Genomic DNA, 57,671 nt, shown 5'->3' with positions numbered 1-57,671 from the left:
CGAAGGCTGACAGACGGGCGAGGTATCCCGAATCAAGTACGCGCTGTCGCGTCCTGCACGCGCCCGTGAGGCGCTTCTGACGTCTTGGGCTGGCGACCCTGCGTGTTCGCCCGGGCTGCTTGTCTGTGCGAGTTCTGTGGCGTCTGGCGAGTTATAGCGATAACTCTCTCCAGCCGGCGTTAGTTCGCAGCTCTACTCTCGGACTAGGCGTGGAACTCGTGTAAACATCTGGTCGATCAGAACGGCCGCATCCAATCCAAAGTGCAGTCTGCGGTGGCAGTTGGGACACAGAGCGGCGGCGTTGGAGGTCGTATGAGCCGTTGTCCGCAAGGAGCCGCACGTGGTGTACCTCGAGGAACGGACCGTCTACGGTCTCGAAGGGCGCGGGTAGTTGGCAACACTCGCAGGTGCCGGCCGCCTGATTCAGGACCCATGCCCGGACAGCTGGATCCCGGACATGTTGGGTCACCACGACATCGACGGTCTTCGGCTGCTTGGCACCCTTGGGCGGCGGTGACTTCCCCTTCAGGCGGGATCTTTTCTCTCTGACCTGCACCTTGAACAAGGCGGTAGCCGGCTGCTTCTGTCCTTCCAGCTCGGCGATGATGGCCTCGATCTTGCCGGCAATGGTTGAGCCAACGTTCCTGGCTGGCTTCAGGCCAGGCACCCATTGGCGGCCGAGCAGAGAGAACACGTACGAGATGTTCTGCATCCGATATTCGAACGCCTTCGTCGTCCTCCGAGTCTGGCTGCGAGCGCCTCGTAGTAGCTCTTCTTTACGAAGGGCGTGCCACTCCGGACGTGCTCCTGCATCTCCAAATAAGCGCGCACCGATTCGCGGAGCTCCTCGTCCGTCCAGCCGCTTGAGTCTTCGTTCACCAGATCATCCACTTGGGCGCCCCTGTTATCCCATCATGTGGGAAGTGTTCCCGGGCCATGCCGGATTGGCAACATGCGGGCCTGTGCGGCGCTTCCGACGCCTCAGGGTAGCGACCCTACGTCGTCGTCGATGGTGCCCGCCAGTGCGCGTTGTGGAGCGCCCTTCGAGTTATACCGATGAGTCTCTGCAAAGGAAGCGCCGGTATCCCTGGCATCTGAGTCTAAGGCCCGCCAGAACGACGCCGGGTCCTGTCCCGTTCTGAACGATCGAAGCCACGTTCCGGAGGTGTCGGGATGTAACGCGCCCCAAGAGCTTCTTCTTTTGCTCTTGCTCTTAAAGCTTTAAAGAAGCTCTTAGGACAGCGTTACCGGAGTTCGTTACAAGGCAGCCGCCACAACACATCCCGGAGTTCCGGTATCACCGGCAACCTGGAGATCTTGACTCCGGCGCTTCTCCCGGAGTCGGCGGACCCGGATCGCAGTGTCTGCTCGGATCTTTGCGCGCCGGGGGTCGTCCGAGCCCCGCCGGGCCACCAGGTCGCGCTTGGCCAACCCTGACGCCTTCTCGCAGGCGGCAGCGAAGGGACATTCACTGCATGCCGGACTGTCTCGGGCTTCGACCAGACCGATGCAAGGCGCCCGATATGGGGCGTTTGCCGTCGGGGCGGCCACGACGGGGAGATCGTCACGTGCCGCCAGCGCTTCTTCGGTCAGATCATCCCCGAACCGGCGTCGCGACTCGTCCTCCGTGATCATCCGCTTGTCGTGCAGGTACGCACTGAGTCGCGCGGCTTGGTTGCCGAATCCGGCCCGGTAGACGTCGCGCTCGATGATGTCCAGGCAAGCGAGCTGTGCCGGATCTCCCCGGTATTTTTGCGCGAGGAAGCGCAGATCCCACTCCGGACTGGGCATGAACGTCCGGCGTCCATATTCCTCATTCCATGCACGGCGGATGGCCGCCAACTGGCTCTCCCTCCAGAGCTGATTGGGCCGGGGTACACGTTTTTTTGTCCAGCGCTGAATCGCAAGCTCTATGGCTGCGCGGATGAAGAAGGGGTAGGGAACGCCGATCTGGTCGGCATGCTGTCGCGCATGCCATAGCGCCGTCATCTCCGCCGCCGAATTCTTCACGTACTTCGCGTCGATGGGCTGCATGCGCTCCGCTTCGACTGAGTCGAAGTATTGGGCATGCTTGCGGCGGAACTCCTCCTCATATGCTTTAGTGAACAGTTCGGTCCGCTGGAATGCAGAGAGGTAGCCATACTCCACCCACATCGTAGGGGCGAGCCCTGGCTCCATTGCGAGCGTGTCTTGGCCAACTGCCTCTCGCGCAAGCGAAGCTTCCGCGACTAGCCAGGAAGAACCGGGCACGCGGCGGGACGATTGAAGAAACGTGCTACGGCGAGAAGCTGCAAGCAGGTTCGGGGCAGATCGCTTCTTACGCGCCATGCTGTTCCCCCTGGAAGCAGGCGAGAGCAGCGAATTGCAGCTGGCACGACAAGGTGTGCGCTCCGAGACGATCCGTTTGCACCATCGCCGAGTCGGACTGGATGATCACCCGTCCGTTCCGGAAGCCAGAAACATGAAAGTGTCGATTGCAGGCTTCTCGCACGGTCGGGGTTCGACAAGCGCCTTCATCGGCTGGGTTGCATACCTCTACGAGGGCAGTTGCAAGTTCTACTGCGTCTTCGCGACCGATCAGCGTGCGGTCCAGATCCGATCCCGTGTTGTGGAGCCAAAGTTCGACGCGGTGGCCCTTAACGGTCAGCTTTGGTCGTGCGTCGAAACCATAGCTGAGCAGCCCTGATGGAATCAGTCGACGCTTCGTTGATTCATGCGTCATCGGGTTCTTTTCCAGCCAGAGGTCGAGTTCGTCAAGATCCTTGTTGAGTTCGTGATTGGCGGTGTCTAGTGTGTTTTCGTTGTGCATTGGTTCCTCGTGATTGGTTAGGGCCTTTTCATTTGGTCATCCTGTTGAAGTGGCCAGCAAACGTTAGAGCGGCGCTCGACAAGATCGCAAGAAATTTCTTCAGGAAATTTAGGCGATGCGAGTGACTCGCATCACGACAGGAGCTGAAGAGCGGCGCGGATCCTAGAGACAGGAATGGGAGAAGTGCAAGCACAAGATGTTCGAGTAAGTCAGCGGTGACGTAGAAAGCAGTCGTCACGCGAGTCACTGTATGGGTGTCGTTTCATCACTCACCGCTGACTATGAAATCTCACACGTGTAGGCGATTTCGACCGGCAGGGCCTGAGTTCGATGTCGCTTCGAGCGGTGATCAGATGCTTTCCGTCGGCGCCCGAAGTTCGCGGCCCGTTCTTGACGAATCTTCGTCAAGGCATCTCGAAGCGCCGGGAAGACGCAGAAGTGCGTCTCAACTTGTAGGGAGAATTCCACTTGAGGTGTCCGGGCACGCACTTCAAGATCAATGTGCCTCGGATGACTCGTGCCGGCGCTGTCACCGCTTAGACGGGGGCCATCTGTAAGGTTAGCCAGGCGACTCGCGAGGTTCGGGGGCAGGGAAGTCAGACTTTCGGCTCCGTCTTAGGACTTCCTGTGTTGCTGGAGGCGGGCCTGTATGCGCGACGATTCTGGCGTGCTCTCTGCGGCCCTGGGCGCTTCCGAGCTTGCTGTGCTGCCAGGGGTGCTGAGGAACTCGGAGCCGCTCTGGATGCGGCAGGGATACAACCAGAGCACGCACTCGCTCAGATGAGAGCAGCCCTCATCGGGGGGTAGATCCCGGGCGTGGTGGCTGAGGCACTTACGGGACGAGCGTCGCCCGAACGACTTGGCTAAGTCCTTGATCCGATAGGTGATGGAATCGACCCGGGGCAGCGAAGCAGTGCATCAGACATGCGGCGCTCGTCACATCTATTTCGCACTCGTGGATAGCACGACCCTATGGGGGCGTGAGCGCCAGAAGTCAGGTGGAGCAATTCACGCACCAAGTCGCTCACGGCAAAGGCTGGGAGAGGCGCGAAGGCGTTCGTGACACGCCCCACGACTAGGCTACTTTCAAGCCGGTTGAATGAAGAAAAATTCCCACTTGACGCACCCGCCGATCTAGCTGCATATCGCCGCCATACGCCGCGCGGTTCTGGTGTGCGGTTGCGGAACCAAGGAGTTCGGCCTGCAATGGGCTGAAACGGAAGGGGACAACTTGAAGAATTCGATGAACTGGCCCTTGGGCCTTTTGTTGGCGTTTGCCTGCACTCCTGCGTTCTCTCAAGAGGCAAACAGGCCTTGGGAGGAGTACGACAAGCTCTTCAAGGCGAGCGAGGCCGTCGGCGCCCTCGGGCCGGACCTTTTCGGCGATGCAGTTGACTTGGCCAGCGGCGCACTGTCGTTCTCCGCAACCGACGTCAGCGTGCCCGGGAACAGCAAGCTGCCTGTAGCTATTACGCGGAGCTACGTCGTAAGCAGTCGAAAGGGCAAGTCAGTGGGGGCCTCGGGTACTACTGTCGACCTTCCATTCGCAGATTGGGACCTAGATATTCCCAACTTGAGCGGAGTTTTCGCTTCCAACTGGCCGAAGAAGCGCTGCTCGGCATCGCCGAGTCCGCCATCGGTAAGCAGCGGCGGGGAAACCTTTCAGGCCGAGGACTATTGGCAGGGAAACGAGGCGCATATGCCAGGTGGCGGAGAGATGCTGCAAGTTGTGGCAGGAACTCCAAAGCCAGCAACGGGCGGCCCATACCTTTGGGTTACCAGCGGATTCACGTACTTCTCCTGCATCACCGGCACCCAGAACGGTCCTGCTGACGAAGAGGGCTTTCTGGCCGTCACTTCGGATGGAACAACCTATCGGTTCGATCGAATGGCGCAGTTCTACGAAACTCCGCTGAAAAGTGCGAAATCGTCGATCACGATTCCCCGTCGCAAGAACGCACTATACGTATCACGGATCGAGGATCGCTTCGGGAACTCGGTGACCTACACGTACTCCAATGCCCCGAATGCACCCGTAAAGCTGGACCGAATTGATGCGAGCGATGGCCGCTCCATCACTATCGGCTACACAACAGAGGGGTATATCTCCACGGTAAGCAACGGAACGCAGACTTGGAGTTATCAATACAGCAATCCGACCGCGTCAACATTCTCGCTGGCCTCTGTAATCTTGCCGGACAACGTTGCTGGCCATTCGAGCAAGTGGACAATCAACTTCTCAGCTCTCTCAAGTGCCGTAATTCGATACGACCAGGGACAGCCCGGCGCAGATGATCCGGTGAGATCTTGTGGCGACCCCGGGGACGTCATCACGGGCGGAGCTGTTGGGACGATTACGCATCCGTCCGGCGCAGTGGGCGAGTTCAGTATCGAGCCATGGCGTCATGGCCGCAGCAACGTCCCGATGGTCTGCGGGAACTACACGTCTCCCTACAACGATTCGAATGACGACGTCGCGGTGTACCCACTTCAATACGACGCATTCTCCTTGACCAAGAAACGCGTGACGGGTCCGGGGTTGGTCGCGGCGCTATGGACATACAATTACTACGACGAAACCATGTGGGCTCAGAATACTGGGCCAATCTGCACGAGTGGCAGCTGCATGCAGCCGACCTGCGTGTCCGACGACTGCGCGCGAACCGCCACCACAGAGGTGGCCGGGCCAGGTGGTGAATGGACGCGCTATACCTTCGGCAACAGCTACCGATACAACGAAGGCAAGCTTCTCAAGGTCCAACGAGGCACCGGGCCCGGGGACATCCGGCGCACGGACAGCAGCACATACGAGTTGGCCCAGTCTGGGCAGTCATTCGCCACACCAATCGGGACAAGTCCACAGCTAAGAGGTAGTGGTTTTACATCTGAGTATCTGCGTCCGCAGCGCAGCAGTGTCATCGATCTGGATGGCGTGCTCTATACCAGCACGGTGGCCAGCGGAGTCGGCGGATTCGATGCCTTCGCCCGCCCGTTGAGCGTTACGAAGGCTAGCAACCTTGGCTGCACACCGTGCAGCAGGACGGATTCGACCGTCTACTCCGACAACCTGTCCAAGTGGGTCTTGGGGCAGGTTGCTACCGTGACCAATACGAACACAGGCAAGGTGGTTTCCCGGACCGATTACGACGCTACCACCGCTCTGCCGCTGCGGACCTATTCTTTTGGCAATCCGCAGCCATCGCAGACGCTGACTTATTACGGTGACGGCACCGTCGCGACAGTCAAAGACGGCAACAACAACGTCACGACGCTTTCCAGCTGGAAGCGCGGAATACCACAGACGATCCAGCATCCGGCGACGCCGGATTCGCCATCGGGTGCTACCGAATCGGCGGTGGTGGGCGATGTCGGCTGGATCATGAGTTCAACGGACGAGAACGGCTACTCGCAGAGCTACCAATATGACGCGATGGGGCGGCCTACGATCATCACGTACCCGGCCGGCGAGGGTTGGAATCCAACCACGCGCACGTTCGATCCAGTTGCGGTAAGTGAGTTCGGGATACCCGCAGACCATTGGCGACTTACAACACAGACCGGCACTGGGGTGACGACTACGTTCTACGACGGCCTCTGGCGGCCCGTGTTGACCTGGACGCGTGACTCGGCAGTCGCCGGGACGGACAGCTTTGTCGTCAATCGCTACGATGTTCGCGGGCAACTCATCTTCACCAGCTACCCCGTTGGCAGTTTGACTTCGGTCAATGACGCGTTGACCGGGACTTCCACTGCTTACGACATTCTCGGCCGTGTGAGCACAGTTACGCAGAGCGCCGAAGCCGCATTGGGAGACCTCACGTCGACGACCACATACGCCATGGGCGGGCAGGTCGTGACAACCAATCCGCGGGGATTCCCGACGACCACCTCGTTCCAGGCATTTGATGCGCCAAGCACAGACGCGCCAATCTCCATCGCTTCTCCGGGAGGCGTGACGACGACCATCGTTCGCGATGTGTTCGGCAAACCGCTGTCAACGACGCGCACCGGACCGGGGGGCTGATCATGAAGACCAATTTCAGGACTGGTCCGGGTTGCCGTCGTCTGCTCGGCCGCGTCGTGCCCGGGATTCTGGTGATCCTCGCGGGAGTGTGGCCTCAGCAATCCAGGGCCAGTTGCGAGGAGATTGCCGAGGTCGCGCTGACGTCGCCCGCAAACGGCGCATCTGCCGTCGGGCCGGCGAGCTTCACATTCAATGCGCAGGTGACCGGCGTCAACTGCCCGGGTCGCAAGGTCTACTTCATTGTGGACGGGCAGCCGTCCTTCACCGACACCGCTTCGCCTTGGAGTTACACCAAGTCGAACATGCTGCCTGGGACGTATACGGTGTGGGCGACGGTCCAGGATGCCGCAGGCGAGTCCAACTCGGCTCCCGTGGTTGTCACGGTTACGAACCCAATCAGCATTTCGTTGACTTCGCCCTCCGGTGGCACCATCGGACAGGCGCCGGCCACCTTCTCCATCGCCGCGTCCGGCAGCGACAGCACGGGCACGATCATGCAGGTCGACTTCTACGCCAACGGTAGCCTGATCAACTCTGACTCCAGCGCTCCGTTTGGATACTCCTGGTCTGGAGTGGGGGCTGGAAACTATGCGCTTACGGCCAAGGCGACGGACAACCACGGCGTCACCGCGACCTCCGCCGCAGTCACTGTTAGCAGCAACAGCCCACCTTCGGCAACGTTGACGGCGCCAGCCAATGGCGCGTCGAGTCCGGCACCGGCCAGTTTCACGCTTTCGGCCAATGCCAGCGATAGCGATGGTTCCATCAGCAAAGTCGAGTTCTACTCCAACGGCGCGTTGGTCAATACCGATACTGCAGCGCCATACACCTATGCCTACTCCGGGCTAGGTCCCGGCAGCTACACAATCACCGCCAAGGCCTACGACAACCTCAACGCCAACACAACGTCAGGTGGGGCGACCGTTTCGGTTATCAATACCCCGCCAACCGTTTCGCTGACGACCCCGGGCAATAACGCCAGCGCGATCGCGCCGGCGACGTTCATTCTCAATGCGAGTGCCAGTGATAGTGACGGCTCGATCAGCAAAGTGGAGTTCTATTCCGGCGCCACGCTGATCAATACCGACACGGTGGTGCCGTTCTCGTTCAGCTATGCAAACGTTGGGGTCGGCAACTACGCGTTGACGGCCAAGGCGTATGACAACTACAACGCTGTGACAACATCGTCCGTAGTCAACGTGTCCGCGATAGCCAACGGAGCGCCTACGGTGTCGCTGACCTCTCCGGCGAATGGATCGGCAGCGACAGCACCGGCGAACCTCACTGTCAGCGCCAACGCGAGCGATGCGGACGGCAGTGTCGCGAAGGTCGAGTTCTTCTCGAATGGAGCCCTGTTCGCGACCGCCACCAGTCCACCCTACAGCGTCTCCCTGGCGAACCTTGGCCCGGGCAGCTACTCATTGACCGCCAAGGCGACCGACAATCTCGGTCTTTCTACGACTTCGATTGCTGCGGCGGTGACGGTCACCGCTCCCGCTGGAAACCTGTCGGTCACCCGATCCTATGTCTACGACAGCTATGAGCGCCCGTGTAAGACGATCGAGCCGGAAACGGGTGCGACAATCGTTGACTATGACGGGGCCAGCAATGTTGCCTGGAGCGTCCAGGGCAGCAGCTTGACGTCCGCCACATGCGACCGGGGCAGCGTTCCGGGCAGCGCCAAGATCACCCGGAGCTACGACGCAAGAAATCGCGTTCTCAGCATGCTGACCCCTGGCGCCGCTGCCGACATAGTCACGACGTACTTCCCGGATGGTGCAGTCGCGACCATCTCGGCAAACAATCCTGGCGTCGGGCCGGTGATAAACCGATACAGCTACAACAAACGGCGGATGTTGGTGACGGAGTCGGTGGAAGAGGCCTCGCCGAGCCTGCTGTTCACGACAAATTACGCTTACAACCCCAATGGCCACCTTAGCAGCCTGCAGTATCCGGATCTTGAGGTGGTCGGGTACTCGCCTAACGCGTTGGGTCAACCCCGGCAGGTTGGGGCCTACGCGACTGGTATCAGCTATTACCCGAACGGGGCCATCTACCAGTTCACTTACGGCAACGGAGTCCTGCACACGATGACGCAGAATGCGCGTCAGTTGCCTGCACGCAGTCGCGATGCCTACGGAAGCACGGTCGTCTTGGACGACAGTTACATCTTTGACAAGAACGGCAATGTCTCCGATATCACTGACCAGGCGCAGGGTGGGCTGACCACGCGTGGCATGTCCTATGACAGCCGTGATCGGCTGCAGGTGGCCGTCGCGCCCGGCCTTTGGGGTGACGCGGCCTTCGTGTACGACGGCGTGGACAATCTAGTCAAGGTTGACCAGGGATCTAGGCATTACCGGTATAGCTACTCCAGCAACCAGCGCTTGGCCCAGATCAATGATCCAAACGGCGTGCCTCAGGTCGTTCTTGGTTACGACGCCAATGGCAATGTAAACAGCAAGAACGGACAGACGTTGGTGTTCGACGTCGCGAACCGACTGACCCAGCTTACTGGGGTCCAGTATTACCGCTATGACGGTCTAGGCCGTCGCGTGCAGACCACCGACCAGGATGGTAAGTACACGTTCTGGCAATACAGTCAAGCCGGGCAGGTGCTGTTCGCTTCGGAGGCGCGCCAGAGTCGCAACACGGCTTACATCTACCTGGGCAACACGCAGTTGGCAGCACGGCACGTAGCATGGGGCAGTGGCACGGTGACGATCGACTACCAGCATACGGATGCACTGGGCAGCCCGGTGGCTGAGACGAATTCAACGGGGGCTGTTACCAAGCGCAATACCTACACGCCGTATGGCGAGGCCAGCAGTGGGGCCATTGACGGCCCTGGGTTTACCGGTCACGTGATGGATGCGGCGACCGGGCTGACGTACATGCAGCAGCGCTATTACGACCCTCAGATTGGGAGGTTCCTGTCGGTCGATCCAGTGGCGACCGATAGTAATACCGGTGGAAACTTCAATCGCTATTGGTACGCGAATAACAGTCCATACCGTTTTTCGGATCCAGACGGTCGGAGCGCCCTTGCTGTAGTTGGTGGCGCCTTCGAAGTTGACGTGGCAGTCCCGGAACCTACTGACGCTGCCTGGCCGAAATGGGTCGGTTGGGGCATTGCGTTCGCTGGAGCTGCGGCAATTGACTACCTGATCGTCAACAATGAGTCTTCGGATGGGGGAAGCCCTTCTGGAGACTCAAAGGCAGGGGATGCGTTCCCTGACCGGCCGTTGCCGAGAAAGCCGAATGGTGAGCCCGCGCCCGAGGAGGGCGCGAGTGGGCCCCATACCCAGCTTGGATCAAAAGAGGGTCGCAACGGCAAATACCCTCAAGCGCGAGAGTTCGATTCTGATGGAAAGCCTGTGAGAGATATTGACTTCACTGATCACGGTGGTCGTGAAGGGCACGGTAACCCGCACCAGCATCCCTACAAGGAGAACAAGTCAGGGGGAACGAAGCAACGTGGCAAGGCCGAACCGCTATCGCCGCCGCCAACGATGGTCGATCAAGCGTCAAAAGCTGCTGGTCCTGGCGGGACCACAAGTAGCTTACGCATAGAGCAGTAAGAGGGCTTGCGATTGAAAACTTCAGAGATTTCGATGTGGGATGGCGATGCCAAGATTCTGCTTAAAGATCTGCTGTGCCGGCTTCGAATCCCGAATGATCTGGTCTGGACACTCTATGAGTTTGATGGTGTGACTAGAGTTGACAGTGAAATGTCCGCGCTTGAACTCGAGCACGCGGTGAAATTGTCGGATAAGGGATTCCAGTTCAGCCCGAATCAATTTGGGGCCTTTCTTGAAAGTCTCCTAGATATTAACGAGATTCGCATTGTCGGAAGGCGGGACGGGTATGAGCTAGATATCAGGGCGTTGGATAGTGATGTTTGGCTGGTTGAGGAGAAGTAATGCGGTGTCTCCCCATCAGTAATAGCCGACCCGTCGCGGCCGCTAGCCTTTGCTCGGAGGGCCCTGTCTCCTCTGCAGGTGGTGATCGAAAGCCGGTTCCGGGCTGGCACTTACGAAAACACCCGCACTAGGCGGGTGTTCGGGCAAATCCTTGTTTGGCGAGGCGATTTCCTATCGAGAAATCCGCCGCTGAGGTGGGTTGCGAAGGCGATGGTCGGCTGCCCAGTGAGGAATGAGGCCTGATCGGGCCATTCCTGTGCCCCGGAAGGCCTGCCACTTACGAAAACACCCGCTCGCTGGCGGGTGCTCGGGCAAATCCTTGTTTGGTGAGGCGATTTCCTATCGGAAAATCAGCCGCTGAGGTGGATTGCGAACGCGACGCTCTCCCAGCTGAGCTACCGCCCCATGCGGCCGATTCTAGCGGCACGCCGGGGCGGCTGCCAAGACGGGGTAGGGAACGTCGGAAACGTGGCCAGGCTTGGGTTCAAGCCGTCCCATCGCCCCAATGCGGATGATCCGCCCCCAAACACCGTTTTTCGGGGGGAGGTGTCCCAACCTGGCACTTACAGCCACTTACGGGAACACCCGCGCACCTTCGAGCATTGCGAAGGTCCCGTGCTCCCAGCACGAGAGGTCGTCTACCAGGCAGCTCAGCGCCGCTGTATCACTTAGCCATGACCCGCACCAATCGGAAACCGATTGAGTCATCCCTGGCCCCGGCCGAATACCGCATTCGGTTTGCTGACCGGGTGTCTTTCGCTGTCGTGCCCCAGGAACCCCCTCGGGTGATGCGCTTGTCGCATCCCCTCGCGAGCTGTGCACTGCCATCCGTCGGTGCGTGAAAGTAATCTGGCGCGCCGCAATCCAGTGTCCACTCGTTGACGTTCCCCATCACGTCATACAGCCCGAACGCATTGGGCCGATAGCCTCCGACAGGAGCCGTGTGCTGCGATCCATCGTCGCAATGCGCCAACTGGGCATCCGGATACTTCTTTGCGAAGTTCACGTCACCATTGTTGGCGTCCTTGCAGCCGTCGTCTGCGCTGTCGCCCCAGGGATACGCGTGCTGGCTGCCGGTGCGGGCCACGTACTCCCATTCCGCCTCGGTGGGCAATCGATAGGCTCCGCCTGTCTGCATATTGATCCAGTCAACGTAGGCTTGAGCATCCTCCCAACTCACGCACACGACCGGATGGTTCGGCGCCTGTGAGAACCCGGGATCGAGATAGGTCGTGGCGGCATCAGGTTGCCAGTCGTTGATCTTCACCCTGTCGGTTATGCAGTCGCCGCCGACTGCCCGCTTGGACGCGGCAGTGAAGTCGAGGTACTGCGCCAGTGTCACTTCGTAGACGCTGACTGCAAGCACGTAGTCGATTGACACGCGGTGGAGCGGTGCTTCGTCTTTTCCACGGCCCGGTTCTGAATCCGGCGAACCCATTTCAAAGTGTCCGCGCGGCACGATGACCATCACCGGGCACTGCGCGCACTCCTGGAATGTCACCCCCGCTTCACCGCGGCGCATTGCGTCATTTACAGCCTCCTTTGTCGTCAACGGAGCGGCCGCGACCGCGACGGAAATGAGAAGCTGCACCGCGATGAAATACCATGCGTTCAGACGCATATGCCGACGCTGCAAGCCAGGGAAGCGCTGGATTGTAGGTAACCGCGAGTGAGGAGTTTGCATCCGCCCCATGGGCCGATTCCCGCGGCAAGAAGAATTCCCACTTGACTGCCCCCCACCGGCCTGCCTGCCTATCGGCACTGGGGTTCGGTTGGGCAGCCTGCGTCGGGCCGAATGGGAGGGGGCATATGACAAACACGACAATCTGGCTACTGCTTTCGTCGCCATGGTTTCGGGCATGGCGGCGCCCGCCGCCGTTTACTTGAAGACCGGCTTGCCGAGCCAGGTCCTGGCCGCTAGTGCGGTAGCCCCGGGGCCTGGGCCTAGTCCTGCGCCGCCAGCAACGGCGCAATGCCCGGCTCGAGCGCTTCACGCCGCCAACCCGACAGCGCCTCCGGCCATTCGCCGCGATCGAGCAGCGCTTCAAGCCAGCGACGCGAAGCCAGCACGCCATCGGGCAGCCCGAGTTCGGCACTGCGCGCGGCAACGGCGTCCTGCAGCTTGCGCAACCGCTGCTTGTCGCGGTTGTCGCCCTGGTTGGCGTCGGGCGCATCGGCCTCATCGGCCAACGGTGTGTTCAACGCAGCCCACACCGCATCGCCGAGCTTGCGCGGCGCCTTCGGATGCGCGTCGAGATCGCGCTGCAACCCGGTGCGATCCATCGGCGGATTGCGCGCAAGGTTGACGGCCAGTTCGTTGTCGAGGATCCAGTTGCGCGGGCGGTCGTTGTCGCGCGCGTACGTGTCGCGCCAGCGCAGCAGGCGCAACAGGCGCAGCTGGGCGTCGCGCTCGAGGAACTGGGCGCTGCGCATGGTCGCGTGCGGCCAGCGTTCCGGGCCTTCGTTCTCGGCGTTGACGACGGTGCGCATGGCGTCTTCGGCCAGCCATTGGCTGCGCTCCAGTTCCTGCAGGCGGTGCTGCAGCTGGTCGTGCATTTCGAACAGGTGGCGCACGTCGTCGGCGGCGTATTCGAGCTGGGCCGCCGACAGCGGGCGACGCAGCCAGTCCGAGCGGGTCTCGCCCTTGGCCAGGGTGATGCCGGTGAGTTGCTCGACCAGCTTCTGGTAGCCCACGCCGGCGCCGATGCCGGCCAGTGCGGCCGCCAGCTGGGTGTCGAACAGCGGCTTGGGCACGACGCCGCAGGAATGCTTGAAAGCCACCAGGTCTTCGCTGGGGCTGTGCATGACCTTGACGATGGACTCGTCGGCCAGGATCGGCGTCAGCGCGGCCAGGATGCCCGGCGCCAGCGGATCGACCAGCAGGATGTCCGGCTCGTCGCTTCCCGCGCGCTCGATGGCGAGCTGCACCAGCGCCAGCTGCGGCCAGTAGGTGCGCTCGCGGATGAACTCGGTGTCCAGCCCGATCCGCGCCGGCGGCATGGCGCCCGGCAGCGTGGAGAAGTGGGCGCGCAGGGCGGCGGGGTCGGTGATCCAGGCGACAGGCATGTGGCGATGGTAAGCGGGTAAGGGGTCGGCAAGGTTGCCGCGGCGGGCGACAATAGCCTACTTTCGACGCACCCGAGTGACCTGGCATGTGGCGAGGAGGACGATTGCGCGCACCGCTGTTGGCTTTCGCCGCCATGCTGGCGTTGGGCTCGGGCTGTTCGCGCGAGCCCGCGGGGCCGTCCCGCGAAGCCGCCGGCGCGCGCGCGCCGATCGTGACCATCAGTGCCGACCAGGCGGTGTCGCCAGTGCCGCCGTGGCGCGCGCCGGTGGTCGAGGTCAACGACGGCAACTTCAAGGAACTCAAGACCAGGGCCGCCGCGGCGCTGAAGGAAGGTCGCCTGTCCGGCGACGCCGACGACGCGATCCCGCTGTACCTGGCGCTGCGCCGGTTTGCTCCGGACGACGCGGCGGTGGAAGCGGGGTTCCGCCGCGCCACTGCCAGCCTGCTGCGCAAGGGTGGCGAGGCGCTGGCCGCGATCGACCGAGATCCCCTGTCGCTGCGCCGTGCGCACGAGGTGGGCGCGGTCGCCCGTGCGATCGCTCCCGATGACGCCAAGGTCGCGGCCTACCTTGCACGGCTGGACCGCGCCGACCAGGCGCAGGAGGCGAACCGGCTTGGCGAAGAGGCGATCAATGAAGGCCGCCTCGGCGTGGATGGCGGCAAGGACACCGCGCTGGCCTACTTCAACCAGGCACTGGAACTGCGCCCGGGCGACCAGCGCGCCAACCAGGGCATCGCCGCGGTGGAAAGCGCGCTGATCCGCCGCGCCGAAGTCGCCGCCGACCACGACGACTACCCCGGCGCACAGCGCGAGCTCGACACCGCAGCGAAAGTGCGGCCGGGTTTCTCCAGCGTGGACGACGCGCGCGCCCGCGTGGCGATGCAGCGCATCGCCCGCGTCAACGCCCTGCGCGACGCCGGCGTGGCCGTGCTGACCCGCAACGCCGGCGTCGACGAAGCCCGGCGCCTGCTGGCGGTGCTGTTGCGGATCGCCCCGGCGGGCGACCCGGCCGCGCGCGAGCTGCGCGAACGCATCGACCTGGCCACGCATTACGGCCTGTTCCGGCCCGGCCAGGCCTTCACCGACGCAATGCAGGGCGGTGGTCGCGGGCCGCAACTGGTGGTGATCCCGCACGGCGCGTTCCGCATGGGCGCGCCGGAGGGCGAGATCGATTCCAGCGACGCCGACCGGCCGCTGCGCAACATCCGCTTCGAGCGCGGGCTGGCGATGTCGCGCACCGAGATAACCGTTGGCGAGTTCCGTCGCTTCATGGCCGCGACCAAGCATCGCGCGCGCGCCAGCCGGCGCGGTTACTCCAATGCCTACGACGAGCGCAGTGGCAATTTCGTCCGTCGCGGCAACGTCGACTGGCAGTCCGATTACGCCGGCAATCCGGCCCGCGACGACATGCCGGTGATCCACGTCAGCGCCAAGGACGCCCAGGCCTATGCCGAGTGGCTGTCGGCGCAGACCGGGCAGCGCTACCGCCTGCCCAGCGAGGCCGAGTTCGAATACGCACTGCGCGCTGGTAATGCCCGCCGCTATCCCTGGGGCGATGGCACGCCGCCGGTGCGCGCGGGCAACTTCACCGGCGGCCTGGATGTCTCGCCGAGCGGGCGCCGCTGGCAGAACGCGTTCGCCGGCTACGGCGACGGCGCCTGGGGACCGGCGCCGGTCGGCAGCTACCGGGCCAATGCATTCGGCGTTCACGACCTGTCGGGCAACGTCAGCGAGTGGGTTGCCGACTGCTGGCACGACACCTACCGGCGCGCGCCCCGCGACGGCGCGGCCTGGCTCAACCCCGGTTGCCGTTCGAGGGTGATACGCGGCGGTTCCTGGGCCAGCTCGCCGGCGCAGACGCGTTCGGCGTGGCGGCAGGGCAGTGACGGCAATGTCACCAGTGCGCGCATCGGTTTCCGGGTGGTGCGCGAGATCTGAGCGGACGGCATGAACTTCACGCACGAGCTGCACACAAGCTGCACGACACAATCCAGGACGGATGAGGAGAGGGCGCGATGAGGACCGATCCCTTTGGTGGTGCGCAACAGCAGGGCCGGCCGCGGCGTGGCTTCGGTGGCATGCGCTGGTGGATCCTGATCCTCTTTGCCGGCTATGCCGCGTGGCAGTGGTTCGGCAGCGCCAAGGTCGACCCCTACACCGGCGAGACCGCGCACTACGGCACCACCGCCGAGGAAGAAGTGCAGCTGGGGTCCCAGGCCTTCCAGCAGGTGCTCGGCGACGCCAACGCGCAGGGCGCGCTGTTGCCCGCCAACTCCCAGGTCAGCCAGCAGATCCGCGAGATCGCCCAGCGCCTGATCGCGCGTGTTCCGCAGGTCACCGCGGCGCTGGCCGCGCAGAACAAGCAGGACGTGCCGGTCGACCACCAGGCGTTCCAGTGGGACGTGGCGGTGATCCAGTCCGACCAGGTCAACGCGTTCTGCCTGCCGGGCGGCAAGATGGCGGTCTACACCGGCCTGTTGCCCGTGGCCAAGACCCAGGACGCGATGGCGGTGGTGATGGGCCACGAGATCGCCCACGCCCTGCTGCGCCATGGCTCGCAGCGCATGGCCCAGCAGAAGCTGGTGCAGATGGGGCAGATGGCCGCCGGCATGGCGGTCGGCGGGATGGACCCGGGCCAGCAGCAGGCGATCATGGCCGCGCTAGGAGCCGGCGCGCAGTACGGTTTGATCCTGCCGTACGGCCGCAATCACGAGACCCAGGCCGACAAGGTCGGTCTGATGCTGGCCGCGGCGGCCTGCTACGACCCGCACGAAGCGATCCCGCTGTGGCAGCGCATGTCCGCGCTGGAAGGCGGCGGGCGCCCGCCGGAGTTCGCCTCGACCCACCCGGATCCGGCCAATCGCATCCAGGTGCTGCAGTCGCTGATGCCGCAGGCGGAGCAGTTCCGCGCGCAGTTCTGCGGCAATCAGGGGAAGTGAAGGTGCCCCGTCCCCCCTGACGCTTAGCGCTTGGTATCAGCCTTGGGCTTGCTGCTGTTAGCTGCGCCCGGCGGCGTCGGGCTCTGGCCGACGTTGCTCGACAGGTTGCGCTGGAACTCGTTCCACATCGCCAGGTTGCGTTCGGTGAGCTGGTTCATCAGCGCCCACGGGGTCTGGCCGAGGATGCCGCCCATCTGGTTGCGGAACTGCTGCTGCTGGTCGAGGAAGACCTGCATCGAGCGCTCCAGGTAGCTGCCCATGAAGCCCTGCAACGAATCCCCGTAGAAACGGATGATCTGGCTCAGCAGCTGGGTCGACAGGACCGGTTCGCCGTCCTGCTCGTGCTCGGCAATGATCTGCAGCAGCACCTGCCGCGTGAGGTCGTCGCCGGAGCGCGCATCGCGCACTTCGAACTCCTCGCCATCGACGATCAGCTGTCGCACATCCTCGATGGTGATGTAACTGGAAATTTCAGTGTCGTAGAGCCGGCGGTTCGGATACTTCTTGATGACGCGCATCGATGCCATGGAGCATTGGCTCTAAATCGTGGTGCTTCGCAGCATGGCTCAGGCCGGCAGGGCTTGCAACAGGCGGATGACAGGTTGGCAGGTGAATGGGGACAGTGTTGCTGGCTGAGCGGGAATCCGTTCCTCCCGGTTCCCGCTCCATTCCTCACCAGCCCATATGGTGGCCGCCGTTGATGTCGAGGTTGGAGCCGGTGATCCAGGCCGCTTCCTCGGCGACCAGGAAGCCGACCGCGTAGGCGATCTCGTTGGGCGTGCCCAGGCGGCCGGTCGGGATCTCGGCCACGATCTTGGCGCGGACTTCCTCCGGCACCGACATCACCATGTCGGTCGCCACGTAACCCGGCGATACCGTGTTGACGGTGATGCCGAAGCGGGCGTTCTCGCGCGCCAGCGAAATGGTGAAGCCGTGCATGCCGGCCTTGGCCGCGGCGTAGTTGGCCTGGCCGTACTGGCCCTTGAGGCCGTTGATCGAGCTGATCTGCACGATCCGGCCCCATTTGCGCTCGCGCATGCCTTCGATCACCGGCCGGGTGACGTTGAAGCAGGAGTTGAGGTTGGTGCCGATCACTTCGTTCCACTGCATCGGTGTCATGCGGTGGAAGGTCGAATCGCGGGTGATGCCGGCGTTGTTGACCAGCACCTCGATCGGGCCGAGGTCGCGTTCGATCTGCTCGATCAGCGCCTGCGCCTGCTCGGGCGAGGACACGTCGCCCGGGGCGAGCGCGACCTCGACACCGGCCTCGCGCATCTTCTCCTGCCAGGCGCGCGCGCGGCCTTCGTCACGGTAGTTGGTGGCGACCCGATGACCCGTCTGCGCCAGGCGCTGGACGATCGAACTGCCGATGCCACCGGTTCCGCCGGTGACCAGGGCTACGCGTGACTGCATGGTGTCTCTCCTGGGAGTGCCGGACCGCTCGGGCCGCGGCCGGTCGATTGGATTCTAGGGCGTTGGAAGCTGCAGCAAAGGTCAGTTGCCATCGCCTGCCTCCATCTGCGCCATGGTGACGGACGCAAATGACAACTCGCGCCCGGGCGACGGCTCGGCCGGGTCCGCAGCCGGGATCCTCGCCGGCACGAACGCGCTGACGGCGCGGGCGAGCAGATCGTCCAGACCACCGGCATCGGCCAGCACGGCCGGCTCCTGGCCCAGGCGCTGCCAGGCCGCGCGCAGGGCCGGCAACGGGTCGTCGCGGTCGACCGGCTGGGCTGCGTCGGACTTGGACAGCTTGCGCCCGTCCGGCCCGAGCACCAGCGGCAGGTGGGCATGGCGCGGCGTCGGCAGGCCAAGCGCCCGCTGCAGCAGGATCTGGCGCGGGGTCGAATCGAGCAGGTCGGCGCCGCGGACGACATCGGTGATGCCCTGCGCGGCATCGTCGACGACCACCGCCAGCTGATAGGCCCAGAAGCCGTCGGCGCGCCGCAGCACGAAGTCGCCGACGGTACTGGCCACGTCCTGGCGGTAGTGGCCGACGATCAGGTCGTCGAACTCGACCACGCTGCCGTCGGCGACGCGCAGGCGCACCGCCGGGTCCGGGCGTGGCGGCCGCGCCACGCAGGTGCGATGCACGCCACCGGCGACGGCCAGGTCGGTGCGGCTGCAATGGCAGAGGAAGGCGCGGTCCTGCTCGAGCAGGCGGTCGATCGCGGCCTGATAAAGAGCGCCGCGCCGGCTCTGCCAGAGGATGTCCTCGTCGGAATGCAGGCCGAACGCGGTGAGGGTATCGAGCTGGCGCCGGGCGGCGCCGGCGACCTCGCGCGGCGGGTCCAGGTCCTCGACACGGACCAGCCAGCGGCCACCGGCCTGGCGCGCCAGCAGCCAGCTGCCGAAGGCGGCCAGGAGCGAGCCAAAGTGGAGGTCGCCGGTGGGCGAGGGCGCGAAGCGGCCGCGGTAATGGGCAGGCGTCAGGGACACTGCGGACTCGTCAGGCAAAGCGTTCGCGTGCGGTTTCACTTGAATTCAACGCCAGCGTGCCACATTTTTCGTAGGTAACGCGCATGGTGCGCGAAAGGTTCCAGTCATGTTCAAACGCATCGCCCTGTTTCTCGCCACCAACCTGGCGGTCCTGGCCCTGCTCAGCGTCGTCATGGCCGTGCTGCAAAGCATGGGCATCCGTCTGGAAGGGACCGGACAATTGCTGGTCTTCGCCGCCGTATTCGGCTTCGGCGGTTCGCTGATCTCGCTGATGACGTCCAAGTGGATCGCCAAGCGCAGTACCGGCGCCCACGTCATCGAACAGCCGCGCAACGAGTCCGAGCAGTGGCTGGTCAACACCGTGCGCCGCCAGGCCGAAGCGGCCGGCATCAAGATGCCGGAAGTGGCCATCTACGATGGTCCGGAAATCAACGCCTTCGCCACCGGCCCGAGCCGCAACAACTCGCTGGTCGCCGTGTCGACCGGCCTGCTGCGCGCGATGAACCGCGACGAAGCCGAAGCCGTGCTCGGCCATGAAGTCAGCCACGTCGCCAACGGCGACATGGTGACGATGGCGTTGATCCAGGGCGTGCTCAACACGTTCGTGATCGTGCTCGCGCGCGTGGTCGGCCGCGTCATCGACAGCTACCTCAGCGGCAACCGCGAAGGCGGCCCGGGCATCGGCTACTACGTGATCGTGTTCGTGCTCGACATGATCTTCGGCCTGTTCGCCAGCATGATCGCGATGTGGTTCTCGCGTCACCGCGAGTTCCGCGCCGACGCCGGCGGCGCCCGCCTGGCCGGCCGCGACAAGATGATCGCCGCGCTGCAGCGCCTGTCGCAGACCTACGGTGAAAGCACGCTGCCCAAGACCGTCCAGGCCTTCGGCATCAGCGGCGCCGTCGGCCACGGCCTGCGCAGGCTGCTGATGAGCCACCCGCCGCTGGAAGAACGCATCCAGACGCTGCGCAATGCGCCGGTCGAGCAGGTGCGCGGTACCGTTGTGAGCTGAATGTCGAGCTGCATGACGAGCTGATCGCCGCATAGCGCCGGAACGAAAAAGCCCGCCAGTTGGCGGGCTTTTTTTGTGTCCGCAGGCGATTGCGCGCGGTCAGAACTCGTAGTCCATGGTCGGCCCCGGGGGCGCCAGGAAGTTGCCCTGGGCGTAGTCGATTCCCGCACCGAACAGGATGCTCATGCTGCCCGCATCCTGGACGAACTCGGCGATGGTGATCTTGCCCAGCTCGCGTGCCTTCTCGGCGATCTCGCGGATACGCTGCTGATGGTCCGGATTGCCGGTGAGATCTTCCATGTAGCTGCGGTCGATCTTCAGCAGTGCCGCGTCGAAATGGCTCAGCAACTGGAACGAATTGAGGCCCACGCCGAACTGCTCCAGGCCCACGCGCACGCCATAGCCGGCGACCTTGGCCTGGAACTCCTGCGCCGCGCGCAGATGCGTGAACACCTTCGATTCCGGCAACTGCAGGACCAGCAGGCCGCCGTCGGCGCCATGGCGCGCCAACTGCTCCTGGATGAACACCTGCAGGGTGTTGTCCTGCAGCGAAGCCTGGGTGATCTTGACGAGCATCGTCGTCTGCCGGCCCGCGCGCATGCGCTCACCGATGACGGCGATGGCCCGGCCCACCACCCAGCGATCGATCTCCCACAGCAGGCCGTGTTCCTCGGCGATCTGCAGGAAGGTCAACGGCGGCACCAGCTCGCCGTGCTCGCCGCGCAGGCGCAGGTAGGCCTCGTACATCTCGATCGGCTCGCCGTGCAGGCCGATCAGCGGCTGATAGTCCATGACGAAGCGGTCGGCATCGAGCGCCTCGCGAATGCGCGCGACCCAGGCTTCGACGCGCTCTTCCTCGGCGCGATCGGCTGCGCCCGGATCGAACAGGTCGGTGCGGTTGCCACCGACGCCACTGGCCGACTGCATGCACTGGCTGGCCTTGCCGAGCACCGCGGTGATGCTGGCGATCTTCTCGCCGATCAGCACGCCGCCAATGCTGACGGTGGTGCTGAGCGAGCGGTCGGCCGTCTCCAGCACATGGTCGGCGAACGCACTGCGCAGGCTTTCGGCCAGGCCCATGCTGCGCTTGTGGTCGCTGTTGCTGGTGAGCACCGCGAACTGGTGCTCGCCAAAGCGCGCGGCGACGTCGTCCGGACCCAGTGCAGCGCGCAGTCGCTGCGCCATAGCCGCGATCAGCGAGTCCGCGGCGTCCAGGCCGATGTCCTGGAGCAGGCGGTTGAAGTGGTCCGGCTCGACCAGCAGCAGGCCATGATGGGTGGCGTTCTGCGCGGCGTCGGCGACGGCGTCCTCGAGCGCACGCAGGAACGTGGCGCGGTTGAGCAGGCCGGTGACCTGGTCGCGCTGGCGCAGCTCCTCGACCTCGCGGGCGAGTTCGGGATCGATCTCCTGCCGGCGCAGGATCACCTGCAGGCAGGATTCGCCCTCGTAGCTGGCCTGGGTGAATTCCATGACCGCGGCGAAATGGCTGCCATCCAGCGTCCGCGCCTCGGTTTCGTGGCGCGGCGGGGCCTCGCCCTTGCCGATCTGCTTGAGCAGCTGCTTGAACCCTTCGACCCGCTGCGGGGCGATCAGGTCGAGCAGCGACATGCCTTCGATGTCCTCGAAGGTCTCGAAGCCGAAGATCTCCAGGTACGCCGGATTGGCGCGGATGTGCATGCCTTCGTGGATGTAGGCGATCGGCTCGCGCGAGGAGTCGATCAGCGCATCGCAGCGGCGCTCGGTCTCGCGGACCTGGGCTTCCAGGCGGCGCAGCGCACGGCGTGCCTCCAGGTCGGCCCATTCGCGGCGGACCCGGCTCTGGATGTGGTCGGGGTGGCCGCGCAGGATCACGCCGCGGGCACCGATGGTGAACATCTCGAGCAGGCGGGTGTCGTCGATGCTGTCGATCAGCATCAGCACCGGCAGGTCCTTGCCGCTGGCATCGACGGCCTGCATCACCTTGGTGATCGGCACGCCACGCGCTTCGCGCGCCGCCAGCACGAGGTCCGGCGGGTGTTGCCCGATCATGGTGGCCAGTTCGCCATCGTTTTCCGGTCGCGATGGTCGAACCGCGATACCGCTGTTACGCAGGCCGCTGACGATGGCCTCGGCTGCCTCGACGCTGTCGTCGACGATCAGCAGGCGCAGCGCCGTGTCTTTGCCGAATTGCATTGCGTCACCTCCCCAAGCCGGTTTTATGACACGAACCGCCGGATGAGTCCACGCGGCAGCGACGAAAACGGGATTGGCGACGGGGTTTTGCAGGCAAGGTCATCGTCCGGATTTGCGCCGTGGCGGGAAGGGCGTTCAAGAAAACACATGGAAACGCCGGGGGGCAATCGTGGCGCCGTCCGGCTACCCCCGAATGACAGCCGGCGCTGCAACAGCCCGCGCTACAACGGCTGGCCGTGGAGCGGGCGCTTGCCGGTGTCGCCCGCGACCTCGCGCACCAGCCGCGGTACCAGGTAGCCCGACAGGCGTGCCGCCAGTTCGCCATGCAGGCGCAGCGCGGTTTCGTCGCTGACCTCGAAATGGGCCGACCCCTGCACGCGGTCGAGCTGGTGCAGGTAGTAGGGCAGGACGCCGGCGGCCAGGCCGCGCTCGCTCAGGTCGGCCAGGGCATCGACGGAGTCGTTCACCCCGCGCAGCAGGACCGCCTGGTTCAACAGCGTCGCGCCGGCGCCGCGCAGTCGCGCCAGGGCTTCATCGACCTGGACGTCGAACTCGTTGGCGTGATTGGCATGCAGGACCACCGTGACCGGCCAGGGCAGGGCCCTCAGCCAGGCCAGCAGGGGCTCGTCGACCCGCTCGGGCAACACCACCGGCAGGCGCGTATGCACGCGCAGGCGCTTGAGGTGCCGGACCCGGGCCAGGGCGTCGGTCAGTTCGGCCAGCTTCGGCGTGGCCAGCGACCAGGGATCGCCACCGGAGAGGATGACCTCCTCAATGTCATCGTCCTGCGCGATCAGCGCCACCGCCTCGCGCCAGCCGGCGGCGGCCGCGGTCTCCTCGGCGTAAGGGAAATGGCGGCGGAAGCAGTAGCGGCAATGGATCGCGCAACTGCCGGTGGTGACCAGCAGGGCCCGGCCGCGGTACTTGCGGATCACGCCGTGGCCGGCCTTCGCCGCGCCGTCCCCGACCGCATCGAGGCTGAAGCCCGGCATCGGCTGCATCTCCGCGTCCAGGGGCAGCACCTGACGGAGCAGCGGATCGTCGCGGTCGCCGTGGCGCATGCGGGCGATGAACCCGCGCGGGACCCGCAGCGGAAACTGCGCGGCGGCCGCGTCGGAGATGTTCGACGCCAGGCCTTCCGACCCCAGGTCCTTCGACTCCAGGCCCAGCAGCGCCAGCAGCTCGCGCGGGTCGCGCACGGCCTCACGCCAGAGCTGTTGCCAGCGCGGCGCGGGAGGGGTGTGCGATGGGGCGAGCAAGGGGGCGAGCAAGGGGGCGTGCGAGGAGGCGTGCTGCATGGGGGTGGGGGCTGCGGGTATCATGTCGGACCGGTTTTTCTTGCGCCGTGGCCCCAGGGCCGGGCACAACAACCCGACATTCTAGCCTCCGCCGCCATTGCGGCGGGCCGGCGCCAATACTTATTCATCTAGCAGGAGTTGCACCCATGGCCAGTTTGGGCATGAACGACGTCAAGAACGGCCAGAAGATCCTGGTCAACAACGACCCGTGCATCATCACCGACACCGAGTACGTCAAGCCGGGCAAGGGCCAGGCCTTCACCCGCGTGAAGTACCGCAGCATCAAGTCGGGCCGCGTGGTCGAAATGACCATGAAGGCGACCGACAACGTCGAGCAGGCCGACGTCGTCGACACCGACATGCAGTACCTGTATTCCGATGGCGAGTACTGGCACTTCATGAACCAGGAGTCGTTCGAGCAGGTCCAGGCCGACAAGGCCGGCATGGGTGGCGCCGAGAAGTACCTCAAGGGCGAGGAAGCCTGCGTCGTGACGCTGTGGAACGGCACCCCGATCGCGGTGCAGCCGCCGAACTTCGTCGAACTCAAGATCGTCGAGACCGACCCGGGCGTGCGCGGCGACACCTCGGGCGGCGGCGGCAAGCCGGCGACGCTGGAAACCGGCGCCGTGGTGCGGGTGCCGCTGTTCGTTGGCCAGGATGAAATCATCAAGGTCGACACCCGCTCCGGCGAATACGTCAGCCGAGTGAAGTGACGCTTTGGCCCGTGGCCGCATAGCGGCCACGGCTTTGCCAAATCGTCATCCCGGCGAAAGCCGGGATCCATGGGCTTTTGCCGTCATCGCGGCGAAGCCCGGGATCCAGTCAAAGGAAGCGCATGACCCACGACCCCCGTCCCGAAGCCTGCGACCTGTTGATCGAAGCCGGATGGGTAGTGCCGGTCGAGCCGCACGGCGTGGTGCTGGAAGACCACGCGGTGGCGGTCCGCAACGGCGTCATCGTGGCGCTGCTGCCGAGCCGCGAGGCACGCACCCGCTTCATCGCTGCCGAGACCGTCTCGCGCCCGGATGCGGCGCTGATCCCCGGTCTGGTCAATGCCCATACCCACAACCCGATGACGCTGCTGCGCGGCGTTGCCGACGACCTGCCGCTGATGGAATGGCTGCAGGGCCACATCTGGCCGGTCGAGGGCGCGGTGATCGGGCCGGAATTCGTTGCCGACGGCGTCGCCCTGGCCATCGCCGAGATGCTGCGCGGCGGCACCACCTGCGCCAACGAGAACTACTTCTTCCCCGACGTGCAGGCGGCGGTCTACAAGCGCCACGGTTTCCGCGCCCGCGTCGGTTTGCCGGTCATCGACTTCCCGACCGCCTGGGCCAAGTCGTCCGACGAGTACTTCGACCGCGCCGGCGAAGTCCATGACCAGTGGCGCGATGACGCCCTCGTCAGCACCACCTTCGCGCCGCATGCGCCGTACACGGTGTCGGATGCCAACTTCGAGCGCATCCGCATGCTCTCCGACCAGCTCGACGTGCCGGTGCACCTGCACACCCACGAGACCGCGCAGGAAGTCAGCGAGTCGCACGAAAAGCACGGCCAGCGCCCGTTGGCGCGACTGGACCGGCTCGGTCTGATCAACGATCGCCTGATCGCCGTGCACATGACCCAGCTGACCGACGCCGAGATCGAGCTGTGCGCGCAGCGTGGCGTCAGCATTGCCCACTGCCCCGAATCCAACCTCAAGCTGGCCTCGGGCTTCTGCCCGATCGGCAAGCTGCAGAAGGCCGGCGTCAACATCGCCATCGGCACCGACGGCTGCGCCAGCAACAACGACCTGGACATGTTCGGCGAGACCCGCACCGCGGCGCTGCTGGCCAAGGCGGTCGCGTCCGATGCCTCGGCCTTCGACGCGGCCAGCGCGCTGCATGCGGCGACGCTTGGCGGCGCGCGCGCGCTGGGCTTCGAAAGCCAGGTCGGTTCGATCGAGGCGGGCAAGCAGGCCGACCTGGTCTGCGTCGACCTCAACCAGATCGAGACCCAGCCGCTGCACCATGTGATCTCGCAGCTGATCTACGCCACCGGCCGCCAGCAGGTCAGCGATGTCTGGATCGCCGGGCAGGCAAAGCTGCGCGGGCGGGTGCTGGTCGATCTCGACGAGCAGGCGCTGGTCGCCAACGCCAAGCAGTGGCGCACGCGGATCGCGGCGATCCGCCTGTCGTGATCCTTCTCCTGTCTTCCCCGGGGAGACGACCGAGGTCCTTAGCATGAGCGCTGCATCCCAACCCAACGACAGCAACTTCAACCAGGCCGAGCTCGACAAGTTCGGCGCGCTCGCCCAGCGCTGGTGGGACCCGCAGGGGCCGCAGAAGGCGCTGCATGCACTCAACCCCGCGCGACTTGGTTACGTTGCCCAGCGCACCGCGTTGCAGGGTGCGCGCGTGCTTGACGTCGGCTGCGGCGCCGGCCTGCTCAGCGAAGCTATGGCGGGCGAGGACGCACAGGTGACCGCGCTCGACCTGGCGCCGGAGCTGGTCAAGGTGGCGCGCCTGCACGGACTGGAAAGCGGCATCAAGGTCGACTATCGCCTGCAGTCGGTGGAGTCGCTGGCCGAGGAGATGCCGGCGCAGTTCGATGCCATCACCTGCATGGAGATGCTCGAGCACGTTCCGGATCCGGGTTCCATCATCCGCGCCTGCACGGCATTGCTGCGTCCGGGTGGCCGCCTGTTCCTGTCCACGCTCAACCGCACGCCGGCGGCCTTCGCCCTGGCCATCGTCGGCGCCGAGTACGTCGCCGGTGTTCTGCCGCGCGGCACGCATCAGTACCGCGATTTCATCAAGCCCTCCGAGCTGGGCGCATGGCTGCGCGGCGCCGGCATGCAGCTGGAGGATGTCAGTGGCCTGATGTACGAGCCGTGGCGCAACAGCGCCCGCGTGATCTCGCGCACCGACGTCAACTACCTGGCATGCGCGCGCAAGCCGGACGCCTGATAACCCTTCCGTAAAGCCGCGCCATGCCCACGCACACTTTCCCCCGCGCCGTCCTGTTCGATCTTGACGGCACCCTGCTCGACAGTGCGCCCGACATGGTCGCGGCGATCGATGCGATGCGTGCCGCGCGCGGACAGCCGCCGATGCCGCTGGAACAGTTGCGTCCGCACGTGTCCAAGGGTGCGCGGGCGATGATCGCGGCGGCATTCCCGCAGGTCGACGAGCCGCAGCGCGAAAGCTGGATCCCCGAGTTCCTCAGCCATTACGAGCGCGAGCTCGGTCGCCATGGCCATCTGTTCGATGGCATCGACGCGATGCTGGCCGCGCTGGAAGCGGCCGGCAGCACCTGGGGCATCGTCACCAACAAGCCCGAATACCTGGCCCGCCTGCTGATGCCGGTGCTGGGCTGGGAGCAGCGCTGCGCGGTGCTGATCGGCGGCGACACGCTGGCGCGGCGCAAGCCCGATCCGTTGCCGCTGACCGTGGCCGCCGAGCGCATCGGTGTCGATCCGGCGCAGTGCGTCTACGTCGGCGACGACGAACGCGACATCCAGGCCGCACGCGCCGCCGGCATGCCGTCGGTGGTGGCGCTGTGGGGCTACCGGCTCGATGGCGACGATCCGGTGGCGTGGCAGGGCGACGTGATGATCCAGGCGCCGGCCGAACTGATCGGCGCCGCGGCCTGGCCGCTGCCGCGATGAGCGGGCCGAACGAGCGCCCTGCTGCCGGCGACGACGAGGCGCTCGGCAGTTTTCTCGACAAGTTCCGCGCACGCTGGCCGGAGTGGGCGGTGGTGCAGGTGTTCGTACCGCAGGCGCAGCGCGAAGTCGCACTGGCCTGGGCAGCGCTGCTGCAGGAGCTGACCGACGCCGCCTGGGGTGGCAGCGATGCGCGCCCCGGTGAAGCCAAGCTGGCGTGGTGGGCAGAAGAGCTGCGCGGCTGGACACTCGGCGCCCGCCGCCATCCGCTCGGCATCGCCCTGCAGAAATTGCAGGCGCCATGGCTGACGTTGGCCACTGCGCTGCCGTATCTGCGCGAGAGTCGCGAGCGCCCGCGCGATCGCGACGACGCCTATGCCTCGCTGCGGCCGTTCGCGCACGCTGTCGCCGCCGTCGAGTCGGCGCTGTTCGCCGGGCTGGAGCCACCTCGTGCCGACGTCGGGTCTTCCGTCCTGGACGAGCAGGCCGAACTGACTGTCGCCGCCGGCCTGTTGTATTCGCGCCTGGCGCACGTCGGCGAGGCCGCCGCGCCACTGGCAACGCTGGCCCGGGCCGGCAGCGGGACGGCGACGAGCGCGTGGGCGGCCGAACTGCTGAAGGCTTGGCCGTCGGGCGGGGCGGCCACGCGCCCGCGCAGGCTGTGGTCGGCGCTTGCCCGCCAGCGCCTGCGCCGGGGCGACGCGGCCTTGCCGTTGCCGCCATGGAGCGCCGTGCTGAGCGCCTGGCGCGGCGCCCGCAGCTGAGGCCGGCAGGCGCTCAAGCCAGCTGCGGCCTCGCAACTGACTGTTGCAGGCCACGCCGGCGGGGTGGTCGTGGTGGCCCGCTACAATGGCCCGGCTTGCGCTCCCCCGCGCCAACCCCATATCCCTCGCCGTGACCACGATCCCGCAAACCCCGCGCCGTCTCCCCGATGTCGCCTTCGACGCCGCTGCCGCGGCGCGTCCGCTCGACTGGGTTGGCATGTCCAACATCGCCCTGCCGCTGCGCGTGGCGTCCGCCGATGGCGAGACGATGACGGTTGCGGCCTCGGTCGACGTTTCGGTCGATCTCAAGGACGCCAATGCCCGCGGCATCCACATGTCGCGCATGTACCTGCAACTGCAGAACGCCTTCGCCAGCGAGACGGTCACCCCGGCCGGCCTGCGCCGCGTGCTGCAGAACCTGATCGACAACCAGGGCGGAATCTCCAGCGCCGCGCGCCTGGTCGTGCGCTACGACCAGCTGCTCCTGCGCCGCGCCCTGGCCAGCGACAACGCCGGCTGGAAGCGCTATCCGGTCGAGATCGATGCCAGCCTGCGCGAGGGGCACCTGCACCTGGCGCTGCGTTTCGCCGTTGAATACTCCAGCACGTGCCCGGCCTCGGCGGCGCTTTCGCGCCAGCTCAATGCCGATCGCTTCGCCGAGGATTTCGCTGGCGCGCGGCCGCTGTCGAATGCGGTGGTTGGCGAATGGCTGTCGTCGGAGCGTGGCCTGGCGGCCACCCCGCATGCCCAGCGCAGCCGCGCCGACGTCAGGGTCGAGCTGCGCCCGGCCTTCGACGAACTGCCGCTGGCGGCCCTGATCGACGCCCTCGAGCAGGCGCTCGGGACGCCGGTGCAGACCGCGGTCAAGCGTGAGGACGAGCAGGCCTTCGCCCGCCTCAACGCCGAGAACCTGATGTTCTGCGAGGACGCGGCCCGCCGCGTCGCCGCCGCGCTGTCGGCCGACCCGCGCATCGAGCGCTTCGACGCCGAAGTCGCCCACTTCGAGAGCCTGCACGCCCACGATGCGGTCGCTCGCGTCAGCGGCCAGGGCGCCCAGGCGTAACACCACCCCTGCACGCGCCACCCCTGCACGCGGGGCCCGCCGATGGTCCCCCCGGGCGCCTTACCAGGGCCTCCCGCCAGAGCCCGGTCGACGGCAGGCACCCCTGCTCCGCCGGGCGGTTTCGCGACGCACGTCTCACTTGGGCTATGCTGACTGCGTAAAAGCAGGGGGCCGGTCCGGATCATGGGGAAACCCGCGCGACGGTGGTGGCAGGCAGCAGTTGCCGTGTTCGGAATGCTGGTGGCGACCTCAGTGTCGGCGCAGCTTTTCGACGTGGCCCGCCTCGACGGCGATCCGCTCCCGGTCCAGGTGCTTGCCGGTGAGCATGACAGCGAGTTTGCCCAGGTCGAAGGTCAGTCGATCTTCGAGACGTCGTCGCAACCGAAGTGGTGGCGGCTGACCGCACGCGAGGCGGTGGCGCCGGCCGACGCACCCAACCTGGTCCTGCGCTTCCCGCACCTCAACCAGGTCGAGGCCTGGCGGCCTGGCGAAGCGATGCCGGTGCGACGGGGCCTGATCGGCGACGTCGCCGATCGCTCGTTCTCGACCCGCGCGCTGGTCATACCGTTGCCGCAGGGACTGGCGACCGGCGAGCAGATCTACCTGCGCGTGCACATGCTCAGTCCGTCGCCGATGCCGGTGGCCGTCGAGTCGCTGTCGGAAGTCCATCGCCACGACCTGAGCCACGTCGCCCTGCGCACGCTGGTGCTGGGCACGTTGCTGGTGCTGGCGATGCTCGCGTTCGGTTTCTGGATCGGCATCGGCGAACGCAGTTACGTCTATCTGTTCCTGGCGATGTTCGCCCAGGCCGTGTACCAGGCGAGCATCGGCGGCGAACTGCGGATCCTGCCTTGGCTGGCCGAGCTGATCGGTTACGACCCGCGCGTGGGACGCATGTTCGGCATGCTCACCGTGCTGGCCAGCAACAGTTTCCTCGCGTTCTACCTGAGCCTGCCGGAGCGCCAACCGCGCCTGATGCGGGTCCTGCACGTCTGCAACGCGCTGCTGCTGGTGCTGATGATGGCGACGATCGCCAGCGCAGCCAGCGCCATCGCCCTGACCGCGAACCTGGTGCTGTTGGCGTCAGCGGCGATCATGTTCGTTGCCAGCGTGGTCGGCAGTTTCCAGCGCCAGCGAGAAGCCTATTTCATGCTGCTGTCGTGGTCGCCGATGGTGGTGCTGGTGATCCTGCGGATGGGCGAGCTGCTCGGTGGCTGGCGCAATCCGGAGTGGCTGGAATACGCGCTGCCGATTGGTTTTGCCCTCGGCGGGCTGGTGCTGACGATCGGCCTGACCGACCACATGCACCAGCTGCGCCGGGATCGCGACCACGCCAGCCGCCTGGCCACCTACGACGTGCTGACCGGCGCGCTGACCCGCTCGGCGATCGAGGAACGGCTGGAGGCGCTGGTCGAATCGGCGCAGCGCGGGCGCCGGCCGCTGTCGTTGGTGTTCTTCGACGTCGACCACTTCAAGCGCATCAACGACGAACACGGCCATCGCATCGGCGACCAGACGTTGCGCATCATTGCCTTGCGCACGCGCAATCGCCTGCGCACCTACGACCTGTTCGGACGCTTCGGTGGCGACGAGATCCTGGTGGTGCTGCCCGACACGCAACTGCGCGAGGCGCTAGGCGTGGCCGAGAACCTCCGCGTTTCGGTGAATTGCCGGCCGCTGTCGATCGACGGACGCCTGTTCACCGCCACGCTCAGCCTCGGCGTTGCCGAGCTGCACCATGGCGAGAGCGTGGAAAAGCTGCTCGAGCGCGCCGATGCCGCGCTGTATGCCAGCAAGGCCGCCGGCCGCGACCGCGTCACCGGCTACACCGCATCGCGCCTGCGCGCGACCGCCGCGATCGTCTGAACGAGGCGAACCGCGGGCGCGTTACTGCGTTGGCGGCAACAGCAGCAGCGGGTCGATCCTGACGTCGAACCAGTTCATGCCCCAATGCAGATGCGGCCCGGTGGCGCGACCGGTGGCGCCGACCAGGCCGATCACCTGGCCCTGCCGGATGCGATCTCCGACTTTCACGTCGATCCGCGACAAGTGCAGGAAGTTGGAACTGACGCCGTGGCCGTGGTCGATCAGCAGCGTGCCACCGGTAAGGTAGAGATCGGGCGCGGCAAAGGTGACCACGCCCGCAGCCGGCGCCTTGACCGGCGTACCGGTGGGCGCGGCGATGTCCATCCCCGAATGCGGTGACTTGGGCGTGCCGTTGTAGACGCGCTGGTTGCCGAAGCGACCGCTGATGCGTCCCTGCAGCGGCCACACGAATGTCTGTGCGTAGTCGTCGCGATCGTCGTCGCGCACGCGCGCGGCGGTTACCTGCGCCTGTTCGCGTTCGATCCGCGCGGCGATCTCCGGCGGTGGTTCGACCGTCTTGGGCGGCACGCCGTTGATGTTCTCGACCGGCCAGTCGCGCCTGGACACGGCGATCTGGTGGACGGCGCTGCCGTTGCTGTCGCTGATCGTCACCGACAGCGGGCCGGTGGCGTCGCGGCCCACGCCGAACGCAAACGTCCCGTTGGACGACACCCGCAAACGGCGGCCGTCGTACTCGACATCGGCATCCGGACCGGCCAGGCCGATTACCAGCGAACCCTGCGGCACGCTGGTCGGCAGGAACGCGCCGTGGAAGGACTGGCTGGACGAATCCGGCCCCTGCGGTGTTGGCCCCTGCGGCGTGGTCGCCTGTTGCGCCGCGGCCGCGCCGGCCACCAGCAGCACCAGCGCCAACGCCAGGCGCAACCTCATCGATCGAAGGCCAGGCGCTGTCCCTGCGGCGTGCCGATCAGGCGGCGACCGTCCCAGACCAGCTCGCCGTTGACCCAGGTCGAGGCGATGCGCGAATGGAACGTGGTGCCCTCGAATGGCGACCAGCCGCACTTGGACAGCACGTCCTCGCGTTGCACGGTGAATGGCGTGTCCTCGACCAGCACCAGGTCGGCGGCATAGCCCTCGCGCAGGAAGCCGCGACCCTGGACGTCGAACAGCTGCGCCGGCGCATGGGCGAATTTCTGCACCACCTGTGCGGTGCTGAGGTGGCCTTCATGGACCAGCTCCAGCGCGGCATTGAGCGCGTACTGCACCAGCGGCAGGCCGCTCGGCGCGGAGGTGTACGGGCGGGCCTTTTCTTCCAGCGTATGCGGCGCGTGGTCGGTGGCGAGCACGTCGATGACGTCGTCGGCCAGCGCCTGGATCAGCGCCTTGCGGTCGCTGGCGTCCTTGATCGCCGGATTGCACTTGATCAGGTTGCCCAGGCGCTCGTAGTCGGCGCGGTCGAAGCGCAGGAAATGGATGCAGGTTTCGGCAGTGATCCGCTTGCGGGTGCCATCGCCACGCAGCAGCGGGCCGCGTTCGAACAGCGCCAGTTCGTCGGCAGTGCTGATGTGCAGCACGTGCAGGCGCGAACCGTGTTTCTTCGCCAGCGACAGCGCCAGCTGCGTCGACTTCATGCACGCTTCGCGCGAGCGGATGTCGGGGTGGCAGGCGGCCGGGATGTCGTCGCCGTACCTGGCCTTGTAGCGGGCCATTTCGGCGTCGATCATCGGCGTGTCTTCGCAGTGCGTGATGATCGGCGTGGGCGCATCGCGGAAGATGCTGTCGAGGATCTGCGGGTTGTCGACCAGCATGTTGCCGGTGGACGCGCCCATGAACACCTTGATGCCGGGCGCGGTGCGCGGGTCGAGCGACTGGATTGCGGCCAGGTTGTCGTTGCTGGCGCCCATGTAGAAGCCGTAATTGCCCCAGGCGCGGCCGGCGGCGCGCTGGTACTTGTTCTCCAGCGCCGCCGCGTCGAGCGTTGGCGGATTGGTGTTGGGCATGTCCATGAAGGTGGTCAGGCCACCGGCCACGGCCGCCGCCGACTCGGTCGCGATGTCGGCCTTGTACTCCATGCCCGGCTCGCGGAAGTGCACCTGGTCATCGATCATGCCAGGCAGCAGGCGCCGTCCGGCGGCATCCACCACGGTTTCGCCATCGCGGGCCGACAGCCCGCTGCCGATCTGGCCGATGCGGCCGGCTTCGATGCGCAGGTCGCCGTCGAATTCTCGGCCTTCGTTGACCAGGCGGGCGTTGACGATCAGTGTCGATGGCATGTGGAGGTTCCGTCAGTGGTTCCATCAGTGGACCCCGGCACCGGGTCGTGCCCGCCGGGATGGAGGGGATGGCAGCGCAGGATCCGCCGCAACGCCAGCCAGCTGCCCTTGAAGGCGCCAAAGCGGGCGATTGCCTGCATGGCGTATTCCGAACAGGTGGGATGGAAGCGGCAACGCGGCCCGAGCAGTGGACTGATCCAGCGCTTGTAACCGCGGAGAACGGCAATGAGAAGGCGGTCGATCACGATTCCTTAATGCGGTCAAGCACTTGAATGTGCGGTTGCCGCGGGTGCCGGGGCAGGGTATAACAGCGCGCTTTCCCGTCACAAGGCTTCAGGTTCGGACGATCCCTTGCGGCTCGCTTGAACCGTGCGGAACCGGCACGATGTATGGCTCCGTACCGGCATTTCGGCACTTGCACGCCGCGATGCAAAGTGGGGCATGCTGTGGCCTTTACACGCTGGCCTTAATTCAGCCTTCGAGCCCCGGTTCGAAGGTCCTCAGGGGAACAGAAGGACAAGTCGCTCGTGGCAGTGAAAAAAACCGCGAAGAAGGCCGCAAAGGCCGTCAAGAAGACCGTCAAGCCGGCCGCGAAGAAGGCCGTGTCCAGCAAACCCGCAGCGAAGAAGGCGGTCGCCAAGAAGCCGGCCGCGAAGAAGGTCGCCAGCAAGAAGCCGGTCGCCAAGAAGGCGGTTGCGGCCAAGAAGCCGGCTGCCAGGAAGGCCTTGGCCAAGAAGGCTCCGGTCAAGAAGGCAGCCGTCGCCAAGAAACCCGTCGCCAAGAAGGCGGTCCCGGCCAAGAAGCCGGTCGCCAAGAAGGTGGCAGCCGCGAAACCGGCAGCCAAGCCAGCGGCAAAGCCGGCAGTAGCAAAGCCGGCAGTAGCAAAGCCGGCAGTTACGAAGCCGGCAGTTGCAAAGCAAGTTCCCGCGAAGCAGGCCGCACCGGCCAGACCCGCGCCGAGCAAGCCCATCCCCCGTAACGAAGGCAAGCCCGCCGCAAAGCCGGAGAGCACGCCCGTCGTCGTCAAGAAACCCGCACCGCGTCCGGCCACCAAGTCAGCATCGGTGGAACCGGCCGTAAGCAAGCCTCAAGTTGCCAAGAATCCAGTGACGCAATCCGCATCCAATAAGGCGCCTGCATCGAAAGCGGCGGCCGCCAGCACCCCAGCGACCAAAACCGCTCCACGACCGACCGGCAAGGTAGCCGTGGCCGTCGTCGCCAAGCCGCAGGCCCCTGCGCCGAGAGGCAAGGTCAAGGTCGTGCCGTACACCACCGATGAAACCAGCGGACGCCCCGTCGTCCCGACGGGCTACCGCCCGGCGGTCGACGAGGAGTACATGAACCCGCTCCAGCTCGAGTACTTCCGTCAGCGCCTGCTGCGTTGGCGCACGGATCTGGTCGAGGAATCCAAGCAGACCATCGAGAACCTGAAGGACGAAGTCCGCGATGTCGGCGACGAAGCCGAGCGCGCCACCCGCGAGACCGAAAACTCGCTGGAGCTGCGCACCCGCGATCGTTACCGAAAGCTGATCAGCAAGATCGACAGCACGCTCAAGCGCGTCGATTCGGGCGACTACGGTTACTGCGTCGACACCGGCGAAGAGATCGGCCTGGAGCGCCTCGAGGCACGCCTCACCGCCGAGCGCACGATCGATGCGCAGGAGCGTTGGGAGCACATGCAAAAGCAGATGGGCGACTAGGCCTTCGCGCTCGACTGTCAAAAAAGCCCGGCTCAGGCCGGGCTTTTTTGTTCTGGGCCCGATTGGGTGACGGGGCGCCTACTGCAGATCGCGCAGATCCAGCCGGCGCAGCTTCGGCGCCAGTTTCGCCGTCGCCCCGACCACCGCCAGCGTCATGCAACCGCCGAAGATCACCGACGGCACCAGGCCCAACAGGCGTGCGGCAACACCGGACTCGAACGCACCCAGCTCGTTCGACGAGCCGATGAAGATGCCGTTGATCGACGAGACCCGCCCGCGCATGTGATCGGGCGTGGCCAGCTGCAGGATCGTCGAGCGCAACACCACCGACACGCCGTCGCACATGCCCGACAGCATCAGCATCAACGCCGACAGCCACAGGTGGCGCGACAGCGCAAAGCCGATGATGCACAGCCCGAAGCCGGCAACCGCGACCAGCAACACCCGCCCCGCATGGCGCTGCAACGGCCGCCGCGCCAGATAGACGCCTACCAGCACCGCGCCGGCGGCCGGCGCCGCGCGCAGCAGGCCGAGCGCCTCCGGACCGTAGTGGAGGATTTCATTGATGAAGGCCGGCAGCAGCGCCACCGCGCCGCCGAACAGCACCGAGAACATGTCCAGTGCCTGCGCACCGAGCACGACCTGGGTCCTGAAGACGAACTGCAACCCTTCGCCGATGCTCTTGAATACCGGCGCCCGCTCGGCCGGCTTCGGCGGCTCGGTCACGCGCACGGCGATCACCGCGATCGCCGCGGCCAGGGCGAAACCGGCAGCGACCAGATAGGCCGACGTCTTCCCTCCCCATGCAACCAGCAGGCCGCCCATCGCCGGACCCAGCACCAGGCCGGTCTGCATGACGACGCTGCTGACGCCCGCGCCGCGTGCGAACTGCTCGCGCTTGAGCACGCGCGCGAACAGCGACATGTAGACCGGCGCCAGGAACGCACGGACGACGCCATTGACCGCGATGGCGGCGTAGATGGTCAGCGCGCTGAAACCGGAGACGCCGGCGGGCAGGACACCGGAAGCCACGCCGGCCAGGGTCAGCGTCGTCAGCAGCAGGCCCAGGCACGCCGCCATGCCGAGCTTGCGCCGCGGCAGATGGTCGACCGCATAGCCGGCGAACAGGGCAAAGCAGAAGTACGGGATCACCTCCGCCAGGCCGATCAGGCCCAGGGCGAAGGCATCGCGGGTGAGCTCGTAGACATGCCAGCCGACCGTCACCGCGACGATCTGGTACGACAGCATCGCCAGCAGGCGATAGGTCAGCAGGCCGGTGAAGCCGCGATTGCGCAGCAGCTCGGAGACGCCGGGGACGGGCAGAGCCTCAGCCTCCGTGCTCATGGTCCCTCACGCCTGGCGAAAGACCGGACCGGCATTACAGGCGCTGCCGTGCCTGGTCGCGGATGAAACCCAGGATCGCGGACAGGCCGTTGCTGCGCGTGGGCGAGAGGTGCTTGGCCAGGCCGATGTCGGCGATGTAGTCGGCGTCGGTGGCGGCGATCTCGGCGGCGCTGCGGCCGGAGTACACGCGCAGCGCCAGGTATATCAGCCCGGACACGATCGCCGAATCGCTGATGGCGTGGAAGTCGAGGCGGTCGCCGTCGCCATCGACGACGATCCACACCATCGACTGGCAGCCGTGCAGGCGATGCTCCTCGGATTTCCATTCCGCCGGCAGGTCCGGCAGCTTGCGGCCGAGGTCGATCAGGTACTGGTAGCGTTCGGACCAGTCGCCGAAAAAGGCGAATTCCTCGCGGATCGCCGCCTGCGCCTCGCTCGGCGAGGCTTCGGTGGGAAACGGGCTGGTGGGGGCGGCGATGGCATTCATGGCGGCAATTTTACGCCTGTACAGGTGCTGCCCGTGTGCGCAAACAGGTCCGTCAGTTCCGCCAGTGCTAGGCCCGCTTCCAGCGCACGCCCTGCGCGGTGTCCTCGAGCAGGATGCCTTCTGCGGCGAGCTGGTCGCGGATCGCGTCGGCGCGGGCGAAATCGCGCGCCTTTTTGGCCGCAATGCGCTCGTCGATCAGCGCCTGGATGCGGCCATCGTCGTCGTTGCTGGCGCCGCGCGCGAACCACTGCGCCGGCTCCTGCTGCAGCAGGCCCAGCGCCAGGCCGGCGCCGAGCAGTTCGCCCTTGAGGCGGGCGCGATCGCTGGCGGAACTGCCGTCGATGGCACAGGCCTTGCGCGCCTCGCCGGCGATGCGGGCGATCTCGGCAAGCACCTGCGGGGTATTGAGGTCGTCGTCCAGGGCCGCCTCAACCGTGGCGGGGATCGACGTATTCGTCGCCTCGCAATCGGCCAGATCGCGCAAAGTGCCGTAGAGCCGGTCGAGCGTGCGGACACTCTGTTCGATCAAGCCGTCCGACCATTCCAGCGGCTGCCGGTAATGCGCCGAGAGCAGGGCCAGGCGCAGCGCCTCGGGCGGGTACTCGCGCACCAGATCGTGGACGCGCTGGATGTTGCCCACCGACTTGGCCATCTTGGCGCCGCCGAAGTTGAGCATGCCGTTGTGCAGCCAGTGGCGGGCGAAGATCCGGCCGCCGTGCGCGCACTCGCTCTGGGCGATCTCGTTCTCGTGGTGCGGGAACTGCAGGTCGACGCCACCGGCGTGGATGTCGATGGTCTCGCCCAGGTGGGCGGCCGCCATCGCCGAGCATTCGATATGCCAGCCCGGGCGACCGCGCCCCCACGGCGAATCCCAGCCGGGGAGGTCGTCGGTCGACGGCTTCCACAGGACGAAGTCGCCCGGGTCGCGCTTGTACGGCGCCACGTCGACGCGGGCGCCGGCGAGCATTTCCTCCGGATCGCGGCGCGAGAGCTTGCCGTAATCGGGGTAGCTGGCGACCGAGAACAGCACGTGGCCTTCGGCGGCATAAGCGTGGCCGGTCTCGATCAGGCGCTCGATCATCGTGATGATCTGGCCGATGTGGGCGGTGGCCTCCGGCTCCAGGTCCGGGGCCTTCACGCCCAGCGCGGCCATGTCCTGGCGGTAGGCTGCGGCGAAACGGTCGGTGATCGTGGAGATCGGCACGCCCTGTTCGCGGGCGGCGTTGTTGATCTTGTCGTCGACGTCGGTGATGTTGCGGGCGTAGGCCAGGGCCCCGAAGCGGCGGCGCAGCAGCTCGGCCAGGACGCCGAAGACGACCGGCCCGCGGGCATTGCCGATGTGGACGTAGTTGTAGACCGTGGGCCCGCACACATACATGGTCGGGCGGGCGGGGTCGAGGGGCACGAACGGCTCGACCCGTCGCGTCAGGCTGTTGAAAAGGTGAAGGCTCATGGGGTTACCGCCGGATTTGCGGCCATTCTAGCGGCTGATCGCAGGTGCCTGCGCCGTGCCGGTCGATTACGCTCTGGCTCTGGCCGAGGCTGTGTCCGTGAGCGTGGCCGGCCGTCTAAAGGCGGGGTTCAGGCCTCGGCCCCGGTCTGCGCTTACAATTTCTAAACATTTATGACTCCGCGAGTGTGATGGACCGTCCAGTTCCGCTTCCGACTGCCGTGATCTGGACTGTCCTGGTCGGACTCGTGCTGGCTGCCTGGCCGGCCACGCAGGCAATGGCGCAGAACACGGTCATCCAGGCCGAGAACGTCCGCTTCGACTATGCCCAGGTGCTGCGGGTGACACCGGTCTACCAGACCCTCAAGGCCAACACCGTCGAGCAGAAGTGCGAAGGCGACTCGCGCCTGTCGCGGGTGGTCGGCGCGGTCAAGGACGCCCTGACCCGCGAGGAGAAGGAACAGCAGGACAACAAGTGCAAGCCGGTGACGGTCGAGCGCGAGTACCGCCGGCCCATCGCCTACGACGTCGACTACACCTACAAGGGCGCCAAGTTCCGCTCGCGCCTGCCCGAGGATCCGGGCAACCGCCTGCGCATCCGGGTTTCGGTGACGCCGGTCGTGGCGCCCGGCAGCAGCCGCTGACGGCCGCCGCGGAGCCGAAGGCTTGCACCCGCCGCGGGTGCGTGCGAGCATGCGCGCCTCAATGAACGCCCACTACGCCGACGCCGACGTCCTGACCTCCGCCTACATGGCGGCGGGGATGACCTCGCGCGCTCGCCGACCGCATACCTGCCATCCAGCTGGGTAACGGTCACTAGCGCGTCTTGAAACAGACGAAGTGACACACGAAAAGCCCAGCCTACGCGCTGGGCTTTTTTGCTTTCCGGGCCCGCGCAGCGAACCGCACGTCCCTCCCCATACGATCACCGGAACCGCACTCGATGACCGCTTCTGCTCAACGGCCCGCTCCCGACAGGCATTTCCTAAACACCCAGGACTGGTCGCGTGCCGACCTCGACGCGCTGCTGGCGCAGGCCGCCGCGTTCAAGCGCAGCAAGGCCGGTGAGCAGCTCAAGGGCAAGTCCATCGCGCTGGTGTTCTTCAATCCGTCGATGCGCACCCGCACCAGCTTCGAGCTGGGTGCGTTCCAGCTCGGCGGCCATGCCGTGGTGCTGCAGCCGGGCAAGGACGCGTGGCCGATCGAGTTCAACCTCGGCACGGTCATGGACGGCGACACCGAGGAGCACATCGCCGAAGTGGCGAAGGTGCTGGGCCGTTACGTCGACCTGATCGGGGTGCGCGCGTTCCCGAAGTTCGTCGACTGGCAGTACGACCGCGAGGACATCGTCCTCAAGAGCTTCGCCAAGTACTCGCCGGTGCCGGTGATCAACATGGAGACGATCACGCATCCGTGCCAGGAACTGGCCCACATCCTGGCGCTGCAGGAGCACTTCGGCACGACCGATCTGCGCGGCAAGAAGTACGTGCTGACCTGGACCTACCACCCCAAGCCGCTCAACACCGCGGTGGCGAACTCCGCGCTGACGATCGCCACGCGCATGGGCATGGACGTGACCCTGCTGTGTCCGACGCCGGACTACATCCTCGACCAGCGCTACATGGACTGGGCCGCGCAGAACGTCGCCGAGAGCGGTGGTTCGCTCGCCGTCAGCCACGACATCGAAAGCGCCTACACCGGCGCCGATGTCGTCTACGCAAAGAGCTGGGGCGCGTTGCCGTTCTTCGGCAACTGGGGCCCGGAGAAGCCCATTCGCGACCAGTACCAGCACTTCATCGTCGACGAGGCGAAGATGGCGCTGACCAACAACGGCGTCTTCAGCCACTGCCTGCCGCTGCGCCGCAACGTCAAGGCCACCGATGCCGTGATGGACTCGCCGCAGTGCATCGCGATCGACGAGGCCGAGAACCGCCTGCATGTGCAGAAGGCGATCATGGCGGCGCTGGTGGCGCGTTAAAGCAGGGAGTGTGAAGCGGGAGAGTGAAGCGGGAGTGTGAAGCGAGAACAGGGAACGAGAGTCCGCTCTCTCATCCGACGCTCCGCCGACGCCTGCTCAGGCTGCCGCCTTTCGTTCCCGATTCCCGTATTGCCGAATTCCGCATTCCCGTACTCCATTTCCACACCGGACCCCCAAATCATGACCACCCGTGACATCGTCCTCGCCTTCTCCGGCGGCCTCGACACCAGCTTCTGCGTGCCCTATTTGAAGGAGCGCGGCTGGAACGTGCACACCGTGTTCGCCGACACCGGCGGTGTCGATGCCGAGGAGCGCGCCTTCATCGAGGAGCGCGCTGCCGAGCTGGGCGTGGCATCGCACGTCACCGTCGATGGCGGTCCGGCGATCTGGGAAGGCTTCGTCAAGCCGTTCGTCTGGGCAGGCGAGGGCTACCAGGGCCAGTACCCGCTGCTGGTGTCTGACCGTTATCTCATCGTCGAGGCCGCGCTGAAGCGCTGCGATGAGCTGGGCACCAAGGTGATCGCGCACGGCTGCACCGGCATGGGCAACGACCAGGTGCGTTTCGACCTGGCGGTGAAGGCGCTGGGCGACTACGAGATCGTGGCGCCGATTCGCGAGATCCAGAAGGAGCACACCGAGGTCCGTGCCTACGAGCAGAAGTACCTGGAAGAGCGCGGCTACGGCGTGCGCGCCAAGCAGAAGGCGTACACCATCAACGAGAACCTGCTCGGCCTGACCATGTCCGGCGGCGAGATCGACCGATGGCAGGCGCCGGGTGAAGGTGCGGTCGGTTGGTGCAAGCCGCGCAGCGAGTGGCCGGCGCAGCCGCTGAAGGTGAAGGTCAGCTTCGTCAACGGTGAAGCGGTGGCACTCGACGGCGAGAAGATGGCTGGCCACAAGATGCTGGCGAAGCTCAACGGCCTGTTCGCGCAGTACGGCGTCGGCCGCGGCCTGTACACCGGCGACACCACGATCGGCCTGAAGGGCCGCATCATTTTCGAGGCCCCGGGCCTGACCGCGCTGCTGACCGCGCACCGCGCGCTGGAAGAGGCGGTGCTGAGCAAGCAGCAGAACCGCTTCAAGCCCGACGTGGCGCGCAAGTGGGTCGAGCTGGTCTACGAAGGCTTCTTCCACGATCCGCTCAAGACCGATCTGGAAGCATTCCTGCAGTCGAGCCAGTCGACCGTCAACGGCGACGTGGTGATCGAGACCCAGGGTGGCCTGGTCAGCGCGGTGGCGATCGAGTCCAGGCACATCCTCAATGCCAAGGGCGCGACCTACGCGCAGGCGGCGGACTGGGGCGTGGCCGAGGCCGAGGGCTTCATCAAGCTGTTCGGCATGAGCAGCACGCTGTGGGCCGAGATCAACCGCAAGTAACCCGCCATGCTCGCCAAAACCCTCAAGCACCTCGAAGCGCTGGTCTCGTACGACACCCGCAATCCGCCGCGGGACATCGGCACCGGCGGCATCTTCGACTACCTGCGCTCGCAACTGTCGGACTTCCGCATCACTGTCACCGACCACGGTGACGGCGCGGTGTCGATGCTGGCCGTGCGCGGCAATCCCAAGCGCCTGTTCAACGTGCACCTGGACACGGTGCCGTCGTCGGAAGCCTGGAGCGCCGATCCGCACACGCTACGTGTCACCGGCGACCGCGCGATCGGTCTGGGCGCCTGCGACATCAAGGGCGCCGCGGCCGGCCTGCTGACCGCCGCTTCGGTAACCCAGGGCGACGCCGCGTTCCTGTTCTCCACCGACGAGGAAGCCAACGATGCGCGCTGCATCGCGGCCTTCCTGGGTGGGCTGCATGGGTTCAACGAAGTGGTCGTCGCCGAGCCGACGATGTGCGAGGCAGTGCTGGCGCATCGCGGCATCAGCTCGGTGCTGCTGCGCTTCCGTGGTGTCGCCGGGCATGCCTCGGGCGCGAACGCGATGCAGGCCAGCGCCTTGCACCAGGCGATCCGCTGGGGCGGGCACGCGCTTGACTACGTCGAGAGCGAGGCGCACCAGCGCTTCGGTGGCCTGACCGGGCTGCGCTTCAACATCGGACGCGTCGAGGGTGGCATCAAGGCCAACATGATCGCGCCGAGCGCTGAGCTGCGTTTTGGTTTTCGGCCGCTGCCGTCGATGTCGATCGACGGGCTGCACGAGCGCTTCGGCACGCTGGTCGAGGCCGGCGCGATCGAACGCTACGAGGAAACCTTCCGCGGTCCGTCGCTGCCGTCGGGCGAGGTTGCAGATGCCGAACAGCGCCGCCTGGAGGCTCGCGACCTGGCCGATGCGCTGCAGTTGCCGATCGGCAACGCGGTCGACTTCTGGACCGAGGCCTCGTTGTTCTCCGCCGCGGGCATGACCGCGATTGTCTACGGCCCCGGCGATATCGCCCAGGCCCACACCGCCGACGAGTGGGTGACGCTGGAGCAACTGCAGCGCTACACCGATTCCATCATCCGGATTCTCGACAGCAACTCTTTGGATTGAGCTTCATCGCAATGAACGACACCCGCGATATTCAGACGCGCCAGACCATCGTGCGCCTGCTCTCGAGCATGGCCAGCGCGAAAGAGATCTCGCAGTACCTCAAGCGCTTCTCCCAGCTCGACGCCAAGCGTTTCGCCGTGGTCAAGGTCGGTGGCGCCGTGCTGCGCGACGACCTGGAGGCGCTGACGTCCTCGCTCGCCTTCCTGCAGGACGTCGGCCTGACGCCGATCGTGATCCACGGCGCCGGCCCGCAGCTCGATGCGGAGATGGCGGCGGCCGGCATCGAGAAGCAGACCGTCAATGGCCTGCGCGTGACCTCGCCGGAGGCGCTCGCCATCGTGCGCCGCGTGTTCCAGTCGCAGAACCTCAAGCTGGTCGAGGCGCTGCAGGCATTCGATGCGCGCGCGACCTCGATTGTTTCGGGCGTGTTCGAGTCCGACTATCTCGATCGTGACACCTACGGCCTGGTCGGCGAAGTGAAGCGCGTCAACCTGGCGCCGATCGAAGCCAGCCTGCGCGCAGGCTCGATCCCGGTCATCGCCAGCCTCGGCGAGACAGCCGGTGGCCAGATCCTCAACGTCAATGCCGACTTCGCCGCCAACGAGCTGGTGCAGAAGCTGCAGCCGTACAAGATCGTGTTCCTGACCGGTACCGGCGGCCTGCTCGACGACGCCGGCAAGGTGATCGACTCGATCAACCTGTCGACCGAGTACGAGCACCTGATGTCGCAGCCGTGGATCAACGGCGGCATGCGGGTCAAGATCGAACAGATCAAGGCTCTGCTCGACAAGTTGCCGCTGACCTCCTCGGTGTCGATCACCAAGCCGGCGGAACTGGCCAAGGAGCTGTTCACCCACAAGGGCTCGGGCACGCTGGTGCGCCGTGGCGAACGCGTGCTCCAGGTCACGCAGTGGGACCAGCTCGATCTCGAGCGCCTGCGCGGCCTGATCGAATCGGCGTTCGGTCGCCGGCTGATGCCGGACTACTTCGAGCGCACCACGCTGCACCGCGCCTATGTCAGCGAGAACTACCGCGCCGCGGTGATCCTCACCCGGGAGGATGCCGGCATCTACCTCGACAAGTTCGCCGTGCTCGACGAAGCCCAGGGCGAGGGCCTCGGCCGTGCCGTGTGGCATGTCATGCGCGAACAGAACCCGCGCCTGTTCTGGCGTTCTCGCCATGGCAATGCGGTCAATCCGTTCTACTACGCCGAGTCCGACGGCTGCCTCAAGCAGGAGAAGTGGAAGGTGTTCTGGTACGGCATGGAGGGTTTTGGCGAGATCGAACGCTGCGTGGAGCATTGCTCGCAGCGCACGGCGACGTTGAAGGACTGACATGGCAGCGCAAGCCGGTCAATGGAACGTTGCCCCGACCCTGCGCGGCGAACACGTCACGCTGGAACCGCTGTCGTCGGCACACGCCGACGGACTGCGCAGCGCCCTCGGCGCCGGCGAGTTGTCGCGCCTGTGGTTCACCAACGTGCCGGCGCCGGAGCAGGTCGAGACGTACATCGCCTCCGCGATGGATGCGCAGGGAAAGACGATGCCGTTCGTGGTTCGCGATGCCGCCGGCGACATCGTTGGCAGCACGCGCTACTACGACCTCGATGCCACGGTACCGCGCGTTCAGATCGGCTACACCTGGTACGCACCGAAGGTGCAGCGCACCGGCCTCAATACCGAGGCCAAGCTGCTCCTGCTCGGCCATGCGTTCGAGGCCATGGGCTGCGTCTGCGTCGGCTTCGAAACCAGCTGGTTCAACCTCGCTTCGCGCGCCGCCATCTCCCGCCTCGGGGCGAAACAGGACGGCGTGCTGCGCAGCCACCGGCGCCACGCCGATGGCAGCCTCCGCGACACCGTGGCCTTCTCGATCATCGAATCGGAATGGCCGGCGGTGAAACGCAATCTTCTTCACAAGTTGCACAATCATGGAGCATCCGGACGTGACTAAGTCCGTTGGCATCGTCGGCGCCCGTGGCTACGTCGGCGCTGAACTCATCCGCCTGATCGCCGCGCATCCGCAGTTCGAACTCGCGTTCGTGTCATCGCGCGAACTGGTCGGGCAGCGCGTCGCCGATCACATCACCGAGTACGTCGGCGACCTGCGCTACAGCTCGCCATCGCACGAAGAGCTGCCCGCGCTCGGCGCCGATGCGGTCGTGCTGGCGCTCCCGAACGGCAAGGCCGCGGCGTGCGTGGCCGCGTTCGACGCGGCCGGCGTCGACCCGGTCATCATCGACCTGTCGGCCGACTACCGCTTCGACGACGGCTGGTACTACGGCCTGCCGGAGCTGACCCGTGCCAGCTACGACGGCCAGCGCCGCATCAGCAATCCCGGCTGCTACGCCACGGCGATGCAGCTCGCGGTCGCGCCGATGGTGGATGCGCTCGCAGGTCCGGTGCAGTGCTTCGGGGTCTCCGGTTACTCGGGCGCCGGCACCTCGCCCTCGGACAAGAACGATCCCGAAAAGCTGCGCGACAACCTGATGCCCTACGCGCTGACCAACCATGTGCACGAGCGCGAGGTCACCCGCCAGCTCGGCCACGAGGTGCAGTTCCTGCCGCATGTGGCGCCGCACTTCCGCGGCCTGACCATCACCGCCAACCTGCCGCTGGCCAGGTCCTTCGCGCGCGAAGAGGTGGTGGCGCGGTATGTTGACCGCTACGCCGGCGAGCCGCTGGTGGATGTCGGCGACGAGGCCCCCTGGGTCAGCGCGATCGCCGGCCGCCACCATGTCGAGCTCGGCGGGTTCACGCTGACGCCAGACGGCAAGCGCCTGGTGGTGGTCGCCACCGAGGACAACCTGCTCAAGGGCGCGGCGACGCAGGCGCTGCAGAATCTCAACCTGGCCTTTGGCCTGGACGAGATGACCGGCATCACGCGCTGATACCTACGCACCAAGGAATTCGACGATGTCCGATCTGTTGTGGCAAAAACCCGGCGTCAAGGTGGACGCGCGCATCCAGCAGTTCCTCGCCGGCGAGGACGTGATCCTGGACCGCGAGTTCTTCCTGTTCGACATCCAGGCCAGCCGCGCCCATGCCGAAGGCCTGCAGCAGATCGGCATCCTCGATGCCGACGAACTGACCGGACTGAAGCGCGAACTGGAAACGCTGGCGGAGGATTTCCGCGCCGGCCGTTTCGTCCTCGACGAGCGCTTCGAGGATTGCCATTCGGCGATCGAATCGCGCCTGGTGGAGCGTCTCGGCGACGCCGGCAAGAAGATCCACACCGGCCGCAGCCGCAACGACCAGATCCTCGTCGCCACGCGCCTGTGGCTGAAGGATCGGCTCGCGCGCGTGGCGGCCACCTGCCGCGAAAGCGCCGAGGTCGCGCTCGCTCGCGCCGAAGCAGAGCAGGGCGTGCCGTTGCCGGGCTACACCCACCTGCAACGGGCGATGGTGTCGTCGCTGGGCATGTGGTGGGCGGCCTGGGCCGAGGGCTACATCGACAACGCGCAGCGCGCATTGCAGACGCTGCAATGGGTCGACGCCAATCCGCTCGGCAGTGCCGCCGGTTACGGCGTCAATCTTCCGCTGGCGCGCGACCACACCACCGCCGCGCTCGGCTTCGGCCGGATGCAGGTGGCGGCGACCTACGCGCAGATCTCGCGCGGCAAGTTCGAGATGGCGGCCATCGAGGCGCTGTCCTCGGCGCTTCTGGACCTGCGCCGCCTGGCCTGGGACCTGAGCCTGTTCACCAGCGCCGAGTTTGGTTTCGTCGCGCTGCCGGCGCAGTACACCACCGGCAGCTCGATCATGCCCAACAAGCGCAATCCCGACGTGATCGAGCTGATGCGTGCGAGCTATTCGGCTGCCGCCGCCGCGCGCACCGAGATCGAGCAACTGCTGTCGCTGCCGTCGGGCTATCACCGCGACCTGCAGTTCTCCAAGGGCGCGATCTTCCACGCCTTCGGACGCGGCCTGGGCGCGCTGGAACTGCTGCCGGACCTGCTGCGCAACCTCGAATGGAAGACCGGTCGCATGCGCGGGGCGCTCGATCCCTCGATGTATGCCACCGACCTGGCCGTCGACCTGGCCCGCCAGGGCCTGCCGTTCCGCGAGGCCTACAAGCAGGCCGCCGATCCGGCGCGTTGGGAGCAGGGCGATCCCGAAGCCAGTCTGGCGGCGCGCGTGTCGCCCGGCGCCGGCTCGGAACTGCGCCTGGACGAGCTGCGCAGCCGCCTGGAAGCGCTGCAATGACCGCGCCTGGAAGTGCCGTCGACGTTGCAGTCCGGGACTTCCAGGCACAGCCGCTGCCGCGCTGGCAGCGCGCCGTACTCAAGGTGGGCAGCAGCCTGCTCGCCTGCGGCTCAAATCCAGTTGACTCCGATCAGCCCGACGCCGCAGGGCTGGACCCTCGCCATGCCGCCGGACTGGCGCGCTTCATCGCCCAGGCCCGCGCCCAGCAGCGCGAGGTGGTGCTGGTGTCGTCCGGCGCCGTCGCCGCCGGCCGCGGCCGCATCGGCGCCGGTGGCGACAGCCTGGTGCTGCGGCAGGCATTGGCCTCGCTCGGGCAGGCGTCGTTGATGGGCTTCTGGCAGCAGTTGTCCGATCGGCCCGTCGCCCAGGTCCTGCTGACTCACGACGACCTGCGAAACCGCCGTCGCTACCTCAACGCCCGCGCCACGCTGCGCGAGCTGCTGCGCCTGGGTGCGTTGCCGATCATCAACGAGAACGACGCCGTCGCCGTCGACGAACTCAAGCTCGGCGACAACGACAATCTCGCCGCCGCCGTGGCGTCGCTGGTCGATGCCGACCTGCTGCTGATCGCCACCGACATCGGCGGCCTCTACAGCGCCCATCCGCAACGCGATCCCGATGCGCGCGCCATCAACCGCGTCGAGCGCATCACGCCAGAGCTCTTGCAGGCCGCCAGCGGCGGCGCCGGCAAGCTCGGCACCGGCGGCATGCGGACCAAACTGGAAGCAGCCGCGAAGGCGACCGCGGCCGGCATCCCGACCGCGCTGTTCTGCGGCCGCAATGAGGCAGTCGTGCAGGCCCTCGGCGAGGGGCAACTGCACGGCACGCTCGTGCTGGCACAGGGGGATAGGCTGCGCGCGCGCAAGCAATGGCTGCGCCACGCGCCTTCGTCAGGGCGGTTGCTGGTGGACGATGGCGCGGTCGCGGCACTGCACCGGCAGGGCGCCTCGCTGCTGCCCGGCGGCGTGGTCGCGGTCGAAGGCGATTTCCGCCGCGGCGACGTGATCGAGGTGGTCTCGAGCACGGCGACCGCCGAGCCTTTCGCCCGCGGCCTGGCCCAGTACAGCGCAATGGAAATCGGCCGCATCGCGCGCCGGCACAGCAACGACATCGAGGCCGTTCTCGGCTTCCGCTATGGCGAGTCGGTGATCCACCGCGACGACCTGGTGCTGCTCGTCACCGCAGATGGAAATTCCGAGGTGAAGCCATGAGCGGTTACGTGCGCAACCTGGCCGAGCGTGCGCGCGAGGCTTCGCTGGTGATGGCCGCGCTCGACGGCGATGCCCGCCGGACGCTGATCGAACGCATGGCGCAGCTGCTGGAACACGATGGCTCCGAACTGCTGGCCGCCAACGGCGAGGACATGGAGCGCGGGCGCGCGGCCGGTCTCGGTGCGGCCGTGCTCGACCGCCTCAAGCTCGACGCGGCGCGAATCGCGGCGATGGCGAACGGGCTGCGCGAGGTGGCCGCACAAGACGATCCGCTCGGCCAGGTCACGCGACGAGAGGTGCGCCCCAATGGCATCGTGATCGAGCGCCAACGCGTGCCGCTGGGCCTGATCGCGATGATCTACGAGGCCCGTCCCAACGTCACCGCCGATGCCGCGGCGCTGTGCCTGAAGGCGGGCAACGCAGTCCTGCTGCGCGGTGGCTCCGAAGCGCGTGCCAGCAACGCCGCGATCGCCGCCTGCCTGCACCAGGCCTTGCGCGAACAGGGACTGCCGGAGGCAGCGGTGTCGCTGGTGGCCGACCCGGCGCGCGAGCACGTGCTGGAGCTGCTGCAACTGTCGGACCTGATCGACCTGGCGATCCCGCGCGGCGGCGAGAGCCTGATCCGCTTCGTCGCCGAGCACGCACGCGTGCCGGTTATCAAGCACTACAAGGGCGTGTGCCATCTCTATGTCGATCGCCAGGCCGACGTCGGCAAGGCGCTGGACCTGCTGGTCGACGGCAAGGCCTCGCGGCCGGGCGTGTGCAACGCACTGGAGACGCTTCTGGTCCATCGCGACATCGCCGCCGACTTCATGCCCGCGGCGCTGCGGCGTCTGGCGTCACGGCAGGTCGAAGTGCGCGGCTGTGATCGCACCCGCGCGTTCTCCGACCAGGTCGGGCAGGCCGAAGACGCCGACTACGCCGCCGAGTACCTCGACCTGATCCTCGCCGTGCGCGTGGTCGATGGAATCGGAGAGGCGCTGGCGCATATCGCCCGCCATGGCTCCGATCACACCGAAGTGATCGTCACCGAAGATGCCGCAGCGGCCGAAGCATTCGTGCGCGGTACGCGCAGTTCGGCGGTGATGGTCAATGCCTCGTCGCGCTTCAACGACGGTGGCCAGCTCGGCCTGGGCGCGGAGATCGGCATCTCGACCACGCGCCTGCACGCCTACGGCCCGATGGGCGTGGAATCGCTGACCATCGAGCGCTTCGTGGTGCGCGGCGAAGGGCAGGTCCGGCACGAGGAGTCGCGCGGCCCCTGACCGCAGCGGCGGCTAGGCCTGCAGCCGCTGCATGCCGCTCCATTGCTCGCCCGGCGCCAGCGTCACCGGTGCGGTGACGGTGCCCGACTCGACGCAGACAAAGTGCCGATGCTCATCCGCGCCGAGGTCGGCCATCGTTGCGGCCAGTGCCGCGCCGGGATTCCACACCACCGTGTCGCGGAAGCCATCGGCCGTGATGGCGACGGCGTTGTCGCCTTCGCACAGCCGCAGCTCCTGCGCGCAATCGGCATAGATGCGGTCGATCTCGCCTCCGAAGCGCAGCGGGCGGTGTTCGGCTGCCGTGGCCAGGCCGTCGCGCGTGCTGTCTTCAAATGCCGCCGCTTCCAGGCCTTGCAGCGAAACCGCGTCGAGATCGCCCACCCGCAGGTAGGTGTGCAGGGCCGTGGTGAAGCTCATGGGCGTCTGGCCCGCATTGCGGACCGCGAGCCGGACCGTCAACGCGTCCGATGCCAGCGACACATTCAGTCGTGCGCTGAACCTGGCCGGCCAGTAGCGGCGGGTGTCGTCGCTGTCGTTCAGTTCCAGCACCGCCGCCGCCAGGCCCGTGCCGGGCTCGGCCTCGATTCCGACGAAGCGCCACGGCAGCAGTCGCGCGAACCCGTGCTTGATCATCGGCCCGCGGCCAGCGAACTGCGGGAAGACCACCGGGATGCCGCCGCGGATGGCCGCGCCGTCGGCAAAGCTTGCGCGCGGGCTCAGGTAGAGGCGCTCGCGGCCAGGCGAGGGCTGCCAGGACAGCACGTGGGCGCCGTGCAGGCTGATCCGGGCGATGGCGCCGTCATCGGCGTTCAGGCGCAGGCAGTCGCGGCCGTCGCGCTGGAAGAGGTCGCAGGAAAGAGCCATCGGTCGGCACGCGCAGGGCAGGGCCGACATCATTGCGATGCTGGCGGCCGGTCGCAACACCGCGCAAACGAAAAACGCCGGCAGGGCCGGCGTTTCGTATTTTCAGCGTATTCCACATCATGATGCGGAGTTGGTCGGGGAGACAGGATTTGAACCTGCGACTTCTACGTCCCGAACGTAGCGCTCTACCAGGCTGAGCTACACCCCGACTGCTGAGCCGCAAATTCTAGTCAGTCGGGCGGGGTCGAGGCAAGGGGTTGGACACAAATTCCTTCAATTGGATGTCAGGCCGTTGGGGGAAAAGCGGTCGCAACGGCTAAACTGTCGTCGATTTCCCCCTCTACACCGCGAATCCACCGTGCGCCCGATGCCTGTACCGCGTCCGGCCGCGTTCGCGGTCTGCCGTCACTGGAGCCTTGCTTGATCAAGCCGCGCACCCCGCCCGGGGTCATGGAGCTGCTGCCTCCTGACCAGATCGCCTTCCAGCGCATGCTGGATACGATCCGTCGCAATTTCGAACGATTCGGCTTCCTGCCGGTGGAAACGCCGGTCATGGAGCTGTCGGAAGTACTGCTGACCAAGTCCGGCGGCGAAACCGAGCGCCAGGTCTACTTCGTCCAGTCGACCGGTGCGCTGGGCAAGGCCTCCGAGGGCGCGGCGGGCGAGGGCATGCCCGAGCTGGCGATGCGCTTCGACCTGACCGTGCCGCTGGCGCGCTACGTCGCCGAGCACGAACACGAGCTGGCGTTCCCGTTCCGTCGCTACCAGATGCAGCGCGTGTACCGCGGCGAACGCGCCCAGCGCGGCCGCTTCCGCGAGTTCTACCAGTGCGACATCGACGTCATCGGCAAGGACGCGCTCAGCGTGCGTTTCGATGCCGAGTTGCCGGCGGTGATCCACGCGGTGTTCTCCGAGCTCGCCATCGGTGCGTTCACCATCCAGCTCAACAACCGCAAGCTGATGCGCGGCTTCTTCGAGGCCCAGGGCATCGCCGACGGCGAACTGCAGGCGCTGGTGCTGCGCGAGGTCGACAAGCTCGACAAGCGCGGCGAGGACCATGTCCGCGAGACCCTCACCGGCGAAGGCTTCGACCTTCCGGCCGAGGCGGTCGCGCGCATCCTCGATTTCGTCAAGGTGCGCTCGGACTCGCACGCCGATGCGCTGGCCAGGCTCGACGCGCTGGGCGAGGGCAACGAAGCGCTGCGCGAAGGCGTGAGCGAGCTGCGCGAAGTGCTGGAGCTGGTACGCGCGCTGGGCGTTCCGGAAAGCGCCTACGCGCTGAACTTCTCGATCGCCCGCGGCCTGGACTACTACACCGGCACCGTCTACGAGACCACGCTCAACGACTACCCTCAGATCGGTTCGATCTGCTCCGGTGGCCGCTACGAGAACCTGGCCAGCCACTACACCAAGTCGAAGCTGCCCGGCGTGGGCATCTCGATCGGGCTGACCCGTCTGTTCTGGCAACTGCGCGAGGCCGGCCTGCTCGGCAATTCGGCCGGCAGCACCGTGCAGGCGATGGTGGCGCTGATGGACGGCCAGTCGCTGACCGATGCGCTGGAGATCGCCCGCCGCCTGCGCGCGGCCGGCATCAACACCGAAGTGCAGATGGAAGCACGCAAGATCGGCAAGCAGTTCCAGTACGCCTCGCGCGCCGGCATCCGCTTCGTTGCCCTCGCCGGCGACGACGAGAAGGCGCGCGGCATGGTCGCGGTCAAGGACCTGCTGCGCGAGGAGCAGTTCGAAGTGCCGCTGGAGGATCTGGCGAGCACGTTGCGCGTGGAGCTGGAACAGACCCGCGCGCTGACCGGCCGCTAGGGCCGGCCTACCGCAGGCGCGGTGGACGACCACGTCCGCGCGCGCCGTTCATGACAGGGGACGCCGTCACGGCAAAGCGTGATCGGCGCAGATGGCAGGCAGCTGCAAGGTGAAACGATGAAACCGATCCGACTCGATGGCCGCTCGCTGACGCGCGCACAGCTCGTGGACGTGGCCTACGGCGCGCATGTGCAGCTGGCGCCGGAGCAACTGCCGGCAGTGGCGCGCGCCGCCGAATTCCTGGCCGAACAGGTCCGCCGCGAAGAGCCCATCTACGGCGTCTCGACTGGCTTCGGAAGCAACGCCGACCGCCTGCTCGGCAACCACCACCTGCGCGACGAGCTGCCCGGCGCGGCGCGTTCCGACGTCACCCTGCACGAAGAGCTGCAGCGCAACCTGATCGTCACCCACGCCGTCTGCGTCGGCGACGCGTTCGCGCCGGAGATCGTCCGCGCGATGTTGTGCATCCGCATCAACACGCTGATGCGCGGTCACTCCGGCATCCGCGTGGAGACCCTGCAGGCGCTGACCTCGATGCTCAACGCCGGCATCGTGCCGGTGGTGCCGCAGCTGGGTTCGGTGGGCGCCAGTGGCGACCTCGCACCGCTGTCGCACCTGGCCATCGTCCTGCTCGGCGGCGGCGAAGCCTTCTTCGAGGGCGAACGCATCGCGGGTGGCGAAGCCCTCAAGCGCGCCGGACTCGCGCCGGTGACGCTGTCTTACAAGGAAGGCCTGGCGCTTAACAATGGCACCGCGCAGATGCTCGCCTGCGGCGTGCTGGCGCTGGCAAAACTCGAAGACCTGCTGGACACGGCCGATCTGGCCGCGGCGATGACCATCGACGCCTTTGCCGGTCGCCTGGGTGCGTTCGCCGAGGAAGTGCATGCGCTGCGTCCGCATCCGGGCCAGGTGCACAGCGCCGCGCACCTGCGCGAACTGCTGCACGGCTCCACGCTGGCCGATATCCCGTACCACCTGGTGCCAAAGTTCCGCGCCTGGCAGCCGCGCAGCTGGGACACCGCGCAGTCGCAGGCGCTTCGCTTCGACATCGGCTGGGACTGGGTGCCGTTCAGCCAGCGCCACGGCCGCGAGAAGTTCTACCTGCGCTTCCGCCCGTTCCGCGGCGGCAAGAAGCACCAGCCGCAGGACAGCTACTCGCTGCGCTGCATCCCGCAGGTGCACGGTGCGGTGCGCGATGCCGTCGCCCAGGCCGCGCGCGTGCTCGAGATCGAGCTCAATGCGCTGACCGACAACCCGATCGTGTTCCCCGACGCCAAGGCGGAGTTCGTCGAGCAGCAGGTGATCTCGGCCGGCCACTTCCACGGCATGCCGCTGGCGCTGGCGATGAGCTACGTCAAGGCGGCGATCCCGGTGCTGGCGAGCATTTCCGAGCGCCGCCTCAACAAGCTGGTCGATCCGGCTACCAACGACGGCCTGCCGGGTTTCCTGATCGGCAACGAGGACTCGACCGAATCCGGCCACATGATCGTGCAGTACACCGCCGCGGCGATCGTCAACGACCTCGCCAGCCGCGCGCATCCGGCATCGGTCTACTCCATCCCGACCAGCGCCAACGCCGAAGACCACGTTTCCATGGGCGCCAACGAGGCCCGCCACGTGCTGGCCATGGCCGACGACCTGGGCAAGGTGCTGGCGCTCGAGCTCTACACCGCCGCGCAGGCGCTGGACCTGCGCCGCGACATGATCAATGCCGCACGCGACCTGGCCGACCGTGCCGATGCGCGCGCACTGGCGGCGAAGGTGCAGGGCGCGCCGGTGGCCGGCAGCGACGAGTACGAAGCGTTCCTGGCCGAAGTCGAGGGTCTGCGCGTCGAGCTGGCCGCGGCCGATGAGTTCCATCCCGGCCGTGCAGTCGCCGCCGCGCATGCCGCCATCCGCGAAGCGATCCCGTTCCTCGATCGCGACCGCGCGCTCGATGGTGAAGTCGCCACCGCGGTGCGGCTGGTGCGCGAAGGCATCGTGCTGGCGGCCGCGCGCGGCTGATCCGCGCTTTCCTGAGGCACCTCCCCTTGAAGCAAGAAGGGGAGGGAGCTGTCAGACCGTCTCCACCTGCGACGTCCGCACGCAGTCGCGGCCGTCCGCCTTGGCCCGGTACAAGGCCTGATCAGCCAGCTGCAACAGCGGGTCGATGCCGCCGAACGACACGGTCTCGATCGCGTGTACGCCGATGCTCGCAGTGACCGTGATCTGCTCGCTGATCTGACGGTCGCCGCCTTCGAAGGGCTGGTCGCGCAGGCTCTGGCGCAGGTCTTCGGCGACGCGGGTCGCCGCCGACAGGTTCAATCCCGGCAGCACGACCACGAACTCCTCGCCGCCGAATCGCGCCAGCAACGCATCGTGGTGCGGGCGCAAGCCATGGCCGAGCGTCCGCGCCGCCCAGCGCAGGCATTCGTCGCCGATCAGGTGCCCATGCTGGTCGTTGATGAGCTTGAAGTTGTCCAGGTCGATCATCAGCAGCGACAGCGGGTGGTGGTGCTCGCGCGACTGCCGCAGCAGCGATTCGAAACGGTCGCGGAAGTGGCTGCGGTTGTGCAGGCCGGTCAGCGCATCGCGCTGGCTGCTCTCGCGCAGGCGCGCATGCGCGTCCTCGAGTTGTCCAAGCGCGCTGCGCAGCTCCACGGTGCGCTGCTCGACCTTGTGTTCCAACTGGTCCCTGGCCTCGCGCACGATCCGCTCGTTTTCATTACGCAGCGCCGCGTAGCGGTGGCCCAGTGCGATCGATAGCAGCAGCATCTCCAGCGCCGAACCAATCTGCACCCCATACTCGGTGATGAAGGTCTTGGGCATCAGGCCAAAGGCGATCGCGACGAACAGGCCGGTGCCGAGCAGGAACATCGCCCAGGCCAGCAGGAACAACTGCGCCGGCGCATAACCGCGCCGAACCACCGTGACCGACACCACCGCGATCCAGGCAATGCTGACCAGTACCGCCGCGGAGGCCACCGGCGTGGAGATGTGGTACGGCAGCCAGGTCGAGGCGATGCCGAGCAGGGCGAAGAACGCGATCAGCCCAAGGCCGACGCGATCGCCAAATCGCCAGCGTTCGCGCAACCCGAGGAAGACCCGCGCGAACTGCTGCATGCCGATCTGCGCCAGGCAGATCGACAGCGGCACCATGCGGTCGCTGAGCCATGAGGACTGCGGCCACAGATACTCGAATCCGAAGCCGTTGAGGGTGAAAAGCACCAGGCCAAACGCCGAAAGGTGGAACAGGTACCAGAAGTAGCTGGCATCGCGCAGGCTCAGCCACAGCGCCAGGTTGTAGAAGAACAGCGCCAGCAGGATGCCGTAGTACATCCCGATCACCAGCTGCGCATCGCGCGAGAGTTCGGCGAACGCCACCGGTGTGTAGATCCACAGCGGAACCTGCATCGAGCTTTCGCTCTGCACACGCACGAAGACGTCGACCGGCTGGCCGGGCGGCAGCGTCAACCAGAAGTTCGGATGCCGGTAACGCACGCTGCGGGCGCTGAAAGGCAAGTGATCGCCGCCGGCCTGGAAGGCGGTGTGGCCATCGGGGTAGCGTGCATACAGGTCGATGTGATCGCTCAGTGCGTAACTCTGCACCAGCAGCCAGCGTTGCTCGGGATTGCCGCGGTTGACGATGCGCGCGTGGAACCAGAACGCGCCAGGGCGGAAGCCAAACGAACTTTGCCCCCCGGGCAGCGGCGCGAACTGTCCCTGCGCCAGGCGCCGCGCAACGGCATCCACGTCATCACCCGCGGCAACATCGTGGTAGTAGGCCAGGTAGGGCGACAGCGATGTCTGTCGCAGGTCGCTGCCGATCTGGAGGGTCGCCGGCACCGGAGCCGTGCCCGCGCCCGCACCTGCCCCCAGGGTGGGTGCAGGCGCGGCCAGCAGCAGGCACAGGCCGGCCAGTCCCAGCCCCAGCCCCCGCCATATCCACGACGCAACACGTCCCATGTCTCCCCCTCGCCCAGCCGCCGCGGCAGCTATATCCGTATCGCAAGCCAAACGGCGTGAACGCCGCCAACAGGTCTCCCGGATCGCGCAGGGGCGCGGAAGCGGCTTGACGGGGTCTTGCGGCTTCGCTTAATGTATTAGCACGTTAATACATTAATACACGGGCATGAAACGACGACCGCAGGACACCGACCGCAACGAGCGGGCCGAGGACGACCTGGCCGGCCTCGCCACGGCCCTGCTTGGGCTGCGCAGCCCGCAGGAGGTCCAGGCCTTCCTGCAGGACCTGTGCACGCCGGCGGAACTGGAGGCGATGACCGATCGCTGGCGGGTGGTGCCGCTGCTGTACGGCAACGTCCCGTACCGCGAGATCCACGACCGCACCCAGGTCAGCGTCACCACCATCGGGCGTGTCGCCCGGACCCTCGAACGCGGCGCCGGCGGCTACGCCATCGCCTACCAGCGCCAGACCGGCGAGACCGGCCCGGCGTCCCCCGGCAACAGCGACTAGCCGCGCCCCGACCTACGAGCATCCCGATGAGCCCCCCCGCAAATGCCCCGGTGCGCGATCGCCTGCGCATCGCCATCCAGAAATCCGGCCGCCTGGCCGAGCCGGCGCGCGCGCTGCTGGCGTCGTGCGGCTTGAGCTGGCGCGAAAGCCGCGACCGCCTGTTCTGCTATGGCGAAAGCCTGCCGATCGACCTGCTGCTGGTGCGCGACGACGATATTCCCGGCCTGATCGCCGACGGCGTCTGCGATCTGGGCATCGTCGGCCGCAATGTGCTGCTCGAACAGGACGGCAGCCGCAGCGACAGCCGAAGGACCGGCGATGGCCGCACGTCGGCCTTTCGCGAATGGCGGGCGCTGGGCTTCGGCGCCTGCCGGCTGGCGCTGGCGGTGCCCGACGCCTGGGACTGGCAAGGGCCGCAGCAGCTGACCGGCAAGCGCATCGCCACCAGCTATCCGGCGCTGCTGTCGCGCTGGCTGGCCGGGCAGGGCATCGCGGCTGATGTGGTGCTGTTGTCGGGCTCGGTGGAAATCGCGCCGCGGCTGGGGCAGGCCGAGGCGATCTGCGATCTGGTGTCGAGCGGCGCGACGCTGTCGGCCAACCAGCTCAAGCCGGTGATGACGCTGCTGGAGAGCGAAGCGGTCCTGGCCGGGCCGGCCGACGATTTCGACCCGGTGCGCGGCGAACTCGCCGACCTGTTGCTGCGCCGCCTCGACGGCGCGCTGCGGATCCGCCACAGCAAACTGCTGATGTTCCAGGCGCCACGCAATCTGCTGCCCGACCTGCTGCCGCTGCTGCCCGACGCCGAAGCGCCGACAGTAATGCGTCTGGACGAAGGCGACGACCTGGCTTTGCAGGCGCTGTGCCACGGCGCGGTCACCTGGCAACGGCTGGAGGAACTCAAGCGCGCCGGGGCGCGCGGGCTGATGGTGTTGCCGGTCGAGGGAATGCTGGCATGAGCGCTGCAACCACTGCCGCCGCCGCGCTGATGCGCCGTGCCGACTGGAACCGCCTGGGCGTCAGCGAGCGCGCCAACCTGCTGCGCCGCCCGTCGCAGCGTACTTCCACCATCACCACTACCGCGGTCGCCGCGATCATCGGCGAAGTCCGCGACAACGGCGACGCGGCACTGCGCGCCTTCGCGCTGCGTTTCGACGGCGT

General features: G+C 66.4%; 46 protein-coding genes and 1 tRNA gene (1 of these 47 cut by a window edge). 29 read left to right on the top strand and 18 right to left on the bottom strand.

Annotated features, from left to right (window positions below; genetic code table 11):
- Positions 1-1,257: 1,257 nt before the first annotated feature.
- Together AB4Y64_RS02780 and AB4Y64_RS02775 are read right to left on the bottom strand one after the other, a co-directional pair.
- On the bottom strand, positions 1,258-2,328 hold the full coding sequence (locus AB4Y64_RS02780) for a hypothetical protein (RefSeq protein ID WP_441814914.1): 1,071 nt from the start codon (positions 2,326-2,328) through the stop codon (positions 1,258-1,260).
- Positions 2,318-2,809 (bottom strand): hypothetical protein, encoded by a 492-nt coding sequence (locus AB4Y64_RS02775; RefSeq protein ID WP_441814913.1) that lies wholly within the window; start codon positions 2,807-2,809, stop codon positions 2,318-2,320. The genes AB4Y64_RS02780 and AB4Y64_RS02775 overlap by 11 nt, the downstream gene beginning before the upstream one ends.
- Positions 2,810-4,052: 1,243 nt before the next feature.
- On the opposite strand from AB4Y64_RS02775, the gene AB4Y64_RS02770 reads away from it, so the two are divergent.
- Genes AB4Y64_RS02770 through AB4Y64_RS02760 form a run of 3 tightly spaced genes read left to right on the top strand, consistent with a single transcriptional unit; the run spans position 4,053 to position 10,756 of the window.
- Positions 4,053-6,833: a wall associated protein gene (locus AB4Y64_RS02770; protein WP_441814912.1), complete on the top strand. Its 2,781-nt coding sequence runs from the start codon at positions 4,053-4,055 to the stop codon at positions 6,831-6,833.
- Positions 6,834-6,835: 2 nt separating this feature from the next.
- Positions 6,836-10,414: an Ig-like domain-containing protein gene (locus tag AB4Y64_RS02765; protein ID WP_441814911.1), complete on the top strand. Its 3,579-nt coding sequence runs from the start codon at positions 6,836-6,838 to the stop codon at positions 10,412-10,414.
- A 33-nt stretch (positions 10,415-10,447) separates the two neighbouring features.
- Positions 10,448-10,756, top strand: coding sequence for a hypothetical protein (locus tag AB4Y64_RS02760; RefSeq protein ID WP_441814910.1), 309 nt, complete (start codon positions 10,448-10,450; stop codon positions 10,754-10,756).
- A gap of 664 nt (positions 10,757-11,420) precedes the next feature.
- Here AB4Y64_RS02760 and AB4Y64_RS02755 read toward each other — a convergent pair.
- Entirely contained in the window at positions 11,421-12,377 is a 957-nt protein-coding gene (locus AB4Y64_RS02755) for a formylglycine-generating enzyme family protein (RefSeq protein WP_441814909.1), read from the bottom strand.
- Between the two features lie 323 nt (positions 12,378-12,700).
- Positions 12,701-13,822 (bottom strand): ribonuclease D, encoded by a 1,122-nt coding sequence (rnd, locus tag AB4Y64_RS02750; protein ID WP_441814908.1) that lies wholly within the window; start codon positions 13,820-13,822, stop codon positions 12,701-12,703.
- Between the two features lie 86 nt (positions 13,823-13,908).
- Between rnd and AB4Y64_RS02745 the strand changes: the two genes are divergently transcribed.
- Together AB4Y64_RS02745 and AB4Y64_RS02740 are read left to right on the top strand one after the other, a co-directional pair.
- Positions 13,909-15,762 carry an SUMF1/EgtB/PvdO family nonheme iron enzyme gene (locus AB4Y64_RS02745; RefSeq protein ID WP_441814907.1) on the top strand — a complete coding sequence of 618 codons (1,854 nt, stop codon included), beginning with the start codon at positions 13,909-13,911 and terminating at the stop codon, positions 15,760-15,762.
- A 77-nt stretch (positions 15,763-15,839) separates the two neighbouring features.
- On the top strand, positions 15,840-16,763 hold the full coding sequence (locus tag AB4Y64_RS02740) for a M48 family metallopeptidase (RefSeq protein WP_441814906.1): 924 nt from the start codon (positions 15,840-15,842) through the stop codon (positions 16,761-16,763).
- Positions 16,764-16,786: 23 nt separating this feature from the next.
- On the opposite strand, the gene phaR is transcribed toward AB4Y64_RS02740, so the two are convergent.
- The 3 genes from phaR to gluQRS all read right to left on the bottom strand — a co-directional run bounded on the left by phaR (position 16,787) and on the right by gluQRS (position 19,196).
- The gene (phaR, locus tag AB4Y64_RS02735; RefSeq protein ID WP_441814905.1) at positions 16,787-17,290 is read right to left on the bottom strand and encodes a polyhydroxyalkanoate synthesis repressor PhaR; all 504 of its coding nucleotides are present in this window, start codon (positions 17,288-17,290) and stop codon (positions 16,787-16,789) included.
- A 145-nt stretch (positions 17,291-17,435) separates the two neighbouring features.
- A complete protein-coding gene (gene phbB, locus AB4Y64_RS02730; RefSeq protein WP_441814904.1) occupies positions 17,436-18,176 on the bottom strand; it encodes an acetoacetyl-CoA reductase in 741 nt (246 codons plus the stop codon).
- 81 nt (positions 18,177-18,257) lie between these two features.
- Positions 18,258-19,196 (bottom strand): tRNA glutamyl-Q(34) synthetase GluQRS, encoded by a 939-nt coding sequence (gluQRS, locus tag AB4Y64_RS02725; protein ID WP_441815218.1) that lies wholly within the window; start codon positions 19,194-19,196, stop codon positions 18,258-18,260.
- A 112-nt stretch (positions 19,197-19,308) separates the two neighbouring features.
- On the opposite strand from gluQRS, the gene htpX reads away from it, so the two are divergent.
- Positions 19,309-20,214, top strand: a complete 906-nt coding sequence (gene htpX, locus AB4Y64_RS02720; protein ID WP_441814903.1) for a protease HtpX — start codon at positions 19,309-19,311, stop codon at positions 20,212-20,214.
- A 99-nt stretch (positions 20,215-20,313) separates the two neighbouring features.
- On the opposite strand, the gene AB4Y64_RS02715 is transcribed toward htpX, so the two are convergent.
- Complete coding sequence (locus tag AB4Y64_RS02715) at positions 20,314-22,386, bottom strand: EAL domain-containing protein (protein ID WP_441814902.1); 2,073 nt, start codon at positions 22,384-22,386, stop codon at positions 20,314-20,316.
- Positions 22,387-22,607: 221 nt separating this feature from the next.
- Positions 22,608-23,708: an EF-P beta-lysylation protein EpmB gene (epmB, locus tag AB4Y64_RS02710; protein ID WP_441814901.1), complete on the bottom strand. Its 1,101-nt coding sequence runs from the start codon at positions 23,706-23,708 to the stop codon at positions 22,608-22,610.
- Between the two features lie 122 nt (positions 23,709-23,830).
- Here epmB and efp point away from each other — a divergent pair, with 122 nt between their 5' ends.
- From efp to AB4Y64_RS02675, 7 genes are all read left to right on the top strand, one after another.
- A complete protein-coding gene (efp, locus tag AB4Y64_RS02705; protein WP_441814900.1) occupies positions 23,831-24,397 on the top strand; it encodes an elongation factor P in 567 nt (188 codons plus the stop codon).
- A 122-nt stretch (positions 24,398-24,519) separates the two neighbouring features.
- The gene (locus AB4Y64_RS02700) at positions 24,520-25,863 is read left to right on the top strand and encodes a TRZ/ATZ family hydrolase (protein ID WP_441814899.1); all 1,344 of its coding nucleotides are present in this window, start codon (positions 24,520-24,522) and stop codon (positions 25,861-25,863) included.
- 43 nt (positions 25,864-25,906) lie between these two features.
- A complete protein-coding gene (ubiG, locus tag AB4Y64_RS02695; RefSeq protein WP_441814898.1) occupies positions 25,907-26,632 on the top strand; it encodes a bifunctional 2-polyprenyl-6-hydroxyphenol methylase/3-demethylubiquinol 3-O-methyltransferase UbiG in 726 nt (241 codons plus the stop codon).
- A gap of 23 nt (positions 26,633-26,655) precedes the next feature.
- On the top strand, positions 26,656-27,333 hold the full coding sequence (locus AB4Y64_RS02690) for a phosphoglycolate phosphatase (RefSeq protein ID WP_441814897.1): 678 nt from the start codon (positions 26,656-26,658) through the stop codon (positions 27,331-27,333).
- Positions 27,330-28,094, top strand: coding sequence for a phytoene/squalene synthase family protein (locus AB4Y64_RS02685; protein WP_441814896.1), 765 nt, complete (start codon positions 27,330-27,332; stop codon positions 28,092-28,094). The genes AB4Y64_RS02690 and AB4Y64_RS02685 overlap by 4 nt, the downstream gene beginning before the upstream one ends.
- 130 nt (positions 28,095-28,224) lie before the next feature.
- Positions 28,225-29,157, top strand: a complete 933-nt coding sequence (folE2, locus tag AB4Y64_RS02680) for a GTP cyclohydrolase FolE2 (protein WP_441814895.1) — start codon at positions 28,225-28,227, stop codon at positions 29,155-29,157.
- Positions 29,158-29,391: 234 nt separating this feature from the next.
- Positions 29,392-31,023 (top strand): diguanylate cyclase, encoded by a 1,632-nt coding sequence (locus AB4Y64_RS02675; RefSeq protein WP_441815217.1) that lies wholly within the window; start codon positions 29,392-29,394, stop codon positions 31,021-31,023.
- 21 nt (positions 31,024-31,044) lie between these two features.
- On the opposite strand, the gene AB4Y64_RS02670 is transcribed toward AB4Y64_RS02675, so the two are convergent.
- From AB4Y64_RS02670 to yidD, 3 genes are read right to left on the bottom strand one after another with little or no spacing between them, the layout of a single operon-like run.
- A complete protein-coding gene (locus AB4Y64_RS02670) occupies positions 31,045-31,914 on the bottom strand; it encodes a M23 family metallopeptidase (RefSeq protein WP_441814894.1) in 870 nt (289 codons plus the stop codon).
- On the bottom strand, positions 31,911-33,257 hold the full coding sequence (locus AB4Y64_RS02665; RefSeq protein WP_441814893.1) for a dihydroorotase: 1,347 nt from the start codon (positions 33,255-33,257) through the stop codon (positions 31,911-31,913). Before AB4Y64_RS02665 ends, AB4Y64_RS02670 begins: the two co-directional genes overlap by 4 nt.
- The gene (gene yidD / locus AB4Y64_RS02660) at positions 33,242-33,502 is read right to left on the bottom strand and encodes a membrane protein insertion efficiency factor YidD (RefSeq protein ID WP_441814892.1); all 261 of its coding nucleotides are present in this window, start codon (positions 33,500-33,502) and stop codon (positions 33,242-33,244) included. Before yidD ends, AB4Y64_RS02665 begins: the two co-directional genes overlap by 16 nt.
- 282 nt (positions 33,503-33,784) lie before the next feature.
- On the opposite strand from yidD, the gene dksA reads away from it, so the two are divergent.
- Complete coding sequence (gene dksA, locus AB4Y64_RS02655) at positions 33,785-34,957, top strand: RNA polymerase-binding protein DksA (protein ID WP_441814891.1); 1,173 nt, start codon at positions 33,785-33,787, stop codon at positions 34,955-34,957.
- A 78-nt stretch (positions 34,958-35,035) separates the two neighbouring features.
- Here dksA and AB4Y64_RS02650 read toward each other — a convergent pair whose 3' ends face one another.
- The 3 genes from AB4Y64_RS02650 to cysS all read right to left on the bottom strand — a co-directional run bounded on the left by AB4Y64_RS02650 (position 35,036) and on the right by cysS (position 38,241).
- The gene (locus tag AB4Y64_RS02650) at positions 35,036-36,301 is read right to left on the bottom strand and encodes an MFS transporter (protein ID WP_441814890.1); all 1,266 of its coding nucleotides are present in this window, start codon (positions 36,299-36,301) and stop codon (positions 35,036-35,038) included.
- Between the two features lie 34 nt (positions 36,302-36,335).
- Entirely contained in the window at positions 36,336-36,788 is a 453-nt protein-coding gene (locus AB4Y64_RS02645; RefSeq protein ID WP_441814889.1) for a SufE family protein, read from the bottom strand.
- Positions 36,789-36,855: 67 nt separating this feature from the next.
- On the bottom strand, positions 36,856-38,241 hold the full coding sequence (gene cysS, locus AB4Y64_RS02640) for a cysteine--tRNA ligase (RefSeq protein WP_441814888.1): 1,386 nt from the start codon (positions 38,239-38,241) through the stop codon (positions 36,856-36,858).
- A gap of 188 nt (positions 38,242-38,429) precedes the next feature.
- On the opposite strand from cysS, the gene AB4Y64_RS02635 reads away from it, so the two are divergent.
- From AB4Y64_RS02635 to AB4Y64_RS02590, 10 genes are all read left to right on the top strand, one after another.
- Positions 38,430-38,882 (top strand): hypothetical protein, encoded by a 453-nt coding sequence (locus AB4Y64_RS02635; protein ID WP_441814887.1) that lies wholly within the window; start codon positions 38,430-38,432, stop codon positions 38,880-38,882.
- A 299-nt stretch (positions 38,883-39,181) separates the two neighbouring features.
- On the top strand, positions 39,182-40,216 hold the full coding sequence (locus AB4Y64_RS02630; RefSeq protein ID WP_441814886.1) for an N-acetylornithine carbamoyltransferase: 1,035 nt from the start codon (positions 39,182-39,184) through the stop codon (positions 40,214-40,216).
- 180 nt (positions 40,217-40,396) lie between these two features.
- Positions 40,397-41,593, top strand: a complete 1,197-nt coding sequence (locus tag AB4Y64_RS02625) for an argininosuccinate synthase (protein ID WP_441814885.1) — start codon at positions 40,397-40,399, stop codon at positions 41,591-41,593.
- Between the two features lie 6 nt (positions 41,594-41,599).
- Positions 41,600-42,697, top strand: a complete 1,098-nt coding sequence (locus tag AB4Y64_RS02620) for an acetylornithine deacetylase (RefSeq protein WP_441814884.1) — start codon at positions 41,600-41,602, stop codon at positions 42,695-42,697.
- Between the two features lie 11 nt (positions 42,698-42,708).
- Entirely contained in the window at positions 42,709-44,031 is a 1,323-nt protein-coding gene (locus AB4Y64_RS02615) for an acetylglutamate kinase (protein WP_441814883.1), read from the top strand.
- Position 44,032: 1 nt separating this feature from the next.
- The gene (locus AB4Y64_RS02610) at positions 44,033-44,647 is read left to right on the top strand and encodes a GNAT family N-acetyltransferase (RefSeq protein ID WP_441814882.1); all 615 of its coding nucleotides are present in this window, start codon (positions 44,033-44,035) and stop codon (positions 44,645-44,647) included.
- Positions 44,625-45,584 (top strand): N-acetyl-gamma-glutamyl-phosphate reductase, encoded by a 960-nt coding sequence (gene argC / locus AB4Y64_RS02605; protein ID WP_441814881.1) that lies wholly within the window; start codon positions 44,625-44,627, stop codon positions 45,582-45,584. The genes AB4Y64_RS02610 and argC overlap by 23 nt, the downstream gene beginning before the upstream one ends.
- Before the next feature lie 25 nt (positions 45,585-45,609).
- Positions 45,610-46,899 carry an argininosuccinate lyase gene (argH, locus tag AB4Y64_RS02600; protein WP_441814880.1) on the top strand — a complete coding sequence of 430 codons (1,290 nt, stop codon included), beginning with the start codon at positions 45,610-45,612 and terminating at the stop codon, positions 46,897-46,899.
- Entirely contained in the window at positions 46,896-48,110 is a 1,215-nt protein-coding gene (gene proB, locus AB4Y64_RS02595) for a glutamate 5-kinase (protein WP_441814879.1), read from the top strand. The genes argH and proB overlap by 4 nt, the downstream gene beginning before the upstream one ends.
- Positions 48,107-49,375 (top strand): glutamate-5-semialdehyde dehydrogenase, encoded by a 1,269-nt coding sequence (locus AB4Y64_RS02590; RefSeq protein WP_441814878.1) that lies wholly within the window; start codon positions 48,107-48,109, stop codon positions 49,373-49,375. Before proB ends, AB4Y64_RS02590 begins: the two co-directional genes overlap by 4 nt.
- A gap of 12 nt (positions 49,376-49,387) precedes the next feature.
- Here AB4Y64_RS02590 and AB4Y64_RS02585 read toward each other — a convergent pair whose 3' ends face one another.
- Entirely contained in the window at positions 49,388-50,239 is an 852-nt protein-coding gene (locus AB4Y64_RS02585) for a D-hexose-6-phosphate mutarotase (protein WP_441814877.1), read from the bottom strand.
- A 131-nt stretch (positions 50,240-50,370) separates the two neighbouring features.
- A tRNA-Pro gene (locus AB4Y64_RS02580) sits at positions 50,371-50,447 on the bottom strand.
- A gap of 212 nt (positions 50,448-50,659) precedes the next feature.
- Between AB4Y64_RS02580 and hisS the strand changes: the two genes are divergently transcribed.
- Both hisS and AB4Y64_RS02570 read left to right on the top strand, forming a co-directional pair.
- Positions 50,660-52,057: a histidine--tRNA ligase gene (hisS, locus tag AB4Y64_RS02575; RefSeq protein ID WP_441814876.1), complete on the top strand. Its 1,398-nt coding sequence runs from the start codon at positions 50,660-50,662 to the stop codon at positions 52,055-52,057.
- A gap of 117 nt (positions 52,058-52,174) precedes the next feature.
- Complete coding sequence (locus tag AB4Y64_RS02570; protein WP_441814875.1) at positions 52,175-54,061, top strand: HAL/PAL/TAL family ammonia-lyase; 1,887 nt, start codon at positions 52,175-52,177, stop codon at positions 54,059-54,061.
- Positions 54,062-54,112: 51 nt separating this feature from the next.
- Here AB4Y64_RS02570 and AB4Y64_RS02565 read toward each other — a convergent pair whose 3' ends face one another.
- The gene (locus AB4Y64_RS02565) at positions 54,113-56,002 is read right to left on the bottom strand and encodes a sensor domain-containing diguanylate cyclase (RefSeq protein WP_441814874.1); all 1,890 of its coding nucleotides are present in this window, start codon (positions 56,000-56,002) and stop codon (positions 54,113-54,115) included.
- Positions 56,003-56,168: 166 nt separating this feature from the next.
- On the opposite strand from AB4Y64_RS02565, the gene AB4Y64_RS02560 reads away from it, so the two are divergent.
- The 3 genes in view from AB4Y64_RS02560 to hisD are tightly spaced (at most 29 nt apart) and all read left to right on the top strand, a layout consistent with a single transcriptional unit that may run on beyond the window.
- Positions 56,169-56,513: a YerC/YecD family TrpR-related protein gene (locus AB4Y64_RS02560; protein ID WP_441814873.1), complete on the top strand. Its 345-nt coding sequence runs from the start codon at positions 56,169-56,171 to the stop codon at positions 56,511-56,513.
- A gap of 26 nt (positions 56,514-56,539) precedes the next feature.
- The gene (gene hisG, locus AB4Y64_RS02555) at positions 56,540-57,469 is read left to right on the top strand and encodes an ATP phosphoribosyltransferase (protein WP_441814872.1); all 930 of its coding nucleotides are present in this window, start codon (positions 56,540-56,542) and stop codon (positions 57,467-57,469) included.
- Between the two features lie 29 nt (positions 57,470-57,498).
- Positions 57,499-57,671 carry the 5' portion of a histidinol dehydrogenase gene (gene hisD, locus AB4Y64_RS02550; protein ID WP_441815216.1) on the top strand. Its footprint extends 1,129 nt past the window's final position, so the window shows 173 of its 1,302 coding nt (coding positions 1-173); the start codon lies at positions 57,499-57,501; its stop codon lies off the right edge, out of view.

Source organism: Lysobacter sp. TAF61, assembly GCF_052113485.1.
In the GTDB taxonomy this organism is placed as follows: Bacteria; Pseudomonadota; Gammaproteobacteria; order Xanthomonadales; family Xanthomonadaceae; genus Lysobacter_J.
Note: the sequence above shows the minus strand (reverse complement) of the source record. Positions and strands in the feature narration are given on the sequence as shown.

Bases quoted from the DNA above. Each gene is read 5' to 3' on its own strand.
- AB4Y64_RS02585 (WP_441814877.1), bottom strand. From the start codon at position 50,239: ATGGCTCTTTCCTGCGACCTCTTCCAGCGCGACGGCCGCGACTGCCTG.
- argC (WP_441814881.1), top strand. From the start codon at position 44,625: ATGGAGCATCCGGACGTGACTAAGTCCGTTGGCATCGTCGGCGCCCGT.
- AB4Y64_RS02770 (WP_441814912.1), top strand. From the start codon at position 4,053: ATGAACTGGCCCTTGGGCCTTTTGTTGGCGTTTGCCTGCACTCCTGCG.
- phbB (WP_441814904.1), bottom strand. From the start codon at position 18,176: ATGCAGTCACGCGTAGCCCTGGTCACCGGCGGAACCGGTGGCATCGGC.
- AB4Y64_RS02630 (WP_441814886.1), top strand. From the start codon at position 39,182: ATGACCGCTTCTGCTCAACGGCCCGCTCCCGACAGGCATTTCCTAAAC.
- rnd (WP_441814908.1), bottom strand. From the start codon at position 13,822: ATGCCTGTCGCCTGGATCACCGACCCCGCCGCCCTGCGCGCCCACTTC.
- AB4Y64_RS02685 (WP_441814896.1), top strand. From the start codon at position 27,330: ATGAGCGGGCCGAACGAGCGCCCTGCTGCCGGCGACGACGAGGCGCTC.
- AB4Y64_RS02615 (WP_441814883.1), top strand. From the start codon at position 42,709: ATGAACGACACCCGCGATATTCAGACGCGCCAGACCATCGTGCGCCTG.
- AB4Y64_RS02755 (WP_441814909.1), bottom strand. From the start codon at position 12,377: ATGCGTCTGAACGCATGGTATTTCATCGCGGTGCAGCTTCTCATTTCC.
- AB4Y64_RS02715 (WP_441814902.1), bottom strand. From the start codon at position 22,386: ATGCAATTCGGCAAAGACACGGCGCTGCGCCTGCTGATCGTCGACGAC.
- htpX (WP_441814903.1), top strand. From the start codon at position 19,309: ATGTTCAAACGCATCGCCCTGTTTCTCGCCACCAACCTGGCGGTCCTG.
- proB (WP_441814879.1), top strand. From the start codon at position 46,896: ATGACCGCGCCTGGAAGTGCCGTCGACGTTGCAGTCCGGGACTTCCAG.
- efp (WP_441814900.1), top strand. From the start codon at position 23,831: ATGGCCAGTTTGGGCATGAACGACGTCAAGAACGGCCAGAAGATCCTG.
- AB4Y64_RS02570 (WP_441814875.1), top strand. From the start codon at position 52,175: ATGAAACCGATCCGACTCGATGGCCGCTCGCTGACGCGCGCACAGCTC.
- AB4Y64_RS02625 (WP_441814885.1), top strand. From the start codon at position 40,397: ATGACCACCCGTGACATCGTCCTCGCCTTCTCCGGCGGCCTCGACACC.
- AB4Y64_RS02590 (WP_441814878.1), top strand. From the start codon at position 48,107: ATGAGCGGTTACGTGCGCAACCTGGCCGAGCGTGCGCGCGAGGCTTCG.
- phaR (WP_441814905.1), bottom strand. From the start codon at position 17,290: ATGGCATCGATGCGCGTCATCAAGAAGTATCCGAACCGCCGGCTCTAC.
- AB4Y64_RS02560 (WP_441814873.1), top strand. From the start codon at position 56,169: ATGAAACGACGACCGCAGGACACCGACCGCAACGAGCGGGCCGAGGAC.
- AB4Y64_RS02565 (WP_441814874.1), bottom strand. From the start codon at position 56,002: ATGGGACGTGTTGCGTCGTGGATATGGCGGGGGCTGGGGCTGGGACTG.
- AB4Y64_RS02745 (WP_441814907.1), top strand. From the start codon at position 13,909: ATGTGGCGAGGAGGACGATTGCGCGCACCGCTGTTGGCTTTCGCCGCC.
- AB4Y64_RS02635 (WP_441814887.1), top strand. From the start codon at position 38,430: ATGGACCGTCCAGTTCCGCTTCCGACTGCCGTGATCTGGACTGTCCTG.
- AB4Y64_RS02645 (WP_441814889.1), bottom strand. From the start codon at position 36,788: ATGAATGCCATCGCCGCCCCCACCAGCCCGTTTCCCACCGAAGCCTCG.
- AB4Y64_RS02700 (WP_441814899.1), top strand. From the start codon at position 24,520: ATGACCCACGACCCCCGTCCCGAAGCCTGCGACCTGTTGATCGAAGCC.
- AB4Y64_RS02765 (WP_441814911.1), top strand. From the start codon at position 6,836: ATGAAGACCAATTTCAGGACTGGTCCGGGTTGCCGTCGTCTGCTCGGC.
- AB4Y64_RS02740 (WP_441814906.1), top strand. From the start codon at position 15,840: ATGAGGACCGATCCCTTTGGTGGTGCGCAACAGCAGGGCCGGCCGCGG.
- AB4Y64_RS02670 (WP_441814894.1), bottom strand. From the start codon at position 31,914: ATGAGGTTGCGCCTGGCGTTGGCGCTGGTGCTGCTGGTGGCCGGCGCG.
- AB4Y64_RS02675 (WP_441815217.1), top strand. From the start codon at position 29,392: ATGCTGGTGGCGACCTCAGTGTCGGCGCAGCTTTTCGACGTGGCCCGC.
- AB4Y64_RS02620 (WP_441814884.1), top strand. From the start codon at position 41,600: ATGCTCGCCAAAACCCTCAAGCACCTCGAAGCGCTGGTCTCGTACGAC.
- hisG (WP_441814872.1), top strand. From the start codon at position 56,540: ATGAGCCCCCCCGCAAATGCCCCGGTGCGCGATCGCCTGCGCATCGCC.
- AB4Y64_RS02665 (WP_441814893.1), bottom strand. From the start codon at position 33,257: ATGCCATCGACACTGATCGTCAACGCCCGCCTGGTCAACGAAGGCCGA.
- AB4Y64_RS02610 (WP_441814882.1), top strand. From the start codon at position 44,033: ATGGCAGCGCAAGCCGGTCAATGGAACGTTGCCCCGACCCTGCGCGGC.
- epmB (WP_441814901.1), bottom strand. From the start codon at position 23,708: ATGATACCCGCAGCCCCCACCCCCATGCAGCACGCCTCCTCGCACGCC.
- cysS (WP_441814888.1), bottom strand. From the start codon at position 38,241: ATGAGCCTTCACCTTTTCAACAGCCTGACGCGACGGGTCGAGCCGTTC.
- argH (WP_441814880.1), top strand. From the start codon at position 45,610: ATGTCCGATCTGTTGTGGCAAAAACCCGGCGTCAAGGTGGACGCGCGC.
- AB4Y64_RS02775 (WP_441814913.1), bottom strand. From the start codon at position 2,809: ATGCACAACGAAAACACACTAGACACCGCCAATCACGAACTCAACAAG.
- AB4Y64_RS02650 (WP_441814890.1), bottom strand. From the start codon at position 36,301: ATGAGCACGGAGGCTGAGGCTCTGCCCGTCCCCGGCGTCTCCGAGCTG.
- AB4Y64_RS02780 (WP_441814914.1), bottom strand. From the start codon at position 2,328: ATGGCGCGTAAGAAGCGATCTGCCCCGAACCTGCTTGCAGCTTCTCGC.
- AB4Y64_RS02760 (WP_441814910.1), top strand. From the start codon at position 10,448: ATGTGGGATGGCGATGCCAAGATTCTGCTTAAAGATCTGCTGTGCCGG.
- AB4Y64_RS02690 (WP_441814897.1), top strand. From the start codon at position 26,656: ATGCCCACGCACACTTTCCCCCGCGCCGTCCTGTTCGATCTTGACGGC.
- ubiG (WP_441814898.1), top strand. From the start codon at position 25,907: ATGAGCGCTGCATCCCAACCCAACGACAGCAACTTCAACCAGGCCGAG.